Genomic DNA, 56,399 nt, shown 5'->3' with positions numbered 1-56,399 from the left:
GGTCGTGCGAGACGGTCTGGAGCGCGGCGACGGGCCGACGGATCGACCAGTCCTCGCTGAGGTGGCCGTCCTCGATCATGCCGAGGACGAGTGACGTCGTTCCGGTCTTCAGCAGGGTCGCCACGTCGAGCTGGTTGGCGTCGCCGATGATGACGTGCAGGCGGCGGTAGCGGTCGGCCACCGCGTGCGGCTCGTCACGGGTGTTGATGATCGGCCGCTTGAGCGTCGTCTCGAGCCCGACCTCGGTCTCGAAGAAGTCGGCCCGCTGCGAGATCTGGTAACCCGCTCCCCTGCTGTCGACCCCGAGCCCCACCCGCCCTGCGCCGCAGACGACCTGGCGAGTGACGAAGAACGGGATGAGGTGCCGCACGATGTCGGGAAAAGCGGTGCGGCGTGGCATGAGGTAGTTCTCGTGCGTGCCGTAGGACTGGCCCTTGCCGTCGGCGTTGTTCTTGTACAGGTTGACGGGAGGCTGGCCGGGGCGTGCGGCGAGCAGTCGCACCGACTCCAGGGCGATGGCGTCGCCGGCCCGGTCCCACGTGACCGCGTCGCGCGGCAGCGTGACCTCGGGCGAGCTGTACTCGGGGTGCGCGTGGTCGACGTAGTAGCGCGCCCCGTTGGTCAGCACGACGTTGGCCAGGGTGGGGTCCTCGACGTCGGTCAGCTGGCTCGGGTCGGCAGCCTGCCGGTCGAGCTGCCAGCCGCGGGCGTCGCGCAGCGGGTCCTCGAAGGCGTAGTCCCAGCTGGACTGGTTCGACCGGATGCCCTGGGCCGCGGCGTAGACGCTCACGACCTGCCCGGAGAGGAACATCGGGTTGGCCATCGGGTCGCCCGGCACGGAGATGCCGTACTCGGTCTCGAGCCCCATGATCCGCCGCACCGTCATGGCCCGACCCTAACCGGAGCGCTGCCCGGGGCTCGTGGCTGCCCGGCACGCGTACGCGTGTGGTGGCGCCTCAGAGCGCCCCGACCTTCTGGAGGCGGTTGAGCGAGAACCAGCCGAACGGGATCGGCAGCCAGTACGTCGCGAGGCGGTAGAGGATCACCGCGGGCACAGCCACGGCACTGTCGACGCCGATCTGGATGAGACCGAACGACAACGCGGCCTCGATGCCCCCGAGGCCACCCGGTGTCGGGACGGCCGAGCCGACGATCGCGCCGGCGAAGTAGACGACGGCGACCGATGCGACGGACGGCTCCACGCCGAACGCACGCGTCGCGCACACGAGGGCCGCGACGAAGGAGGCATCGAGCAGGAGCGCCCCGCCGAGCAGCTGGGCGAGCCGGCGCGGGTGCTGGAAGGTCTCGAGCACCTGGGGCAGGGCCGAGCGCACCTGCGGCATGACGCGCTCGGTGAGGAAGCCCCGGATCTTCGGGACCGCCAGCAGCCCGAGGGCGATGATGACGACAGCCAGGATGGCGGCCACCAGCACGGGCGACGGGCTGAAGGAGACCGACGGGCCGGTGCCGGCGAGCACGCCTGAGATGACGAGCAGCACGAAGTACGAACAGAACTGGGCCACCTGCGCGACACCGACGCTGGCGCCGGCCAAGGTGGGCGTCAGGCCCGAGGTCTGCAGGTAGCGGGTGTTGAGGGCGATGTTTCCCACGGCCGCCGGCGCGACGAGCCCGCTGAAGGCGACGGCGAGCTGCGTCATGTAGGTGCGGATGAACCGCAGGTGCACGGGCGCCGCCCCGGCGAGCGCGATGGAGGCGCCGGCGAAGGTGGCGGCGGCGAAGACGACCAGTGCGACCATCCACCGCCAGTCGGCCTGCCGGAACACGGTGACGAGGTCGAACTGGGTGAGCTGGGTGAGGATGAAGTAGGCGGCGACGGTCCCGCCGATGACGGTGACCACGGCGCGGGCCGACACGCGGCGCAGCTGCACCGGCTCGACGTGCTCGATCGAGGGGCGCAGCTCGACGAGTCGGCTGCGCAGCTCCTTGAGAACGCCACGGCGCTCGCGCAGCGCCTCACGCGTCTCGGGCGTGAGGGCGACGGACTGGAGCAGCGGCACGGCACGGAGCACCGCCTCCTCGCCGAGAGTCTCGGCCGCCGCCTTGACAGTGCGCGCAGGCCCCACGGCGAGGGCGACGGTCGTCAACAGCTGGGCGAGGTCGATGCGCAGGCTGATGTCGTCGGCAGCGACGTCGCCGCTGCCCAGGCTTGCGAGCGCGACCGTGTCGCCGTCGACGAGCACGTGCTGGGGGCTCAGCGAGCGGTGCGCCACGCGCCGCTGGTGCAAGGTCTCCGAGAGTCGGAACACGGCAGTGAGCTGGGCGTCGGTGAGGGCGGTCCCGACCTCGGCGAGCGGACGGCCTTTCGGCTCCACGTAGGCGATGACGGCTGAGAAGGGTCCCACCTCGGCGATGGACACCGGCCTCGGGGCAGGGATACCGAGGTCCTGGAGGACCAGGCCCATGAGGGTGCGGTGCTCGATCTCGGAGCGCAGGGTCAGCGCCGGCGGCCGGGTGAACCCGCTCCGCAGCCTGAGCACGCGCAGGAAGCGACGGCCCGAGGCGAGACCGAAGGTGTCGCGGTCGATGACGTGCACGTCGACGGCGCGCGCGCCGTCGAAGCTCTCGGTCGTGCCGAGGTAACGCCGGTCGCCGGCGTCGTTCGCGTCGATGAGCTCGAGCCGGCTCAGCGGCACACCCGTGGCGACGAGCACATCGGCGACGTCACGGCCCGGGGCCCGCGTGGCGGTCACGCCGAAGGCGAGCCGGAAGGCGAGGCCGACGAGCCAGCCGAGCAGCAGCGAAGCCGTCAGAGCGGCCAGGGTCATGGCGCCCGAGAGGAGGGTCGTGACCAGGGTCGCGATCACGACGGTGACGGCGATCGGCCAGATCCACTTGCGGCCGGAGATGTCGGCGACCGTCAGCAGCGAGACGGTCGAGACGATGACGATGTCGAGAGGGCCGGTGTGCCCGGTCGGTGTGGGCCGGGTCAGCACCTCGGTGACGAAGCCGCCGTTTCCCGACTGGACCAGCACCGCGAGCACGATGACGATGACGCCGGCAACGACGGCCGCCCCGAGCGCCTGGATCAGCTGCAGTCCACGGCGGCGGACCACGAGGTCGATCCCCACGCCGATCGGCACGAGGAGGACCCCGATGCCGCTCACCAGCGAGAGCAGGGTCAGCAACACCCGGGGCAGGCCGCTGGTGACGTCGGTGAGGTCCTGCTCGACAGCGCCTCGGGTGCCCGACGCCAGGTCGGCCACGACGAGGCCGAGCACGAGCAGCAGCAGGGCCACGACGAGCCGGACGACGTCCGCAGGACGCCGGACCCGCTCGGGGATGGCCGGCTCGACGACGTCGACGTCAGCCGGGGGCACCGGCGTCGGCGCCTCCGGGTCGACCGCGTCGGCGCGTTCCGCAGGCACCTCTGACGCAGTCTGCGTCTCGGTCTCGTCGACCGCCTCCGGCTCCGCGGTCGGTCGCATGTCTTCCCCCGTGCTCTCGTCAGCGCGCCCCGGACGACCTTCGTGGACGGCGGGACCGGACGGTCTCGCGCGTTCCTTGTCGTCGGGCATGAGGTCAATCCTGCCTGAGCCGCGCCCCGATTGGACGCACCTGCGCCGTACGGGTGGATCGGGGGCTGGCATGTCTCACGGGTCGGGGTGCGAGACTGACGCTCGTGACGGCCACCGGCTCTTGGGACATGCCCCTGCGAACCAAGCTGCTCGCTCGCGCCCTGCAACGCTGGCGCGGCGGCATCGCCACCCTCACTCCTGACGGAATCGCCCGCAGCAGAGCGCTGTTCACGCCGCCTCGACCGCCGTACACCTGGGTGACGGGTCCCGTCCCGGCGTCGGTGCTCGTCGGCGCCACGTCGTTCACCGCCCGCGACGGCGCCTCGATCGCGGTCCGCACCTACCGTCGAAGGGACTCCGAGGGCGACACGCTGCCCGCCCTGCTGTGGTTCCACGGTGGCGGCTGGGTGCTCGGCAACACACGCGGCTACGACCCGATCTGCGCCTGGCTCGCCGACACCTGCAAGGTCGTCGTGCTGAACGTCGACTACCGGCTCGCGCCGGAGCATCGCGCCCCGCAGGCGGCCCACGACTGTGTCGACGCGGTCCGCTGGGTGGCGTCGGCCGACCCGACGGACGGCATACGGCCGACGGGGATCGGTCTCGCGGGCGACTCCGCGGGCGGCAACCTCGCCGCGGTGGCCGCGCACGTGCTCCGTGACGAAGCGGCCGACGTCACCTACCAGGCCCTGCTCTATCCCGCGGTCGACGCGACGATGAGCAGCCCGTCCGTCGCCCTGCACGCCCAGGCTCCGATCCTCACCCGACCCGACATGGACGCGTTCCTCGCGCACTACCTCGGTGACGGTGAGGACGCCCTCGACCGCCACGACCCCCTCGTCTCGCCGCTGCACGCCCCCGACCACGAGCGGCTCCCCGCCACGCTCGTGCAGACGGCCGACCTCGACCCGCTGCGCGACGAGGGCCGTCGCTACGCCACGGCATTGCGCGAGGCGGGCACGACGGTGCGTCACACGAACTACCCCCGGGTGCCCCACGGCTTCATGAGCTTCCCCGGCGCCACGAGGGCCGGGGCCGCGGCGCGCCTCGAGCTCTCGCAGTGGGTCTCGGGCCAGGCACATCCCGGGGACGTCGGATAGTCTGCGAAGGCACACGAGTCTCGCGAGGGATGGTCTCGAAGTGAACGATGTCGTCGTGTTCAGCGGCTCCGCGCACCCCGCGCTCGCCGACCGCATCTGCTCCCACCTCGGGGTGACCCGTTCCCCCGTCGACCTCAAGCGCTTCAGCAACGACTGCCTCCAGGCCCAGCTGCTGGCCAACTGCCGCCAGCGCGACGTCTACATCGTGCAGCCGCTCGTGCCGCCCACCCAGGAGCACCTGATGGAGCTGCTCCTGATGATCGACGCGGCGCGCGGGGCCTCGGCGGCGCAGATCACGGCCGTCATGCCGCACTACGCCTACGCGAGGTCCGACAAGAAGGATGCGTCTCGCATCTCCCTCGGTGGGCGTCTCGTCGCCGACATGATCTCGACCGCCGGCGCGCACCGCGTGCTGACGATGGCACTGCACGCCCCACAGGTGCACGGCTTCTTCTCGACCCCGGTCGACCACCTCACCGCGATCGGCGTGCTCGCCGACCACTTCCGCGATGCCGACCTCGCCAACTCGATCGTCGTCAGCCCCGACCTCGGCAACGCCAAGGTGGCCACGCAGTTCGCCCGGCTGCTGGGCCTGCCCGTCGCGGCAGGGTCGAAGCAGCGGGTCGCCGACGACCGTGTCGTCATCGAGTCGATCGTCGGTGACGTCTCGGGACGGCGGGCGATCATCCTCGACGACGAGATCGCGACGGGTGGCTCGATGCTCGAGCTCATGGACCGACTCAAGGATGCCGGCGCCACCGAGGCCGCCATCGTCTGCACCCACGGCCTCTTCGCCGGCAAGGCGGTCGAGCGGCTGAGTGACCACCCCTTCGTCACGCAGGTCGTCACCACCGACACGGTGCCCCCGCCAGACGGCTGGCCGGAGCTCAAGGTGCGGTCGGTCTCGGCCCTCTTCGCCGAGGCGATCAGCCGCATCCACCACGGGCGTTCCGTCAGCTCGCTCTTCGAGGGCGTCGACCCGACCCACGCGCCTCCGCAGGCGAAGCTGCCGTTCGAGACGCACGCATGAGCGGCGTCTTGTGGTGGCGTCGCCCGGCGGCGGCCCTCCTCGTCGACGTGCTGCTCGTCGTCGTCTTCGCGGCGGTCGGACGCGCCAGCCACGACGAGACCAACCCCGTCATCGGGGCGCTGAGCACGGCGTGGCCCTTCCTGGTCGGCACCGCGCTGGGCTGGCTCGTCGTGCGGGCCAGCCGGCGCACCTGGCCGGTCGACGTCGCTCCCGGCATCACGGTGTGGTTCGCCACCGTGCTCGTCGGGATGGTGCTGCGCCGCGCCGTCGGCTCGGGCACCGCGGTCAGCTTCGTCGTGGTGGCCTCGGTCGTGCTGGCAGTGTTCCTGCTCGGTTGGCGAGCCCTGGGGGCGTATGCCGCCCGGCGCACCCCCGCGCGCACCTGACCCACCCCGTCGAAAGGCCAAAGTTCGCCGCCTCACGACCGTCGAAAGGCCAAAGTTCGCCGCCTCACGACCGTCGAAAGGCCAAAGTTCGCCGCCTCACGACCGTCGAAAGGCCAAAGTCCGGCCGCAGTGTCGACCCGGGGCGCGCGTATGCCGTGTGGTCCGCCTCGCGGACCATACGGCATACGCGAGGTGTCAGAGGTACTGACCCGTGTTGGCCGTGGCGATGGAGCGACCCGGCTCGGTGCCGTCCTTGCCCTTGATGAGGGTGCGGATGTAGACGATGCGCTCGCCCTTCTTGCCACTGATGCGCGCCCAGTCGTCGGGGTTGGTCGTGTTGGGCAGGTCCTCGTTCTCCTTGAACTCGTCGACACAGCTCGCGAGGACGTGCTCGACGCGGATGCCCTTCTGCCCGGTGGTCAGGAAGTCCTTGATCGCGAGCTTCTTCGCGCGGTCGACGATGTTCTGGATCATCGCGCCCGAGTTGAAGTCCTTGAAGTAGAGGATCTCCTTGTCGCCGCCCTGGTAGGTGACCTCGAGGAAGCGGTTCTCCTCCATCTCGGAGTACATCCGCTCGACGGCCGCCGTGATCATGGCCTCGACGGTCGCGTCGCGGTCGCCACCGTTGACGGCGAGGTCGTGCTCGTGGAGTGGCAGCGTGTCGGTGAGGTACTTGCTGAAGATGTCGCGCGCGCTCTCTGCATCGGGCCGCTCGATCTTGATCTTGGCGTCGAGCCGGCCGGGACGCAGGATCGCGGGGTCGATCATGTCCTCGCGGTTCGAGGCACCGATGACGATGACGTTGTCGAGCCGCTCGACACCGTCGATCTCGGCAAGCAGCTGCGGGACGATGGTGGTCTCGACATCACTGCTGACACCTGACCCACGAGTGCGGAAGAGGGAGTCCATCTCGTCGAAGAAGACGACGACCGGCGTTCCGTCAGAAGCCTTTTCGCGCGCACGCTGGAAGATCAGCCGGATGTGCCGCTCGGTCTCACCGACGTACTTGTTGAGCAGCTCAGGACCCTTGATGTTGAGGAAGTAGCTCTTCTCGGTCTGCTTGCCGGTGCGAGCCGCGACCTGGCGAGCGAGCGAGGCGGCCACCGCCTTGGCGATGAGCGTCTTGCCACAGCCGGGCGGACCGTAGAGCAGCACTCCCTTGGGTGGCTTGAGCGCGTGCTCCTTGTAGAGCTCCGGGTGCAGGAACGGCAGCTCGACGGCGTCGCGGATCTGCTCGATCTGACCGGCGAGACCCCCGATGTCGGCGTAGTCGACGTCGGGCACCTCCTCGAGGACGAGCTCCTCGATCTCGAGCTTCGGGATGAGCTCGTGGACGAAGTTGGACCGGGGGTCGAGGGTGAGGGAGTCGCCGACCCGGATGTGCTCGACGAGCAGCGGCGTGGCGATGCGGCACACGCGCTCCTCGTCACCGTGGGTCACCACGACGACGCGGTCGTACTCGAGGCGCTCCTTGACCGTGACGACCTCACCGACTCGCTCGTAGCCGTGGACCGAGACGACGTTGAGGGCCTCGTTCAGCATGACCTCGCGGCCGAGGCCCAGCTGCTGCTGGTCGACGGACGGGCTGATCGCCACGCGCATCTTGCGACCGCCGGTGAGGATGTCGATCGCCCCGTCGTCGGGCACATCGACCACCAGGCCGTAGGTGCTCGGCGGCTGGGCCAGACGGTCGACCTCCTTCTTGAGCGTGACGATCTGCTCGCGGGCGTCCTTGAGCGTGCGCACGAGGCGCTCGTTCTGCGACGAGAGCGTCGACAGGCTGGTCTGCACGTGAGCCAGCCGTGCCTCGAGCTCACGGGTGCGCTGCGGCGAGTGCCGCGCCACCTCGCGAAGGGACTCGACCTCGGCGCGCAGGGCTGCGAGCTCGCGGTCCCCCACGTCGGGAGTTCCGGCGCCGGCGGCACGCTCAGGGTCTGGGTTGCGGACGTCATCAGACATCTCGGCCTCCTCATCCGTCACTCGCACATAGTGACGATTCGACCCTAACCCCGCGTCAGCCCAAGTCGTCGGACGTTTCAGCCACTGATCGGCGCAGGCGTCGGATCGTCTTGTCGCTCTTGACCCGTTCGCCCAGTGCCTCCGGGGTCCAGGCATCGGCCGGGATGTCGGTGGCGGCCGTCGAACCGGGGATCGGGGCGGGGCCGTCGCCCCCCACGGCGGCGGAGCCCTCGTTGCCGTTGCCGTCGCCGTAGGCCCCCTTGGCCGGGCGCCGCTTGCGCTCGGGTGCGTCGACACCCGGCGCCAGACGGCGGGTGGTGATGAGGAAGCCCGTGTGCCCGTGCATCCGGTGCTGGGGACGCACGGCCAGACCCTCGAGGTGCCAGCCCCGCACGAGCGACTCCCAGGCGGAGGGCTCGGTGTAGCCGCCGTGGGCGCGGATGCCCTCGGCGACCCGGCTCAGCTGGGTGGTCGTCGCGACGTAGCAGATGAGCACCCCACCCGGGATCAACGCCTCCGAGACGGCGTCGAGGCACTCCCATGGCGCGAGCATGTCGAGCACCACGCGGTCGACGGTGCCTGACTCGGCCACCGTCGGTAGCGACTCGACGAGGTCACCCACCGTCACGGTCCAGGCCGGGTGGTCACCACCGAAGAAGGCGCGACCGTTGCCGCGGGCGATCTGGGCGAAGTCCTCGCGACGCTCGAACGACAGCAGGCGGCCGCTCTCGCCGATGGCCCTCAGCAGCGACATCGACAGCGCCCCGCTGCCGACACCGGCCTCGACGACCGTCGCCCCGGGGAAGATGTCGGCCATCTGGACGATCTGGCCCGAGTCCTTGGGGTAGACGACCGCGGCCCCGCGCGGCATCGACATGACGTAGTCGCTGAGAAGCGGGCGGAGCGCGAGGTACTCGACGCCGGCCGTGTTGGTCACGACGGAGCCGTCGTGTGAGCCGATGAGGTCGTCGTGGCGCAGGAAGCCGCGGTGGGTGTGGAACTCGCGGCCGGGCTCGAGCGTGATGGTGTGCAGACGACCCTTCGGGTCGGTCAGCTGCACCCGCTCCCCCACCTCGAAGACGCCGCGGCGGTTGTGGGCTGCACCCGTGACGAGGGGCTGTGCGGCGTCGGTCATGGGAGCACAGTCTAGGTGCCCGTGGAGCGGCCTCCGGACACGCGACGGAGCGCGCCCGCCTCCACCTCGTAGCGGCTCTGTCGACCGCTGGGGCCACCGAAGAACCGACGACGCAGAGAGCCGTCGAGCTCGACCAGGTCACCCGCCTGCAGCCTCAGGGCGGTGCGCCTCGTCGCGGCCGTCCAGCACACGACGTCGATCGTGTCGACGGTGGCGCGGCGGGGCCCGTCTGCGGCGTCCTTGCGCCGGCGCGGCGGCTCTGCGCGCGGGACCACGACCCGCAGGGTGACGATGCGGTCGCCGCTCGGCAGCTCACGCTCCTCGCCCGGAGCCGCGACCCTGCCTGCGAGGACGACCTCGTTGCGCCCCGCGGGCGGGTCGGCCGGTGTCTCGGTTGCTGTCCTGGTTGCCGTTCTGGTCGCCGTCTCCGACGGCGTCCTGCTCGTGCCCATGGTCACTCCCTCCGGCCCGCCCGTCGGGCCCTGGGCCCACGCTCGCCCACCACTGCGCGCGGTGCACCAGCCTGCGGAGTCCTGTGGACAGCAACCCCGGAGGTCACAGGGATGTGGACAGCGCCGGTCAGCGCCGGTCAGCGCCGGTCAGCGCCGGTCAGCGCCGGCGGCGGCGTCCCAGCTCGGCGCCCACGACCGCGTTGATGCGCTCGGCGGTGGCCAGTCCGCGTACGTCGCGCGTGGCCTCGTCGATGACCACCGCTTGAGACAGGTCGCGCTCGCTCATCACCCGGATCAGGTCGGTCAGCACGGCATCGCCCGCCAGGGCGACCACCCACGAGGCGGGCTGGGCGATGGTGACCGACGCGACGGCCGTGCGGCCCCGGGCATCCTCGGGCACCCCTACCGCGGAATCGGCGTCGACGAGCCCCAGCGGCCACCCGGCGGGGTCGGCGGCCGCCACGTGGACGCCCTGTGAGACAGCCGTCTCGACCTCGGAGACCGTCGTGGTGCCGGCGACGAGCACGACCGGCTCGAGCACGTCGGTCGCCAGCCCCGAAGTGACCTCCTGGATGTGACCGGCCCGGACGGCAGCCGACGCGCCCTGCCACAGGAAGAAGGCGATCGCCACCGGCCAGACGATGTCGAAGATCTCGGGTGCGCGTCCTTCGATCAGGGGGCGGACGGCGAACCAGGCCACCGTCAGCACCGCCACCACGCGACCGAGCCAGCCGGCGGCGACCAACCCGCGGCCACGGCTTCCGGTAGCCCGCCAGACGAGCGCGCTGACGATCTGGCCGCCATCGAGCGGCAGCCCCGGCAAAAGGTTGAACAGGCCGACCAGCAGGTTGGCGAAGGCCACGATGCCGAGCAGCGTCAGGGCGGTCTCGTTCGTGGTGAGCGCCCGGACGCCCCAGACCAGAGCAGCGAGAAGCAGGTTCGACAGCGGGCCCACGACGGCCACGAGGGCGGTCGTCCCCGGCGAGCTGCGGGTCGCGTCGTAGACGGTGTGGCCGCCCCAGACGTCGGCGACGATGCGGCTGACCGGGTGGCCGCGCCACTGTGCCGCCAGCGCGTGGGCCGCCTCGTGCACGAGCACCGACACGAGCAGCAGCACGGCGTAGCCGGCGGCCAGCAGGTAGCCGTAGGCCGGGCCCCGGTCTGCCCGCGCGAGGTTGGGGCCGAACACCACGACGATGAGCACCGCGATGAGCGGCCACGAACGGCCGAGATACACCGGGGTGCCGGCGAGGCTGCCGATCCGCCACCCGTGGGAGGTGCCCCGGCGGGCGGGAGTGCTCATCCTCCAACCCTAGGGCCTGCCCGACCCCCGACCTTTGCCGGACCGATCCGCCGCCTGTGGGTCGCGTCGGGGGCCTGTCGCCGCTGCGGCATACAGTCGGGCCATGGTCTCAGCGCTGTCCCCGAGTCGGGCCTCCGACTTCATGTCGTGCCCGATGCTCTATCGCTTTCGGGTCATCGACAAGCTCCCCTCGCCACCCACCCAGGCGACCGCTCGGGGCACGCTCGTCCACGCCGTCCTCGAGCGTCTCTTCGACCTCCCGGCGGCCGAGCGCACGATCGACGCGGCAGTCGGGCTGGTGCCCCAGGAGTGGGAGCGGCTCGCCGACGAGGAGCCGGCGATGCTCGAGCTGCTGTCCGAGCAGCAGGGCCGCACGGACGAGTGGTTCGCGGGCGCGGCGTCCCTGCTCCAGACGTGGTTCGGCCTCGAGGACCCCACCCGGCTCGAGCCGGCCGAGCGCGAGCTCTACGTCGAGACCGAGATCGACGGGCTGGTCCTGCGTGGCTACGTCGACCGGCTCGACGTGGCACCCGGAGGAGCGATGCGCGTCGTGGACTACAAGACGGGGCGCTCGCCCTCGGAGCACTTCGAGGCCAAGGCCCTCTTCCAGATGAAGTTCTACGCGCTCGTCCTCTGGCGCCAGCGGGGTGTCATCCCCAAGCGCCTCCAGCTCGTCTACCTCGGCAACAGCGAGATCGTCGCCTACGAGCCCGACGAGCAGGACCTCCTCGGCACCGAGCGCAAGGTCAAGGCGCTCTGGGCCGCGATCGAGCGCGCGGCCACCACCGGTGACTGGCGCCCCAGCCCGAGCCGCCTCTGCGACTGGTGCGAGCACCGGGCGCTGTGCCCGGCCTGGGGCGGCACCCCGCCCCCGCTGCCGGTCGATGCCGCCGAGCGTGCCGTCGATCCTGCCGTCACCGGGCTGGTCGAGATCGACGCCTGAACGGCGTCGCACTGCACCCACGGTCGGCGTGTGCCGTCCAGTCCCCTCTCCCGCCAGGTGGGCGTATGCCGTCCGGCGTGGACCCGCGGTCCGGGCCGGACGGCATACGCCCCTCCCGCTCGTTCCGGTCAGGCGGTGAACTCGTCGGCGACGCCCAGTGCCTCGTCGAGGACTGCGAGGCCTTCCTCGGCCTCCGCCGGTGTGGTGGTGCAGGGCGGAACGACGTGCGTGCGGTTGAAGTGGGTGAACGGCCAGAGGCCCCGCTCCTTGCACGCGGCCGCGAAGGCCGCCATGGGCGCAGCGGCCTCGCCGCTCGCGTTGTACGGCACGAGCGGCTCGCGGGTCTCGCGGTCGCGGACGAGCTCGACGGCCCAGAACACCCCGAGGCCCCGCACCTCGCCCACGCTGGGGTGCCTCGCGGCGATCTCGCGCAACCGCGGGCCGATGACGTCGGTGCCGAGCATGCGGGCGTTCTCGATGATGCCCTCCTTGCGGAACGCGTTGATCGAGGCGACGGCCGAGGCGCACGCCAGGGGGTGGCCCGAGTAGGTGAGGCCGCCGGGGAAGGCGCGCTGGTCGAAGGTGGCACGGATCTCGTCGGAGATGACGACGCCACCGAGCGGCACGTAGCCGGAGTTCACCCCCTTGGCGAACGTGATGAGGTCGGGCCGCACTCCCCAGCGGTCGACGGCGAACCACTCGCCGCAGCGGCCGAAGGCGGCCATCACCTCGTCGGCGATGAGGATGATGCCCTGCTCGTCGCACAGCTCGCGGACCCCCTCCAGGTAGCCGTCCGGTGGCACGAGGATGCCGTTGGTGCCCACGACCGTCTCGAGGATGATCGCGGCGATGGTGTGAGCGCCCTCGACCATGATCGTGTCTCGCAGGTGCTGCAGGGCCCGGTCGCGCTCCTGCTCGTCGTCCTCGGCGTGGAAGGCCGAGCGGTAGGTGTACGGCCCCCAGAAGTGCACCACCCCGGGGTAGCCGGGCTCGGACGGCCAGCGGCGCGGGTCGCCGGTGAGGGTGATCGAGCCGGCGGTGGCGCCGTGGTAGCTCCGGTAGGTCGCCAGCACCTTGTGGCGTCCGGTGTGCAGGCGGGCCATCCGCATGGCGTTCTCGTTGGCCTCAGCGCCGCCGTTGGTGAAGAACACCGCCGAGAGGCCGTCCGGCGCGACCTCGGTGATGAGCCGCGCTGCCTCGCTGCGGGCGTCGTTGGCGAACGACGGCTGGATGGTCGCGAGCCGGCCGGCCTGCTCCTGGATCGCGGCCACGACCTTGGGGTGGTTGTAGCCGATGTTGACGTTGACGAGCTGGCTGCTGAAGTCGAGGTAGCGGGTGCCGGCGTAGTCCCAGAAGTACGACCCCTCGGCGCGGGCGATCGGCAGGGGGTCGATGAGCCCCTGTGCCGACCAGGAGTGGAAGACGTGGGCGCGGTCGAGGGCTCGCACCTCGTCCTCTCCCATCTGGTCGAGAAGGTCCTTGACGACGGTGCGGCGGTCCAGGTCGGTCATGGTGTTCTGCTCCTGTCTGTCGCCAGTCAGGGGGTGCGCGGGAAGCCGAGGTCGACGGTGGAAGTCGCCGGGTCGGGCCAGCGCTGCGTGACGACTTTTCCGCGGGTGTAGAAGTTGATCCCCTCCGGGCCGTACATGTGGGTGTCGCCGAAGAGGGAGTCCTTCCAGCCGCCGAACGAGTAGTAGGCGACGGGCACGGGGATCGGCACGTTGATGCCGACCATGCCGACCTCGACCTCGTTCTGGAAGCGGCGAGCCGCGCCGCCGTCGCGGGTGAAGATCGCTGTGCCGTTGGCGTACTGGTTGCGGTTGATGAGGGCCAGGCCCTCCTCGTACGTGTCGACCCGGACGACGGAGAGCACCGGCCCGAAGATCTCGTCTCGGTAGACCGTCATGTCGGGCGTCACGTCGTCGAGCAGCGTCATGCCGAGGAAGAAGCCGTCGGTCGGCACGTCCTGGTCGCGGCCGTCGACGACCACGGTGGCGCCCGCAGCCGCGCCGGCGGCGACGTAGCCGGCGACCTTGTCGCGGTGTTCCGCGGTGATGAGGGGGCCCATGTCGGTGCCCTCGGCAGCGCCGGGGCCGACCGTGAGCCCGGGCAGCCGGTCGGACACGGCGCGCACGAGCTCGTCACCGACGCCGCCCACGGCGACGGCGACGGACAGGGCCATGCACCGTTCGCCCGCGGCGCCGTAAGCCGCTGACACGATGGCGTCGGCCGCCATGTCGATGTCGGCGTCGGGCAGCACGAGGGCGTGGTTCTTGGCTCCGCCGAGGGCCTGGACCCGCTTGCCGTTCGCGGTGCCGCGCTCGTAGATGTACTTGGCGATGGGGGTCGAGCCGACGAAGCTGACCGCGGCGACGTCCTCGTGGTCGAGGAGCGCGTCCACGGCCTCCTTGTCGCCGTGGACGACGGTGAAGACGCCGTCGGGCAGGCCCGCCCGCTTCCACAGCTCGGCGAGGAACAGGGATGCCGACGGGTCCTTCTCACTGGGCTTGAGCACGAAGGTGTTGCCGCACGCGATCCCGTTGGCGCACATCCAGAGCGGCACCATGACCGGGAAGTTGAACGGCGTGATGCCCGCGACCACACCGAGCGGCTGCCGGATGCTGTAGACGTCGACGCCGGTCGCGGCCTGCTCGCTGAAACCCCCCTTGAGCAGCTGCGGGACGCCGGTGGCGAACTCGACGTTCTCGAGGCCACGGGCGATCTCGCCGACGGCGTCGGAGAGCACCTTGCCGTGCTCGGCGGTCACGACGGCGGCCAGGTCGTCGGTGTGAGTGTGGAGCAGCTCGCGGAAGGCGAAGAGCACAGCGGCGCGCTTCGAGAGCGAGCTCGTGCGCCAGTCGCGGCTCGCCGCGGCGGCGGTCTTGACCGCGGCATCGACCTCGGCGGCCGAGGCGAGGGCGACCTCGCCGGTCTGCCGGCCGGTCGCAGGGTCGTGGACGGGCGCGGTGCGGCCGGATGCGCCCGGGACGCGCGCGCCCTGGATCCAGTGGTCGATGGCGTTCACGGTGGGGCTGGTCATGGCGCCACGCTACGTGCCAGCAATGCCCCACACAAAGCATCGATTGCTATGTTACGAACATGCGAGCCCAGATCTCCGCCATCGAGGAGCGCCTCGACGCACCGACGGCGAAGGGACTGGCGCAGGCGGTGTCGCGGGCCATCCGCGACGCCACGCTGCTGCCCGGCGACCAGCTGCCGCCGATCCGCCGAGTGGCGGAGGAGCTGATGATGTCGCCGACCACCGTCAGCGCGGCCTGGCAGCTGCTCGCCCGGTCGGGAACCATCCGCTCCGACGGCCGGCGCGGGACCACAGTGGCACCGACGACGCGCGGCGGTGAGCGCTACAGCCGGGCGCTGCGCCACGCGTCGCCGGTCAGCCTCGACCTGTCGACGGGGATCCCCGACGGACGGCTGCTGCCGTCCCTGCACCCGGTGCTGACCCGACTCGACGACCCGGCCACCCCGAGCAGCTACCTCGACGACCCGCTGCTCGACGAGCTGCGGAGCGCGCTGCTGCGCGACTGGCCGTATGCCGCCGAAGAGCTCCTCGTCGTCGACGGCGCCATGGACGCCCTCGACCTCGTCACGCGCGTCCTGCTCCGGCCCGGCGACCTGGTCGTGGTCGAGAACCCCGGGTTCCCGCCGCTGCTCGACCTGCTCGAGGACCGCGGCGTGGACGTGGTGGGCGTGCCGCTCGACGAGACCGGCATCGACCTCGACCGGATCGAGGCCCTGCTCCCCCGTCGCCCGGTCGCAGTGGTGATCCAGCCGCGCGGTCAGAACCCCACCGGCATCTCGATGTCACCCACCCGGGCCCGTCGCCTCGCCACGCTCCTCAAGGGTCGAGACTGCATCGTCATCGAGGACGACTCCAGCGGCCCCATCTCCAGCTCGTCGCCGATCAGCCTCGGGGCCTGGATCCCCGACCAGGTGCTGCACATCCGCAGCTACAGCAAGTCCCACGGCCCCGACCTGCGCATCGCTGCGCTGAGCGGCCCCGCGGCCCTGCTCGCCCCGGTGCGTCGCTCGCGCGCCCTCGGCCAGGGCTGGACGAGCCGGCTGCTCCAACGCGTCCTCGCATCGCTGCTCAGCGACGAGACGTGTCAAGGTCAGATCGCCTCTGCGAGAGCGGAGTACGCGCGCCGCCGCGAGCTCGTCGTGACGCGGCTCGCCGAGCACGGCATCACCGTTCCCGGCTCCGACGGGCTCAACGTCTGGGTGCCCGTGCGCGACGAGGCAGCCGCCGTCCTGCGCCTGGCCAGTCACGGAATCGCCGTGACCCCTGGCTCACCGTTCTCGGTCGATCCGGTCAACGGCGCTGCCGGCCACGTCCGGGTGACCACGGGTCTCGTGCGTCACGACCACGTCGAGGTGGCCGACCTCGTGGCGGAGGCGGCAGCKGCCGGGGCGTGGACCGCCCAGCACCGCTGAGGCGCGTGAATCCGTTGCGCCTCAGTCGCGTTCGGCGTTGCGGGCCTGGACGCGGGCGTCCTCGGCTCGCACCTGAGTCAGGATGTCGCGCTCGGCCACCAGCCACGACGGCATCTCCTCGAGGAGCGCCTTGATCTCGTCGGTCGTCAAGTGCTCGCCCACGCCGGCCCGCACGAGCCCGCTGCCGGAGACGCCCAGGCGCCGAGCCGACTCCTGGCGGGTGTGGGGACCGTTGCGACGCAGCGACGCGAGCCACTCGGGCGGGTCGGCCTGCAGCGCGTTGAGCTCGTCGCGGCTGACGACGCCGTCCTGGAAGTCCGCAGGTGTCTCCGAGAGCAGCACCCCGAGCTTCTTGGCGGCCGTCTGGGGCTTCATCGTCTGCGACTTCGGCGAGGGCATGGGCCCAGCCTAGGGCGTGCGCGGAGTCCGACGTGACAGCGTGGTTGTCCGGCGGGCGGGGTCCTCTACGCTCGTGACGTGTCCGAAGCCGAAACAGGGAGCCCACCGGACGGCGGGTCGCCGTTCCGCGTCGAGTTCGTCCCCGGCGTGACGCCCGACAAGTGGCTGCGGGTCTGGGCCCGGCGTCTGCCCGACTCCCCCATCGAGGCCGTCCCGGCCGACGACGCCGACGTCCTGGGGCACCTGCGCGACGAGACCTCCTCGATGGCGCTGCTGCGACTGCCCGTCGAGAGGCACGGCCTGCATGTCATCCCCCTCTACGAGGAGGTCCCGGTCGTCGTGGTCGCGAAGGACCACGTCGTCGCGGCGTTCGACGAGGTGGAGGTCGCCGATCTGGCCACCGAGGTGCTGATGCAGCACCCCGACCTCGTCCCCGAATGGGCCGGCGTGGCGGCCCCGGAGGTCAGGGAGCGGTCGGCGGCGATGCCCCCCATGTCGACCAAGCAGGCGATCTCGGTCGTTGCCACCGGTTCCGGCATCGTGATCGTCCCGATGTCGGTCGCGCGCCTGCACCATCGCAAGGACGTCGTCCACCGGCCGGTCAACGGGGTTGCCCTCTCCGGGGTGGCGCTCGCGTGGCGGGTCGATGACGACGACCCGCGCCTGGAGGAGTTCATCGGCATCGTGCGCGGTCGCACCGAACGCAGCACACGCGGGGGTCCGGGGGCGTCCGCCGGAGCATCCGCCGACACATCGGCCGGCCGGGCTGCCCGGGACGAGCCCAAGCGCAAGGGCACGAGCAAGGACGGCCCCAAGCACGCGCGTACGCACCAGAAGCCGGGTGGCGCCAAGAGGTCGTCAGGTGCCGGCGCGAACACCCGTCGCAGCCGTGGCGGCGCCGCAGGCGGGCGGGGCCGGCGCAAGGGCGGCCGGTGACCCCGTCGCCCGGCGACGTGACCTCAGCGCGCCGAGCGCACCGCCGCGACGATCCGCGTGAGGTCGGCTGCCGAGACTCCCGCCAGGGTGTCGATGTGCACTGCGCCCTCGATCTCTGGCACAGGGACGACGTGCGGGATCGCGATCGTGGGCACGCCCGCGGCGGTCGCCGAACGGACGCCGGCCGGCGAGTCCTCCAGCGCCACACAGTCGGCCGGTTCGGCACCGACGAGCCGAGCCGCCGCCAGGTAGGGCTCGGGATGCGGCTTGCCGTGGCTGACCTCGTCACCGGTGACGAGGGCCTGGAACACGCCCTCGGGCAGGCGTCCCACGACCATGTCGGCGAGGGTGCGCCATGACATGGTGACGAGCAACGAGGGCACCCCGAGCTCGCCCAGCTCGAGCAGCAGCTCGCGGGCACCCGGTCGCCACGGCACGCGCTGCTCCACCTGCGAGATGACGCGCGCCAGCAGCGCGTCGATGATCTCCGGCACCGTCAGCTCGATGCCCGACTGGTCGAGGATCAGCTGCGCCGACACCTCGAGCGCGTTGCCCACCAGCTGGTGCGCGAACTCGTCGTTCCACACGCCGCCGTGCTGGGCCACGAGCTCGTGCTCGGCCTGGATCCAGTACGGCTCGGTGTCGACGAGCGTGCCGTCCATGTCCCAGAGGACCGCGGCGGGGTAGGTGGGCGGCGCGCTGTCGGTGTGCGCGGCCTGCGAGAGGGTCACCGGGTCAGTCCTCAGGGTCGTAGGCGAGGTTGGCGGAGAGCCAGCGCTCCGCCTCGGCGAGGGTCCAGCCCTTGCGGTCGGCGTAGTCCTGCACCTGGTCGCGGCCGAGCCGGCCGACGACGAAGTACTGGGACTGCGGGTGCGAGAAGTACCAGCCCGACACCGAGGCGCCCGGGGCCATGGCCATGCTCTCGGTGAGGGTCATGCCCGTGTTGGCCTCGACGTCGAGGAGGCGCCACAGCGTCTGCTTCTCGGTGTGCTCGGGGCACGCGGGATAGCCGGGCGCGGGCCGGATGCCGGCGTACTGCTCCTTGATGAGCGCGACGTTGTCGAGGTGCTCGTCAGGCGCATAGCCCCAGAACTCCTTGCGCACGCGTTCGTGCAGTCGCTCGGCGAAGGCCTCGGCGAGCCGGTCGGCCAGCGACTCGAGCAGGATCGCGTCGTAGTCGTCGAGATCGGCCCTGAACTTCGCCACGCGCTCCTGGCTGCCGAGGCCGGCCGTCACGGCGAACCCGCCGACCCAGTCGCGCCTGCCCTTCGGGGCGACGTAGTCGGCGAGGGAGCGGTTGGGCACCCCCGCGCGGTGGTCGCCCTGCTGGCGGAGGTGGTGCAGCACCGCGAGAGGCTCGGTGCGCTCGTCGTCGAGGTAGACCTCGACGTCGTCGCCGGTGGAGTTGGCCGGCCAGAACCCGATGACCCCGTTGGCGCGCAGCCATCGCTCCTCGACGATGCGGTGGAGCATCGCCTGCGCGTCGTCGTAGAGCTTGCGGGCCGCCTGCCCGCTGGCCGGGTTGTTGAGGATGTCGGGGAAGCTCCCCTTGAGCTCCCAGGCGTTGAAGAACGGCTGCCAGTCGATGTAGCGGCGCAGCTCGCCGAGCGAGTAGTCGTGGAACACCTTGACGTGCTGGGACGCCCGGTGCGACCGGGTGATCGACGAGACGTCGTGGTCCTGCTGGAGCAGCAGGTGCGGGTGCGGCGGACGGTAGGCGGACCAGTCGATCTCGCTGCGCCGTTCCCGCGCCTGCTCGAGCGTCAGGAGCGGCCGGTCGTGCTTCGTGGCGTGCCGGGCACGCAGCGCGTCGTAGTCGTCCTTGACCTTGGCCAGCAGCTTCGGCCGCTGCTCGTCGCTGAGCAGCGCGGCTGCGGTGGGCACCGAGCGGGAGGCGTCCTTGACCCAGACGACGGGCCCGTCGTAGCGCTGGTCGACCTTGACGGCCGTGTGGGCGCGTGACGTCGTCGCCCCACCGATGAGGAGCGGGATGGTGAGGCCCTGGCGCTGCATCTCCGCGGCGAAGCCGACCATCTCGTCGAGGGAGGGGGTGATCAGGCCCGAGAGCCCGATGATGTCGGCGTCGTGCTCCTTGGCGGCGTCGAGGATCTTCTGGGCGGGCACCATGACCCCGAGGTCGATGACCTCGTAGTTGTTGCACTGGAGCACCACCCCGACGATGTTCTTGCCGATGTCGTGGACATCGCCCTTGACGGTCGCCATGACGATCGTGCCGTTGGTGTCCTTGGCCTTGGCCAGCTCCGGGTCCTTCGCCTTCTCCTCCTCGATGAAAGGGATGAGGTAGGCGACGGCCTTCTTCATGACTCGGGCGCTCTTGACCACCTGCGGGAGGAACATCTTGCCCGAGCCGAAGAGGTCGCCCACGACGTTCATGCCGTCCATGAGGGGACCCTCGATGACCTCGATGGGCCGTCCACCCCGCTCGGCGATGTCGGCGCGGAGCAGCTCGGTGTCGGCCTCGATGTGCGCGTCGATGCCCTTCACGAGGGAGTGCGTGATGCGCTCACCGAGCGGGAGCGCGCGCCACTCCTCCTCGGTGACCTCGGCCGCCTGGCCGACCTTGTTGTACTCCTCGGCGATCTCGAGGAGCCGCTCCGCGGCGTCGGGCCGACGGTTCAGCACGACGTCCTCGATGCGTTCGCGCAGCTCGGCGTCCACCTCGTCGTAGACGGCTAGGGCGCCGGCGTTGACGATTCCCATGTCGAGGCCCGCCGCGATGGCGTGGTAGAGGAAGACGGCGTGGATCGCCTCGCGCACCGGGTTGTTGCCGCGGAAGCTGAACGAGACGTTCGAGATGCCCCCGGACACCTTGGCGCCCGGCAGGTTCTCCTTGATCCAGCGCGTCGCCTCGATGAAGTCGAGCCCGTACGACGCGTGCTCCTCGATGCCCGTCGCCACGGCGAACACGTTGGGGTCGAAGATGATGTCCTCGGCCGGGAAGCCGACCTGCTCGGTCAGCAGCCCGTACGCGCGTGAGCAGATCTGCTTGCGGCGCTCGAGGGAGTCGGCCTGACCGTCCTCGTCGAACGCCATGACGACCGCGGCAGCGCCGTACTTGCGCACGAGGCGGGCGTGCTCGAGGAAGGACTCCTCCCCCTCCTTGAGCGAGATCGAGTTGACGATCGCCTTGCCCTGGACGCACTTGAGCCCGGCCTCGATGACCTCCCACTTCGAGGAGTCGACCATGACCGGGACCCGACTGATGTCGGGCTCGCTCGCGACGAGCTTGAGGAAGCGGTCCATCGCCGCGACCCCGTCGATCATGCCCTCGTCCATGTTGACGTCGATGACCTGCGCGCCGCTCTCGACCTGCTGGGCAGCGACCGAGAGTGCGGTGTCGTAGTCGCCGTCCTTGATCAGGGTGCGGAAGCGCGCCGAGCCGGTGATGTTGGTGCGCTCACCGACGTTGACGAAAAGGCTGTCGTCGGTGATGGTGAACGGCTCGAGGCCCGAGAGGCGCATGGCGGGCTCGATGGCGCGGCGCTCGCGCACGGCCTTGCTGTCGACAGCCTTGGCGATCGCCGCGATGTGCTCGGGCGTCGTGCCGCAGCAGCCGCCCACGAGGTTGACGAGCCCCGCCTCGGCGAACTCGCCGACGATGGCCGCGGTCTCGTCGGGCGCCTCGTCGTACTCACCGAACGCGTTGGGCAGGCCGGCGTTGGGGTAGCAGGAGACGAAGGAGTCGGCGAGGCGGGCCATCTCGGCGATGTAGGGCCGCATCTCCTTGGCACCGAGGGCGCAGTTGAGCCCGACGGCGAGCGGGGAGACGTGTCGGATGGAGTCCCAGAACGCCTCGGTCACCTGCCCCGAGAGGGTGCGTCCGGAGGCGTCGGTGATGGTGCCCGAGACGACGACGGGCCAGCGCCGCCCCTGCTCCTCGAAGAGGGTCTCGACGGCGAAGATCGCAGCCTTGGCGTTGAGGGTGTCGAAGATCGTCTCGATGAAGATGAGGTCGCTGCCGCCGTCGACGAGCCCACGAGCGGCCTCGAGGTAGGCGGCCACGAGCTGGTCGTAGGAGACGTTGCGCGCGCCAGGATCGTTGACGTCGGGCGAGATCGAGGCCGTACGCGTCGTCGGCCCGAGCGCGCCCGCCACGTAGCGCGGCTGGTCGGGAGTGCGCCCCGCCATGGCGTCGGCCTCGCGACGGGCCAGCGCGGCCGACTCGAAGTTGAGCTCGTAGGCGAGCTCCTCCATGCCGTAGTCGGACAGCGAGATGGCGTTGGCGTTGAACGTGTTGGTCTCGATGATGTCGGCGCCGGCCTCGAGGTACTCGCGGTGGATGCCGGCGATGATGTCGGGCGCCGTCAGCGTCAGGAGGTCGTTGTTTCCCTGCACGTCGCTCGGCCAGTCGGCGAAGCGCTCGCCACGGTAGCCCGCCTCGTCGGGGCGGTCGCGCTGGATGGCCGTGCCCATGGCGCCGTCGAGGACCATGATGCGCTGTCCGAGGATCGCGGTCAGGCTCTCGGTGGCGTCGGGTCGCTGTTGCGACAGGGACACGATGGCTCCTCTCTGCGGCGCGGGTGTGCGCCGTGGGACGGGACCGCCCTGATTCTACGGACCTCACGGGTCGCACGCTCCACCGCCCGCACTGCGGGCAGCGGTGGCGGCGGGTTGCGGCTCCGCTCCGCATCGGAGCCCGCCCACCGGCATACGGCGGCACGCCCGGCAACCCCGACGACTCCGGCGCCGTGGGGGCGCCAGGACCTAGGCTGAAGGTGTGGACGCGAGGGCGGCCACGGTGAAGGAGATGACGTGCTGGAGTTCGAGGACGTGCCGGAGCTGACGAACCCGGTGCTCATCGCGGCCTTCGAAGGCTGGAACGACGCCGGCGAGGCTGCCACGAGCGCCGTTCGGCACCTCGCCGAGGTCTGGGATGCGGAGGTCGTGGCCGCGTTCGACCCCGAGGAGTACTACGACTTCCAGGTCAACCGACCGCGGGTCTCCTTCGAGGACGGACGGCGCATGCTGTCGTGGCCCACGACGCGCATCCTCGTCGCCACCGAGACGGGCCTCGGTCGCGACGTCGTGCTCGTGCAGGGCATCGAGCCGTCGATGCGCTGGCGCGCGTTCTCCATCGAGCTGCTCGAGCTCGCCGAGCAGCTCGGCGTGACGACGATCGTCACGATCGGCGCGCTCCTCGCCGACGTGCCCCACACCCGCCCGATCCCGGTGACGGCGACGGCCGAGGACGAGGCGGCCATCCACCGCTTCGACGTCGAGGCGTCGCGCTACGAGGGCCCGACCGGCATCGTCGGCGTGCTGAGCAACACCGCCAGTGACAGCGGCATCCCGACGGTGTCCGCCTGGGCGGCCGTGCCGCACTACGCCGGGGCCGCGCCGTCGCCCAAGGCGACTCTGAGCCTGCTGCGCCGCATCGAGTCGCTGCTCGGCATCACCGTGCCGCACGGCGACCTCGAGGAGAACGCCAGGGCCTGGGAGCGCGGCGTCGACGAGCTCGCGCAGTCCGACGAGGAGGTCGCCGAGTACGTCCAGTCGCTCGAGGAGGCCCAGGACACCGCAGAGCTCCCCGAGGCCAGCGGTGACGCGATCGCCCGCGAGTTCGAGCGCTACCTCCGCGGCCGCGACGACGACCAGACCGGCCGCTAACCCGATCAGGTGCGGATCAGTCCGCGTTCGATGTCGTCAGGCAACACCCCTTGCCGACTGATCTGCAGACTGATCTGCAGACAGATCTGCGTCGGTTCAGAGGCGGACGCCGAGGAGGGCGTCGAGGGCGCGGCCGAGCACGCCCGGTGCACCCGGGTCGTCACCGCCGCGCGACAGCGCCTGGCTGGCCCACCGGTCGACGGCGCCGAGCGCACGCGGGCTGTCGAGGTCGTCGGCGAGGGCCGCGCGGATGTCGTCGACGGTCTGGTCTGCGACCGGACCACCGTTGCCCGACAACGCCTTCCGCCACGTGTCGAGCCGCTGCTGCGCCTCGACGAGCTGGTCGTCCTCGTAGATCCAGTCCTCCGAGTGGTGCCGGGCCAGCAGCGCGAGCCGGATCGCCATCGGGTCGACGCCCTCGCGGCGCAGCTGTGAGACGAGCACGAGGTTGCCCTTGCTCTTGCTCATCTTCTCGCCGTCGAGGCCCACCATCCCCTGGTGCACGAAGGCCCCGGCGAAGGAGCTTGACCCACTGAGCGCACGGCCGTGGGCGGCACTCATCTCGTGGTGCGGGAAGACGAGGTCGGTGCCGCCACCCTGCACGTCGACGGGGACGCCGAGGTGGTCCAGCGCGATGCAGGCGCACTCGATGTGCCACCCCGGGCGGCCGGAGCCGAGCGACCCACCGTCCCACTCGGGCTCGCCCTCGCGGTGGGCCCGCCAGAGCAGGGCGTCGAGCCGGTTGCGCTTGCCCGCACGGTCGGGGTCTCCTCCACGCTCCTCGAACACCTCGAGCATGCCGACCTCGTCGAGATGGCTCACCGACCCGAAGCGCGGGTCCTTCGCCACGTCGAAGTAGTAGTCCTGCGCACCGTCGCGCGACGCGTCGGGCGCGGCGACGGCATACGCCCAGCCGTCGGCGACGAGCTTCTCGATCGGCCCCACGAACGTCGGGATGCTCTCGACGGCGCCGAGGTACTCGTCGGGCGGGATCACGGCGAGAGCGGTCATGTCCTCGCGGAAGAGGGCGATCTCGCGGGTGGCCAGGTCGCGCCAGTCGACTCCGTCGCGCTCGGCCCGCTCGAGCAGGGGGTCGTCGATGTCGGTGATGTTCTGGACGTAGCGCACGCTGTGGCCGCTGTCACGGAGCACCCGACCGAGCAGGTCGAAGGTGACGTAGGTGGCGGCGTGGCCGAGGTGCGTCGCATCGTAGGGCGTGATGCCGCAGACGTAGATCGTGGCGGCGTCACCGCCGGCGGCGGGCACGAGCTCGCCGGATGCCGTGTCGCGGACCCGCACCTCGGGTGCGCTGCCGGGGACCTGGGGGATGAACGGCATCGGCCAGCTTCTCACCCCGAGACTCTATCCCGCGGGTCGACGCAGACCCCGCGGGGGTTCGTGCGGGGGAACGGCGACGCCATCCGACGGCCGGAAGGCTCGGTCAGAGCGGCGGCCAGGGCACCGACGGCCAGTCGGGGTCGGGGAACGGGTGCACGCCGCGGGCGAGCAGCTGCCTGACCCGTCGGGCCAGCGCGTCGACGTCGCCCTCGGGCAGGAGGTCGTCCAGCCGGGATCTCGCGACGTCGTCCTCGAGGGCACCCAGCAGCTGCCGGAGGCGGCCCGTGTCGGTCTCGGTGAGCGGCTCGCCGGCCCAGCCCCACAGCACGGTGCGCAGCTTCGGCGTCGGCGAGAACGTGACCCCGTGGTCGATGGCCCAGAGCCGCCCGTCGCCGTCACGCAGGCAGTGCGAGCCCTTGCGGTCGGAATTGTTGACGGCGGCGTCGAGCACCGCCAGCGAGCGCACGTCGTCGGCGCCGCTGTGCACCACCGTGACCGACGCGCCACCCGGCGTCTCTCCGTCGAAGACGGCGCGCCATCCGGCCGGGGTGCGCCCCTCGGGCACGAGGTCGACGACCCGGTCGTCGGCCACCGGGTCGAAGGGATCGCCGATCCACAGCTGGACCGACCCCGGCCCGAGCGGCCCGTCGCGCATGACCGTCGTCGGCACGACGTCCCAGCCACCGAGCTGCGACACGACGTGGGTCGCGACCTCGCGCCCGGCGAGGGTGCCGTCGGGGAAGTCCCAGAGAGGCCGTTCGCCGCGCACCGGCTTGTAGATGACGTGGCCGCCCGGCAACGTCGAGACCGTGGCGAGCACGGCGAGGTTGGAGGAGTCGGTGATGCGCCCGACCACCTCGATCTCGCCGGTCAGGTCGACCGGCGACGGCGTCTGGTCAGCGCTTGTAGCCATTGGCCCGCGGGCAGACGTGGCCCGTGGGGTCGAGCGGGTTGCCGCAGAACGGGCACGGAGGACGCCCGGCAGCGACGAGGGCGTTGCTGCGACGGGCGAAGGCACGGGCCTCGGCAGGCGCCAGCGCGACCCGGATCGAGTTGCGCGCGAGCGGGCCGGCCTCGTCGTCGGTCTCTTCGTCGTCGTCGTCGGGGTCGTGGTCATGGCACTCGATGACGACCTTCTGGCGGTCCTCGTCCCAGGCGAGCGACAGCGTCTGCACCCGCCAGTCCTCGTCGAACGGGGTCTGGAGCGGCTCGGTGTCCTCGGGCACGCCACCCGGCTCTCCGGGCTCCACGGCAGCGACGGGCGCGAGCTGGTCGAGCACGTCGTTGATGCGGTCGGCGAGGATCGACACCTGCTGCTTCTCGACCGCCACGGTCACGACCAGTGGACCGGAGCTCGCTTGGAGGTAGAAGGCTCTCTGGCCGGCCGGGCCGACCGTCCCGGCGACGAACCGGTCAGCGGGATCGAAGTCCTGGACCGTCATGGCACCGACCCTATCCGACGGTGTCGGAGGCACCGGCGCCCCCGCCCACGACCGCGTCGCCTTCCTCGGCGGCCGGCTTCTCGGGGGGTCGCAGCCCCCCGAGGTCTCCCCCGACGTCGTTGAGGCGCAGCACGAACGGCTTGCGGCTGGTGTAGCGCACGACGCTCACCGAGGCAGGGTCGACGTTGATCCGCTGGAAGTCGTCGAGGTGCGCGCCGGTGGCGTGCGACAGGATCGACTTGATGACGTCGCCGTGCGAGACGGCGACCCAGACGGCGTCCTTGCCGTGCGTCTCGAGGATGCGGGCATCGGTCTCGCGAACGGCCCGCAGCGCCCGGTCCTGCATCTCGGCCATCGACTCCGCGGGGTATGCCGCCGAGTCCGGGAAGCGCGCTTCGCTGGGGCGGTCCTGCACCACCTTCCAGAGCTCCTCACGGGCCAGCTCGGAGATCGGACGCCCGGTCCAGGCCCCGTAGCGACACTCGCCGAAGCCGTCGTGCACGCTGCGGGCGACGTGCCCGGGCAACGCCGCCCACAGCAGATCGGCGGTCTGCACGCACCGGTCGAGCGGTGAGCTGACCACCTCGGCGACGGGCAGCACCGCGGACGCGAGCCGCTGGCCGACCGCGGCGGCCTGGGCCTCACCGGTCTCGTCGAGGAAGACGCCCGGCATCCAGCCGGCGAGCACGCCGGAGGTGTTGGCGCTCGATCGCCCGTGGCGCACGAAGATGACGGTGGGCACGCCCGCCAGCCTAGACGCGCGCCGGCACCGGACGGCATACGGCCGCGTCGACGCCCACCTCATGACCGCTCCCAGCGAGCCGTGGTCACATAGGCGTGTGATCGTGGACAAGGCCATCTACCGCAACGGCCGGCGGCAGGGGTGCGGCGACCTCAGCGACGAGCTCGACGTGCTGCGCCTGACCCAGGACGGCTTCCTCTGGATCGGGCTCAAGGACCCCACCGACGACGAGTTCGACCTCGTCAACGAGGAGCTCCACCTGCACCCGCTCGCCGTCGAGGACGCCGTCAACGGCCACCAGCGGGCCAAGATCGAGAAGTACGAGTCGTCCGTCTTCGTCGTGCTGAAGACCCTGCGCTACATCGAGGCGACGAGCGACATCGAGACCGGCGAGGTGATGCTCTTCATCGGCGACCGCTTCGTCGTCACCGTGCGACACGGCGAGGGCAACCCGCTCGCGGGAGTGCGCCAGCGGCTGGAGACCGAGCCCGAGCGTCTCGGCCACGGCGCCATGACCGTGCTCCACGCCGTCATGGACTCCGTCGTCGACAACTACCTCGTCGTGGACCGGGAGGTGCGCAGGGACCTCGAGCAGATCGAGGAGCAGGTCTTCGCCTCGCACCTCGGCGGTGACGCCAACACGATCTACCGCCTCAAGCGTGAGGTCCTGGAGTTCCGCCGGGCCAGCCAGCCGCTCGCCGACACGCTCACGCAGTTCATGGAGCGCGGGCCCATCGGCATGCTGACGGCCGAGATCATGCCGTTCTTCCGCGATGTCGCCGACCACCTCCGGCTCGTCAACGACCACGTCGAGTCCTACGACCGCCTGCTGACCGACGTGCTCTCGGCCCACCTGGCCAGCGTCTCGGTCAAGCAGAACGAGGACATGAGACGCATCTCCGCCTGGGTCGCCATCGCCGCGGTGCCGACGATGATCGCCGGCATCTACGGCATGAACTTCGACCACATGCCCGAGCTGACGGCGAGCGTCCACATCGGTGGCACGGAGTTCCACTACGGCTACTTCCTCGTGCTGACCGTCATGGCGGCTGCCTGCGTCGGCCTCTACCGGGCGTTCAAACGCTCGGGCTGGCTGTAAGTCGGCGCTGCGCTGCGCGGCCGCAGCCCTGCAGCCTGACAGCGCGACGCCGCCACCCGACGGCTCGGGTGACGGCGTCGAAGGTGTGGTGCCGGCGCGTCAGGTCGCGGAGATGACCGTCGTGACGAGGCCCACCACCAGGAGCAGGCCGAGCGCGACGCGGTACCAGACGAACGGCAGCAGGCTGTTGCTCGCGACGAACTTGAGCAGCCAGGCGATCGAGGCGTAGGCGACGATGAAGGCGACGACGAGGCCGACGATGACCGGGCCGATGCCGAGGGCCGACAGGCCGTCCTTCTCCTGGACCGCCTGGAAGAGGCCTGCCGCGGTGAGGGCGGGGATGGCGAGGAAGAAGCTGAGCCGGGTGGCCGTGACCCGGTCGATGCCTCGGGCGAGACCGGCGGAGATCGTCGCACCCGACCGGGACACTCCGGGGATCAGCGAGAAGCACTGGACGAGGCCGATCACGAGGCCGTCCATCGGGCGCACCGAGTGCTCGCCGCGGACCTCGCCACGCGACTCGAAGCGGGTGTGGAGGCGTTCTGCGACGACCATCACGACGCTCCAGAGCACGAGCGCGGCGGCGACGACCCACAGGCTGCGCAGTGCGCCGGAGATGACGTCGCGCGCGAGGAAGCCGACTATGCCCACCGGGATCGAGCCGACGACGACCGCCCAGGCCAGGCCGTAGTCGGGGTCCTTGCGGGCCTCGGCACTGCCCAGGCCGCGGAACCAGGCGACCGCGAAGCGGACGATGTCGCGGAAGAAGTAGAGAAGGGTCGCCGCGATGGCGCCGAGCTGGATGACGGCGGTGTATGCCGTCACGGCGGGGTCGTCGACCTTGAGCCCGAGCAGCTGCTCGGTGATCGTCAGGTGTCCGGTCGAGGACACGGGGAGGTACTCGGTCAGGCCTTCGACGACACCGAGGATGACGGAGTCGAGGTAGCTGAGGTCAGCCATGGGTCAGGGAGAACCTTCTGCGCAGAGGGACGGGTCGGGCCGCCCCCACAGGGTCCAGCGGCCACGCGGCACAATGTCGCACCCTATCCAGAACGTCGGCTGGGAAGACCGGCGACCTCGGCGACGACGTGCAGCGTGGCAACCGCCTGGTCCTGCGTCATGCCACCGCCGACAGCCACGGCGAGCGTCGTGACACCGGCCTGCTCGTAGCGGCCGATGCGCTGGGCGACACGAGCCGGCGAACCCAGCAGTGCCGTCTCGTCGATGAACTCGAGTGGCACGGCGGCCGCCGCCTCGCGGGGTCGGCCCGCGAGGTAGAGGTCCTGGATGCGCGCCGCAGCGTCCTCGAAGCCCATGCGGCCGGCCAGCTGGTTGTAGAAGTTCTGTTCACGCGACCCCATGCCGCCGATGTAGAGCGCGCAGTAGTCCCGCACGTGGTTCGCCGCCTCCTCGACATCGTCGACGAGGACCACCGGCGTGGTGGCCACGACGTCGAAGCCGGCCATCGGGTCCTCCGCCGTGCCGTGGCCGCCCGTACGCCGGCCCTTGGCCAGCGTGGCCAACTGGTCGGCGGCGTGCTCGGGGCTGAAGAAGATCGCCAGCCAGCCGTCGGCGACCTCGCCGGTCAGCTCAAGGTTCTTCGGCCCCACGGCGGCCAGGTAGACGGGGACATCGGGGCGCGCCGGTCGCGCGGACAGCTTGAGCGCCTTGCCGGGACCGCCGGGCAGCGGCAGCGGGTAGTGCGGTCCGGCGTGGGTGACGGTGTCGCGGCGCAGGGCCGCCCGCACGATCTCGACGTAGTCGCGCGTGCGCCCCAGCGGGCTGCGGAACGGTACGCCGTGCCATCCCTCGCTCACCTGCGGACCGGAGACGCCGAGGCCAAGCCGGAAGCGACCACCCGACATCGTGTCGATGGTGGCGGCGGTCATCGCGGTCATCGCCGGAGTGCGGCCGGGGATCTGCATGACCGCCGAACCGAGGCCGACGTGCTCGGTGAGGGCACCGATCCACGCGAGCATCGTCGGGCTGTCCGAGCCGTACGCCTCCGCGACCCACACGCTGTCGTAGCCGAGCCGGTCTGCCGTCCGGGCGACGGCCACCTGGTCGGCGCCCGTCGTCCCGCGTCCCCAGTAGCCAAGGTTCACACCGATCCTCATGCTGCGCAGGCTATCGGCGTGGCGCGCGCCGTGCCGGGCGCCGGTAGCGAGGCGTCGCCCACTACCGTTCGGGACATGCGCAGGCGTCTCGGCTCGTCCGGTCTCTCGGTCACCCCTCTCGCCCTCGGGACCATGCTCTGGGGCAACGCCGTCGACCGGCACGAGGCCGGCGACCACCTGCGAGCGTTCGTCGAGTCCGGCGGCAACCTCGTCGACACGGCGTACGGCTACGGCGGCGGCGACGCCGAGACGATCCTGGGCGCGCTGCTCGCCGGCACGGTGCCGCGCGACGACCTCGTCATCTGCACCAAGGCGGGCATCTCGCGCGCCCGGGGCGAGCGCCAGGTCGACGTCTCGCGGAGGGGCCTGATGGCTCAGCTCGAGAGCTCCCTCCGACGGCTGGGCACCGACCACGTCGACCTGTGGCTGGTGCACACCTGGTCCGACGACGTGCCGCTCTCCGAGACCCTCTCCGCCCTCGAGTGGGCCGCCTCGTCAGGGCGGGCTCGCTACGTCGGTGTGTCCAACTACTCCGGATGGCAGGCCGCGAGGGCCTTCAGCCTGCTCGAGGCCGCACGGATCCCGTTGGTGGCCAACGAGATCGAGTACTCCCTCGTATGCCGGACGCCTGAGCACGAGGTCACCTCGGCGGCCACGGCACTCGGGTTCGGCCTGCTCCCCTGGTCGCCGCTGGGTCGGGGCGTCCTCACAGGCAAGTACCGCAACGGCATCCCGTCGGGGTCGCGCGCGGCCTCCGACGACTTCCCGGGGTTCGCCGAGCGCTTCCTCGGCGGGCAGTCCGCGCGCGTGGCAGAAGCCGTGGCGATGGCGGCCCGCGGGCTGGGCGTCAAGCCGGGCGAGGTGGCCCTGGCGTGGGTGAGGGACCGGCCCGGAGTGGCCGCACCGATCGTCGGGGCGCGCACCGCGGCGCAGCTGCGCTCGTCGTTGGCCAGCCTCGAGGTGGTGCTGCCCGACGAGATCGTCGCCGCGCTCGACGACGTGTCGGCCTAGCGGCGATGGTCAGGCGCGGGCACCCGCGCCGTTGCTGACCTCGACGTCCTCATCGTCCTCGTAGTCATCGTCTTCGTCGAGGTCGTCGTCCAGCTCGTCGTCCAGCTCGTCGTCCTCGTCGTCGTCCTCGTCGTCGTCCTCGTCGTCGTCCTCGTCGTCGTCCTCGTCGTCGTCCTCGTCGTCGTCCTCGTCGTCGTCGTCATCCTCGTAGTCATCGTCGTCGTCGTAGTCGTCCGAGTCGAGACCGGCGTAGACGCGACCCTCGGTGCCGTCCTCGTCCTCGTGGCCGTCGAAGTCGTCGCCGTAGATGGCGAGCGGCGTTGCGACCTCGGTCGTCTCGTACAGCGCCTCGTCGTAGTCGTCGAAGGCCTCGGCGAGGTCCTGGGCCGCAGCCATGACCATCGGGTGGTCGGGGTCCCGGCTCGCGTTGGCAGCCTCGAAGTGGCGTTCCAGGGCGGCGATCAGCTGCTCGAGGGCGGAGCGGGGATCCACTGTCATGCCTCGACGGTAGTCGGTCGCGAGCATGGTGGGCAGTGAATACCGACGGTCAAACCGCCCCCGGACCGTTACGGCGTTGTTGGCGGTGCGTTCACCCGCGCTCGTCGTCGAGGGTCAGAGCGGAGCCTTGACCGTGTCGGCGGCGGGCGGGGCCGTGATGTCGACCGGCTCGCCGTACTTGCCCATCGTCATGTTGGCCTTGACGCCCATGAGGTCGAAGGTCACCTTGCGCAGCTGGTCCTTCTCGTCGAGCCACGCGGTGTACTTGATGGTGTCGGGCAGCTTGGTCTTGTCGGTGGCCGGCAGCTGCGCCTGCATGGCCTTGGTGTCGAGCGTCAGGTCGTACTTGAAGGCCTTCGCCCCGTCGACGGTGTCGTCTCCGACGTACTTGACGTCGGAGACGGCCGCTCCGAACTGGTCGTACATCTTCGTCGGGTCGGCCTGGTTCAGCGACTCGGCGAGCTGCTTGCCCATCGTCGAGCTGCTGTCGATGACGGCCCACTTGCCGGCGGCCAGGCCGGGGAAGCCCTTCATGAAGATCTTCTTGTCGACGAGGATCATGTCGAGCTTCATCGACGGCCCCATGTCCATCGACATCTTCATCGCGGGGTTGGCCGCGTCGATCTTCGTGTCGCCGGTGATGGCGATCTTCTGCCCGGCCGCGTCCATGTCCATCGTCACGTGGGCGGTCGAGGTGTTCTTGCCTGCGGCCTTCATCGCGGCGACGAACGAGGCCTTGTCCTTGTACGGCTGACCGGAGGCCGGGGCGTCGGTCGTCGCGGCGGCGGACGACTGGCTCGCCGTCTGGCCGGCGGTCGCGGCCGGCGTCTCGCTCTTGCCGCAGGCGGCGACGCCGAGCACAGCGGGAAGGACGATGACTGCTGCCGCGGTGCGGCGGATGTTCCACTTCATGGTTGTTGACCTCCTGGGCCCTTGACGCCGGGCCCTGCCCGGCGGTTCCCCCGCGCCGTGGCCGACGCGAGTGGGCGTCGGCGACCTCGGATGACCCAGCGACGGTATCGCGGCACGATGAACGCGGCGCAACGGCATACGGTCTCGTTGGGATCACGGTTGGTGTCAGAATGGAAATGATGACGGAGTACGAGTACCGGGTCCTGACGTTCGACCGCCACACGTCCAAGGCCCAGGCGCGGCAGGCGGTGCGCGAGCACGCCGAGTACGGCCGCTGGGAGTTGTCCCGCACCGTCATCTACGAGGGCGGCGTGCGCCGGATGTGGCTGCGGCGACGCATCATGCGGGTCGAGCGCACGGCCTGAGCTGCGGGCCCGCCCTGCGCCGCCTCAGCAGGTGCGCAGGAAGTCGCCGAGCACGCGCGCGCCGAAGCGCAACGAGTCGACGGGCACCCGCTCGTCGATGCCGTGGAACATCGGGGCGAAGTCGAGGTCGGCAGGAAGACGCAGCGGCGCGAAGCCGTAGCCGTCGATGCCGAGGCGGCCCAGCGCCTTGTTGTCGGTGCCTCCCGACAGGCAGTACGGCAGGACGGCGGCCTCGGGGTCCTCGCGAAGCAGCGACTGCTTCATCGACTCGACGAGGTCGCCCGAGAAGGGCGCCTCGAGCGCCACGTCCCGGTGGACGACCTCGATCTCGACGTGTTCGCCCGCCAGCTCGCGGATCGTCGCCATGAGCGACTCCTCGTGCCCAGGCAGGAAGCGGCAGTCGACGGCGGCGGACGCGGACTGCGGGATGACGTTGTGCTTGTAGCCCGACTCGAGCATGGTCACGTTGGCCGTGTCGCGCAGCGTGCCGCGCACGAACCCCTGGGCGCCGCCGAGCGTGCCGAGCAGCGGCTCGAGGTCGTCGCCGGCCGGGATGCCCGTCATCGTGCCGAGCGTGTCGAGCAGCTCGCGCACGGACGCGATGTACTCGCGCGGCCACTCGTGGGCGGCGATGCGGCCGATGGCGGCGGCCAGACGGACGATGGCGTTCTCGTCGTTGGGCACCGAGCCGTGACCGGCCCGGCCGTGGGCGTGCAGCCGCAGCCAGACGATGCCCTTCTCGGCCGTCTGGAGCAGGTACGCGCGCTGCTGGCCCTGCGGCGTCGGCACCGTGACGCTGTAGCCGCCGACCTCGCTGATGGCTTCGGTGACCCCCTCGAACCACTGCGGGTGGTGGTCGACGAGCCAGTGGCTGCCGAGCGTGCCGCCGGCCTCCTCGTCAGCGAAGAAGACGAACGTCGTGTCGCGTGCCGGCCGTGTGCCGGTGCGGGCGAAGTGGCGGATGTTCGCGAGGATCATCGCGTCCATGTCCTTCATGTCGACCGCGCCGCGACCCCAGATGCAGCCGTCGCGCTCCTCGGCCGCGAACGGGTCGACCTGCCAGTCGGCCGCGTTGGCCGGCACGACGTCGAGGTGGCCGTGCACGGCGAGGCCCGGACGCGTGGAGTCCTCGCCCTCCAGTCGCACCACGACGGTGGCACGGCCCGGCTCGCTCTCGAGCAGCGTGCCCTCGAGGCCCACGTCGGCGAGCTCGCCCATGACGTACTCGGCTGCCTTGCGCTCCCCCGGGCCCGAGCCGTCGCCGTAGTTGGAGGAGTCGATGCTGATGAGCTCGGCGCAGATCCGGGCGACCTCGTCCTCTGGGACGAGGGGGCTCGGCGCGGTGCGGTCGGCGTCGTCGTGGCTCATGCGAGCCAGCGTATGCCGCAGCCTCCACGGCCGCGGGTCGGGTCCGTTCCGCGGGGGCTCCCGACAGCCGGGGCCGTTTGGTCTTTTCGGGTGGCCCCGTGCTAACGTTTCGCCTCGCCGCAAGGGAATCCCACGAGCCCCTTGCACACCTTGTCGGGGTGGCGGAATGGCAGACGCGCTAGCTTGAGGTGCTAGTGCCCTTAACGGGCGTGGGGGTTCAAGTCCCCCCCTCGACACCACGAAGGCCCCCGGGTTCCTGCAGGTCAGGAGCCCGGGGGCCTTTCTCGTGCCCATCCCCGCCTGCGTACCTCTCTCGTGCGCCGGCTCGGGTGAGCAGGTGGTCAGGAGGCGACGTCGGCCTGGAGGTCGTCGTCGTAGAGGGCCGCGAGCCGCCGCTCCGGGTCGAGCCGGGGCAGCACCGCGTCGGCGATGGCGTGCAGCTGGCCGACCTGCTCGGGGCTCAGGGCGTCGAGCACCGTCGCGCGCACCGTCCCCACGTGCCCGGGGGCTGCCTGCACGACGGTCTCCCACCCCTTCTTGGTGAGGCTGGCGTTCGTGGCGCGTCCGTCCTCCGGGCACTGGAACCGCTCGATGAGCCCGCGCTCCTCGAGGCGTCGCGACACGTGCGAAAGGCGCGTCAACGTGGCGTTCGTCAGGCGCCCCAGCTGGGTCATGCGCAGCGTCCGGTCAGGCGCTTCGGAGAGCATCGCGAGGACGAAGTACTCGAAGTGCGAGAGTCCCGAGTCCCGCCGCAGCTGGGTGTCGAGCGCCCCGGGCAGCAGCTCGACCACTGCCATCAGCCTGAGCCATGCCGCGCGCTCGTCGCCGTCGAGCCATCTCGTCTCCATGCACCCATCATACGCTTTGGTTGACGCTACAACCAAACCATGACATCGTTAGTTGAATCAGCAACTACCTAGCAGGAGTCGTCATGAGCACGTCGTTCGCCCCACCCGCCGTCGCGTACGCCGGGAGCGACGACCCCCACGCCCCCCTGGTGGTGCTGCTCCACGGGCGCGGTTCCCACGAGCGCGAGATCATCTCGCTGGCAGCCCACCTGCCTCGCGGCGCGGCATATGCGGCCGTGCGTGCCCCGATCGCCGAGGGCGGCGGGTTCGCGTGGTTCGCCAACCGCGGCATCGGGAGGCCTGTCGCCGAGTCCCTGGCCGACACGATGTCCTGGTTCCGGACCTGGCTCGACGACGTCGCACCCGCCGGGCGCCCCGTGCTCCTCGCCGGCTTCAGCGGCGGCGCGGCCTTCGCGGGGGCACTCGTCCTCGCCGACCCTGCACGTTACGTCGGCGCCGCCATCCTCTACGGCACCCTGCCGTTCGACGCCGGCGTTCCGGTGACCCCGTCCAGGCTCGCCAACCTGCCGATGTTCGTGGCCCAGGGGGACGCCGACCGCGTGATCCCGGGCGAGCTGCTCGAGCGGACGTGGTCCTACCTGCTCGGCGAGTCGGGTGCACCGACGTGGGCCCACCGCGACCCCGGCGGCCACGGCATCACCCCGGCGTCGCTGCGACAGCTGGCCGAGTGGATCCAGGCCCGCCTCTCGCAGGTCCTGCAGATGGGCCCTGCCCCGGTGGGCGTCCCGGCCGGCGTCGTCTGGCCCACGCTGCCCGGCGGCACGCTCCCCCAGCGGGCCGGCGCACGACCCGACGTCGCCTGGTCCATCCCCCAGCAGCAGCAGTCGGACAACGCGCCCGCCGACCTGCAGGAGCAGCTGTACGCGCGGGTCAGCGCCCTCGCCGGCGTCTCGTCGGGGCCGTCCCGGATCTCCGTACCGGGGGCCCGCGGCCTCCTGCTCGAGGACGGCGCCGGACCCGACGAGGCGTTCCTGGTTCCCCAGGTGCGGGAGTTCGCCCACCTCCACCCTGACTACGACGGCTCGTTGCACCTCGCCCTCCCCGCCGGCCAGGCGGCCGACCTCGTCGCCCGCGGATGGGGCACGCCCCATCCGTGGGCAGGTGGGCGGCTCGCCCCCGGCTTCGTGATGGTCTTCGGCCCCCGTGACGAAGCCGAGCTCGAGGTCGTCGCCGGGGTCGTGGCCGCCAGCCACGCGTTCGCATCGGGTCCGGTCCACACCGAATCGTCCTCAGTGCCTCAGCAGGCTCCGTCGGCGAACTAGGCTTGCAGGGTGAGCAAACCGCAGCGAGGCGAGAGCCCCACCCACACGCTCGCGGACGACCTCTACGACGTCGTGGGCCTGGTGCGCCGACGATCGCGCCGGCTCGTCGGCGCCCCGCTCCCCGAGCTGGACCTCTCCGGCGCTCAGCTCGAGCTCGTCCGCGTGATCCGCCGCAACCCGGGCGTGGCCGTGGCCGATGCCGCCGCAGCCCTCGGCCTCGCCCCCAACACGGTCTCCACGCTCGTCGGCCAGCTCGTGGCACTCGATGTCGTCGTCCGCGAGCGCGACGACCGCGACCGACGTGTGGCGCGCCTCGACCTGACCGCCCATGCGCGAGCTGCGGTCGAGCTGTGGCGCGACCAACGTGCGCACGCGATGGCCTCGGCCCTCGACTCGCTGGACCCACCCACGCGCGCGCGCATCGCCGAGGCCGTCCCCCTCATCGCCGAGGTGGCGGCCCGGCTCCCCGACGCGCCCAGGACGAGCCATGGCTCGGGCCTCGACCCCGCCGGCGGTCCCGTGCTCGACGGCAGCGCCTGACGGCCGTCCGCCGCGCTGGCGCCCCGGCCCTCGGCCGACCTGGGGCCGCCGGGCTCTAGTCTGTGCCGCGTGACATTCCTGCGCGCCCTGTGGACCCTGCTCCGGGGCCGCGGATTCAGACGCCTGTTCGTTGCGCGCGTCACCTCGTCGTTCAGCGACGGCATCTTCCAGGTGGCGCTCGCGAGCCATGTCCTGTTCAACCCGGAGAAGGCTGCCGACGCCCAGGGCATCGCCGTGGCGTTCGCCCTGGTGCTCCTGCCCTACAGCGCGCTCGGACCCTTCGTCGGGGTGCTGCTGGACCGCTGGCCACGCCGTCGAGTCCTCGTCGTCAGCCAGGTCGTGCGGGCTGTAGCGATCCTCGGTGTCACGGGCCTCGTCACCGGGGCAGAGACCGGCACGGCCTTCTTCGCGCTGGTCCTCGTCGTCTTCTCCGTCAACCGGTTCATCCTCGCGGGTCTCGCGTCAGCGATGCCGCACGTCGTGCCTCGCTCGTCCCTCGTGAGCGCGAACTCCGTTGCCCCGACGTGCGGTTCGCTCGCCTACCTCTTGGGCGGCGGCATCGGCACGGGGCTCCGTGCGGCAGGAGGCAGTGACGTCCTCGACGTGCTGCTCGCTGCGGTCGGAGTGCTCGTGGCCGCATGGGCCGCGACTCGTCTCCCGTTCATCGGACCCGACGACACGAGCGGGGCACCATCGCTCGGCCACATCACCCGGTCGGTCGTCAGCGGCCTCGTCGAGGCGGTGCGCACCCTGCCGCGCAGGGCACGCCTGCTGCTCGTCCTCGTCTTCCTGACGCGGCTGCCGTTCGGCTTCCTCCTGCTCCAGACCCTGCTGCTCTTCCGCGGTCCCTTCGAGCAGGGCCGTGGGGCGCTCGGCTTCGGGATCGCAGCCGGGGCCTCGGCCGTCGGCTTCGCCTCGGCCGCCTTCGTCACCCCGTGGCTGGCCCCCCGCCTCACCGCCGTGCCGTATGCCGCCCGCATGCTCGCGCTCGGAGCCGTGGTGTGCGCGGTGCTCGGCCCGTTCCTCAGCCCGTGGAGCATCGTCGTTGTCGCGTTTGTCGTCGCGTTCACGTCGCAGTGCGTCAAGATCTCCGTCGACTCCCTCATGCAGGCCCACGTGGACGACCACCTCCTGGGCCGCGCGTTCTCGGCCTACGACGTCGTCTACAACGCGGGCATGGTGGCGGCGGCCGCCCTCGGCGCGGTCGTGCTGCCGTCGACCGGCCTTGCCTGGTGGCCGCTCGTGGCGTTCGCCTGCCTCTACGGCGCCGCGGCGATGCTGCTCGGCCGGCTGTGGGCCCGGGCCACGGTGCTCGACCTCGAGCGGCCACTAGGCTGACCGGGTGCTGCCCGAGCTGACCGCCACCCGCTACGTGACGCCGCTCAAGGAGGGCGGGTCGTTGCCCGGCATCGTGGAGGCCGACGACGACGGCACGTACGTCCTCAAGTTCCGTGGCGCCGGCCAAGGCCTGAAGGTGCTGGTCGCCGAGGTGCTCGTCGCCGGGATCGCACGTCTGCTCGAGGTGCCGGTGCCCGACCTCGCGGTCGTCAGGCTCGACCCGAGGATCGCACGCTACGAGGCCGACGAGGAGGTCCAGGACCTGCTGACGGCATCCGTCGGCACGAACCTCGGCGTCGACTTCCTGCCCGGCTCGCTCGGCTATGACGGGTCGCGTCCTCCGGATGCCGACCTCGCCGAGCGGATCATCTGGCTCGACGCCCTGACGGCCAACGTCGACCGGACGTGGGCCAACCCCAACCTGCTGGTCTGGCACGGACGCACCTGGGCGATCGACCACGGGGCCGCCTTCTACTTCCACCACTCCTGGCCGAACAAGGTGCCGTCACCCGAACGCTTCGCGGCCCAGCCGTTCGACGCGAGCAGGCACGTCCTGAGCGACGTCGCCGGCGACGTCGCGCGCCGCCATGACGAGCTGGCGGCGCGACTCGACCCGGCATCCGTCGAGGCTCTCGTGGCCGAGGTGCCCGACGAGTGGCTCGAGCCGACGCCCTACCTGGCCGACGCACCTGCGGTGCGGACGGCATACGCGGAGATGCTGCGCGCACGCCTCGACGGGCCCTTGTCGTGGGTGCCGTCGGGAGTTGCCGCGTGAACGCGTACCAGTACGTCGTGCTCCGCCTGGTCCCCCGCGTCGACCGCGAGGAGTTCATCAACGTCGGGGTCGTGCTCTACTCCCAGGACGCTGCCTTCCTCGACGCGGCGTGGGAGCTCGACGACGCCCGGGCTGCAGCACTGTGCCCGACCTGCGACCTCGACGGCGTCCGCTCGATGCTCGACCGAGTGCGCGCGGTCTGCCGCGGCGAGACCGGCCGCGGCCTGCCGACCCTCGAGAAGCAGGGCCAGCGTTTCGGCTGGATCATCGCGCCGAGGTCGACGGTGGTGCAGCCGGGCCCGGTCCACGGCGGACTGTGCGACGACCCCGGCGTCGAGCTGCAGCGCCTGCTCCAGCTGCTCGTTCGCGCCTGAGCCACAGGGCAGCTCGCGCTCAGCGCGACCTCAGGGCCCACATCGCGACGGCGCTGGCGGCGGCGACGTTCAGCGAGTCGACCCCGCCTGCCATCGGGATGCGCACGGTCACGTCGGCGCCCTCCACGGTGCGACGCGACAGTCCGTCACCCTCGGTGCCGAGCACCAGCGCGACGCGGTCGGGCGGGTCGGACTCGAGCTCGTCGAGCGACACGGAGTCGTCGCTCAAGGCCATGGCGACGATGGTGAGTCCGGCCTCGCGGAGGAGGTCGAGCCCGCCGGGCCACGGGTCGATGCGCGTCCACGGCACCTGGAAGACGGTGCCCATCGACACCCGGATCGAGCGGCGGTAGAGCGGGTCGGCGCAGCTGGGCGTGATGAGGACGGCGTCGACCCCGAGGGCTGCGGCACTGCGGAAGATGGCCCCGACATTGGTGTGGTCGACGACGTCCTCGAGCACGACGACGCGCCGCGCCCCGGACAAGAGCGACTGGACACCGGGGAGCACCGGGCGCTGCATGGCGGCCAGAGCGCCGCGGTGGAGGTGGAAGCCGGTCAGCTGCTCGATCACGTCGTGCTCACCGAAGTAGACCGGGATCCCCTGGCTCTCGGCGTCGACCACGATGTCCGAGAGGTCCTCGAGCCAGCGCCGCGCCATGAGGTAGGACCGTGGTCGGTGCCCGGCGCGGAGCGCCCTGCGGATCACCTTCTGGCTCTCGGCGATGTACAGACCGCGCTCGGGCTCGGTGCGCCGGCGCAGCACGACGTCGGTCAGGGCGACGTAGTCGGCGAGCCGTGGGTCGGCAGGGTCGGTGATCTCGATCGGCACGCCCGTCAGGGTAGTGCCGCCTGACGCGGACGCCCGCACCGGTCACCCCACCCGCCGGACGCTCGTCAGGGGAACCAGACGAGCTTGACCACTGCGACGAGGCCGATCGCGATGATGAGCGCGCGGAGCGCGTTGGGCGGGATCCGCCGGCCGACCCGGGCGCCGATGATGCCGCCCGTGAAGGCACCCACGGCGATGAGCAGGACGACCAGCCAGTCGATGTGCTCGCGGGCGAACACGAGGAACACCGCGGCGGCCACGAAGTTGACGACGAGGGCCAGGACGTTCTTGTAGCCGTTGAGCCGCTGCAACGGCTCCAGGCTGAGGGCGCTGAACAGGCCCATGAGCAGGACGCCCTGAGCCGCACCGAAGTAGCCGCCGTAGACGCCCGCGACGAAGACGCCGACCGCCATGGCCGGAGCGTGCCAGGCGGGTGTCGGGGTGTCCACGCCTTCGGGGTGGGCCCGGGCCTGGATGCGCGGGCCGGCCAGCACGAGCACGAGCGCGATGAGGATGAGGACGGGAACGATCGCGCGGAACGCCGTCGCGGGCAGCACGAGCAGCAGGCCGGCGCCCACCACGGAACCGACGAACGACAGCGGCATGAGCCGGCGCAACGCCGGGGCCTGCCCGCCCAGCTCGTGCCGGTAGCCCCAGGAGCCGGTGACGCCGCCGGCAACCATGCCGATGTTGTTGGAGACGTTGGCGACGAGAGGGTTGACGCCGAAGAACAACAGGGTCGGGAAGGTGATCAGGGTCCCGGAGCCGACGATCGTGTTGATGAGGCCTGCACCGGTGCCGGCGAGCGTGATGGCGACCCCGGACCAGAACGACACCCGGCCACCCTACAGAGGGTGGCCGGGTGCCCGGGTGGTGGTCCGTGGAGCCTGGGACCGAGTCCGGTCAGCGCTGGTCGGGCGCCTCGGGAATGGACCCGGGCAGGTCGTCCGGGCCGGCGATGTCGGCCGGCGGGGCCGCCTGCGGGGCTGCCGGAGGCAGCGCTGCGGGGGCAGGCGGCGCGGCCACGGGCGGCGGCGGGACATCGGCCCCGGCGGGACGCACCGGCGGCTGCTGCCGGACCAGGGGGGYGGCGTGCTCGGTCGACTCTGCGCTGGCGGCGGCCGCCTGGCCGCGGGCCTCCGCGAGGGCCTTGGCGGAGTCCTCGAGGATCGTCTCGGCGAAGGCGTCCTCCTCGGCGTCCGTCGTGGGCACCCACGGCTCGTCGTCTTCCACGGTCCGCGTGTCGGTGCCGCCGAGGGCGTTGCCGATGCCCTTGAGGGCGTCGGTCAGCTCGGAGGGGACGATCCACATCTTGTTGGAGTCGCCGCGCGCGAGCTGCGGGAGCACCTGGAGGTACTGGTAGGCGAGCAGCTTCTGCGTCGGCTTGCCGCGGTGGATGGCCGAGAAGACCTGCTGGATGGCGCGGGCCTGGCCCTGCGCCTCGAGGATCCGGGCCTGGGCGGAACCCTCCGCCCGCAGGATCTGGCTCTGCTTCTCACCCTCGGCGGTCAGGATCGCCGACTGCTTGACGCCCTCGGCTGTGAGGATCGCGGCGCGGCGGTCACGCTCGGCGCGCATCTGCTTCTCCATCGAGTCCTGCACCGAGTGGGGCGGGTCGATGGCTTTGAGCTCGACACGGTTGACGCGGATGCCCCACTTGCCGGTGGCCTCGTCGAGGACGCCACGGAGCTGGCCGTTGATCTGGTCGCGGCTCGTCAGCGTCTGCTCGAGGTCGAGCGAGCCGATGACGTTGCGGAGCGTGGTGACCGTCAGCTGCTCGATGCCCTGGATGAAGTTGGCGATCTCGTAGACGGCCGCCTTCGCGTCGATGACGGAGTAGTAGATGACGGTGTCGATGCTCACGACGAGGTTGTCGGACGTGATGACGGGCTGGGGCGGGAACGAGACGACCTGCTCACGGAGGTCGATGTTGGCCCTGACCTTGTCGACGAACGGCACCAGGAAGTGGATGCCGGCCGTGAGGGTCTTGTTGTAGCTGCCGAGCCGCTCGACGATCTGCGCCGTCTGCTGCGGCACGATGCGCACCGTGCGCAGCACCACGACGATGGCCACGATCACGATGAGGATCGGGATGATGAGTACCGGGTCCACGGACTACTCCCTGTTCTGTGCGCCCCCGAGGACGCGTGTTCTCTGCGTCCGGACCGGGCGGTCCGGACGGTTCGTCGGTCTCACTCGCCGACGAGGCGAGCGCGGCTGACGACGGCAGTGGCGCCGTCGATCGAGTCGACGACCACCTCCTCACCCGGCTCGATGCTGTCGCCGAGGGTGCGGGCCGACCAGGTCTCGCCGGCGAGCTTGACCGTGCCGCCGGCAGGGCTGACGCGGTCGAGGGCGACCGCTGACCGGCCCACGTTGGCAGCCGCACCCATGAGCTGTTGCGGGGTGTTGGCCTGGAAGCGTTTCATCAGCCAGGGACGCACGATGGCGAGCAGGGCGACCGCGACGAGGGCCGCGACCATCGCCTGCACGACGGGCGGTGCTCCGAAGGCGGCAGCGAGCGAGCCCCCCACCGCACCGCCGGCGAGCATCAGGAAGGTGAAGTCGACGGTCACGGCCTCGATGGCGACGAGGACGAGCGCCACCCCCAACCACACCAGCCACACGTAGCCCTCGAACACCGTCCACCCCGTATCGTCGAGCCGGCACCGTGAAGACACCGACGTCTCGTGCGTCACATCTGTGACGTCTCCGATTCTGCCTCAGTTCCCTTCGCGGACCTATGAGTTGCGCTGCAGGCGCAGGTTGCGATCAGGACTCGGCCCGCGCCGACCACCGCTCGCCGTGCTGCTCGAGGACCAGCGGCAGGCCGAAGGTGGCACTGAGGTTCTCGGCGGTCAGCGTGATCGGGATGGGACCGGCGGCGACGACCTTGCCGTCGCGGATCATGAGGACGTCGGTGAACGAGGGCGGGATCTCCTCGACGTGGTGCGTGACGAGGACCATGGCGGGGGCCTCGGTGTCGGCGGCGAGGCCGCCGAGGCGACGCACGAGATCCTCTCGACCGCCGAGGTCGAGGCCGGCGGCAGGCTCGTCGAGCAGCATCAGCTCGGGGTCGGTCATCAGGGCCCGGGCGATCTGCACGCGCTTGCGCTCACCCTCGCTCAAGGTGCCGAAGGCACGGTCGGCGAGGTGGTCGGCGCCGAGGGCCTTGAGCAGCTCCATCGCCCGGACGTAGTCCATGTGGTCGTAGGTCTCTCGCCAGCGACCGATGATGCCGTAGGAGGCGGTGACGACGACGTTGCCGACCAGCTCGGACGGCGGGATGCGTTCGGCCATGGCCGAGCTGGCGAGCCCCACGCGCGGCCGCAGCTCGAAGACGTCGACGGCGCCGAGGACCTCGCCGAGGATGCCGGCGACACCCGAGGTCGGGTGCATGCGCGCAGCGGCGATCTGGAGCAGCGTCGYCTTGCCGGCACCGTTGGCGCCCAGGACGACCCAGCGCTCGCCCTCCTCCACCTCCCAGGTGACGTCGTCGAGCAGCGTCGTCGCACCGCGGCGAACGGTGACTCCGGCGAAGGCGAGGACGTCACTCATGGGTCCGACCCTATGACACGGTCACCGGGCCCCGGCGCAGCGCACCCCTACGATGACGACGTGCCCGAGCTGCCCGCCTCCGTCCGCCTCGCCCTGTGGGTCACGGCGTCCTGGCACGGCGGGCCCGGAACGTCGGCGGCACTCGCACGGGCCTTTCCGGACCTCGACCACGTGGCCGGAGACCTGGCCCGGCTCGACGTCTGGCGCGACCTCGGCGAGCAGGCGCTCTTCGTCGCTCTCCCCCGCCCCGGCGACCTCAGCCGTATGCCGCGCGGCTCGGTCGCAGCCACGGCCCACGCCGCCGACGCCGGAGAATGCGTCTTCGTCGCCGGCATCGGCGGCGTCCTGGTGCCGACGCTGTCGGAGTTCGGACCCGAGGGCGATGTCGGTGTGCGCGCCGACTGGACCGCGTACGAAGCCGATCCGGTGCCCCGGCACCGCATGGAGATGCTCGACCTGCGCGAGATCGAGCGAGACCTGATGGGAAGGCTGCGCGAGCACACCGCACGCTTCGAGGTGGTCGGTGGCCACCCGTGGGGAGACGAGGCCCGCGCCGAGGCGCAGTCCGAGCTCGACACCGCCCTCTGGGGCATCCCACCGGCGACGTCGGGAAGGGCGCTGCGCATCATGGCCCTGGCCGCGAACCTGTCGCGCCTGGCACACCGCACGGCTGGTCTCACCTCGCTCGGCTCGAGCGGTCTCGACGCCGGGACCGCCACGGACCGCGGACTGCTGCTGCGCAACCTCGCGGCCGACGCCGACACCGCGCTCGCCGACGCGACGAACGTCGCCGTCATGTCGATCGCCGGCTGGCGACCCGCCTAGCCAGGGGACGGCGAGCCCAGCCCGCCGGGAGTGCCGCTGCTCTAGGCGGACTGTTCCTCGTCCGGTGCCGAGGAGCCGAGCCGGGCCGCCACGGCTCGTGCGTAGGCGCGCTCGGCGTCGATGTCGACGTGGCGCTCGAGGTCGTCGCCCTCCCCACGGATAGTGACGGCATACCCACCCTCGAGCCGCTCGAGCGACAAGAACGCGTCGCCGAGGAGGTCACGCAGCTGGTCCTCGCGAGGCAGCCAGACGACCTTGTCCTGCTCGACGCTGTCGAGGGCCCACTCGGTCGTGCCGTTGAAGCCGATGACGTCGCCCGTCGTGAAGTGGTGGACGTCGACGGTGATCTCGCTGATGACGAAGACGTCCTCCTCCATGCCGTTGACGGGGACGACGAAGCGGTCTCCGGAGCTGGGCTGCCACACGAGTCCGGCCTCGGTGAGCCGGCGGGCGAGGTCGATGGTCAGCATGCTCCATCGTCACATCCGACCGCCCCCTCGCCAAGGAACCCTAGATTTGGTCCCGTGACCGAGCAGAGCGCGCAGACCGAGCAGACCGACGCGACCGAGCAGGACGGGCGCCCCCGGCTGACGCCCCTCGACGAGGCGACCTTCGACACGGTGCTCTGCGTGGTCGCGCACCCGGACGACCTCGAGTACGGAACGGCCGCTGCGGTCGACAAGTGGGTGCGGTCCGGTAAGACGGTGACCTACCTGCTCGTCACCCGGGGCGAGGCCGGCATCGACACCATGGCGCCGGCCGAGGCCGGGCCGCTGCGAGAGGCTGAGGAGCGCGACGGCGCGGCCCGGGTCGGCGTCGAGGTGGTGGAGTTCCTCGACGGGTTCGCCGACGGGGTCGTCGAGTACGGCCTGCCCCTGCGCCGTGCGATCGCGCGGGAGATGCGGATCCGGCGCCCCGACCTCGTGGTGACCACGACCTATGCCGACCACTTCCCCGGCGGCTTCGTCAACCAGGCCGACCACCGAGCCGTCGGCCTCGCCACGCTCGACGCGAAGGCCGACGCCGGCAACCGGTGGATCTTTCCCGACCTCGTCGACGAGGGACACGAGCCGTGGCAGGTGAGGCAGCTGCTCATCACCGTGGACCCGGAGCCGACGCACTTCGTCGACACGTCCGGGCACTTCGACGCGGCCGTCGCCTCGCTCGAAGCGCACCACGCCTACCTGGCGGCGCTCGGGCCGGACTACCCGAAGCCCGCAGACCTGCTCCGACAGATCCTCGGCAGCCCCGCGGAGGCCACGGGTGCCGCGTACTCCCTGACCGGACGCCTCATCGGGTGACGAGCGTCTCGACCAGAGGTCTCAGCGAGCGCGCACGGTCGGCCTGCCAGGCGCGCAACGTCGGAGCCGTCGGCACGGGCTCGCGCAGCGAGTTGTGCCGGAACATCCCCGTCATCGCCACGACGAATCTCTTTGCCTCGAAAGGCAGTCCAGCAAGCATTCCCGTGGCGGCACGGAGGGCGACAGCGTCTCCGCCGACGTGACCACAGGCCACCACGTCGGCGGCGAGGCACGCGGCGTCGAGCCAGCGCGCCCCCGACGCCGCGTGCGCCCAGTCGACGAGCCACACCTCGTCGCCGTGCTCGACGACGTTGTCGCAGCGCACGTCGAGGTGCACCGCGTGGGGACCAGCCGTCCAGGTGCGCCAGCCGCGGCTCATGGCCACGAGGGTGTCGATGCGATCGCGCTCCCACGCATCGAGCACGTCACTGACATCGGGTCGCTCGGCGAGCAGTGCCCAACCATCCAGGGCGGGCAGCCGATCGACCGCCGGGGCGAGACCTCCGACGTCGGAGTGGGCGGCGAGGAGGGCGACCGCATCGGTGGTCGCGGCGACGTGCTGCGAGCGCCACGGGGGACCCACCGCCGAGCCGGACGCCGCATCGGTCACGATCGCGAGCCAGTCGTCGAGGTCCACGTGGGTGACGAGGCGGGCGTGCGGCACGTCCTCGGGGATGCGTGACAGCACCTCGACCTCGCGTGCGTACAGCGCGTGCGCCTTCGCACTCTGTTGCGCTGCAACGGCCTTCGCGAACACCTGGCGGCCGTCGCGCAGGGTGAGAACGGCCGCGGGCCCGGGGGACATGCCGCCGTGGACGGCCTCGACGCCGACGATCGGCGCGGCCAGCGACCGTTCAACGGCCCGGACCAGCGGTCTCGGGGCGTCAGCCCATTCCGTGCGCGCGGTGAAGCCTGCCGGCATCAGCCGCCGAGGACTGCCCGGTAGACCTCGAGCGTGCGGTCGCCGATCGAGGCCCACGAGAAGGAGTCGACCGCCCTGGCGCGGCCGGCCTGCCCGAAGCGGCGGGCGCGCTCGACGTCGGAGACGGCGTCGGTGAGGGCCGCGGCGAGGTCGGCGACGAACCGGTCGGGGTCGACCGGCGTGCCGGTGCCGTCCTGGACCTGGTCGATCGGCACGAGCCACCCGGTCGCGCCGTCGACGACGACCTCGGGGATGCCTCCCGTCGCGGTGGCGACGACAGCCAGCTCGCACGCCATGGCCTCGAGGTTGACGATGCCGAGCGGCTCGTAGACGGACGGGCAGGCGAAGACCGTGCCGTGGCTCAGCAGGGCGACGACCTCGTTGCGCGGCAGCATGTCGGGGATCCAGACGACGCCCTCACGCTGTGCCCGCAGCTCGTTCATCAGACCCTCGACCTCGGCCAGGATCTCGGGGGTGTCCGGGGCGCCCGCGCAAAGCACGAGCTGGACGTCGGGCGGCAGCTGGGCGCAGGCTCGCAGCAGGTAGGGCAGCCCCTTCTGGCGGGTGATGCGCCCGACGAAGACGACGGAACGCTTCTCGGGGTCGACCCCGTGCCTGCGGACGATGTCGGTGGCCTGGGGCGACCGGTCGGCCTGCCACAGCTGGGCGTCGATCCCGTTGTGCACCACGTGGACTCGTGACGGCTCGAGCGACGGGTAGCTCCTCAGGATGTCCTCGCGCATGCCCGCACTCACCGCCACGACACCGGCCGCAGACTCGTAGGCCGTGCGCTCGGCCCACGACGACACGCGGTAGCCGCCGCCCAGCTGCTCGGCCTTCCAGGGTCGCATCGGCTCGAGCGAGTGCGCGGTCACCACGTGCGGCATACCTCCGAGGAGGGAGGCGAGGTGGCCGGCCATGTTGGCGTACCAGGTGTGGGAGTGGACGAGGTCGGCGCCGACGCAGTCGCCGGCCATCGCGACGTCGACACCGAGGGTCTGCATGGCTGCGTTGCTGCTGGCCAGCTCGGACAGGTCGGCGTATGCCGTCGTGCCGGCCTCGTCGCGCGGCGCGCCGAAGCAGCGCACCCGGACGTCGATGTCGCCACGGCCGCGCAGGGCCCGGACGAGCTCGGCCACGTGGACACCGGCGCCTCCGTAGATGGCGGGCGGGTACTCCTTGCTGAGGATGTCGACGCGCACCCCTCGACCCTAGTGCCGTCGCAATCCCAGGGAGCGAAAAGCTCTGGCGATCTTGCGTGCTGAACCTGTCCGGCGGCGAGAGGCTGCCCTAGGGTGGCGGACATGGCCCGACGAAGCCCTGCCGCTGGTCCGAAGGTTCTTGCGATCGTGCTCGCCGGCGGTGAAGGCAAGCGGTTGATGCCGCTCACCGCCGACCGGGCCAAACCGGCGGTCCCGTTCGCCGGCATCTACCGCCTGATCGACCTCGCCCTGTCCAACGTCGTCAACTCCGGCTACCTGCAGGTCGTCGTGCTGACGCAGTACAAGTCGCACAGCCTCGACGCGCACGTGACCAAGACCTGGCGCATGTCGACGCTCCTGGGCAACTACGTGACGACCGTCCCGGCCCAGCAGCGCGTCGACAAGAACTGGTATCTCGGCAGCGCCGACGCCATCTACCAGAGCCTCAACCTCATGCACGACGAGCGGCCCGACATCGTCGTCGTCGTGGGCGCCGACCATGTCTACCGCATGGACTTCAGCGCGATGGTCGAGCAGCACATCGAGTCCGGTGCCGCGTGCACGGTCGCCGCCATCCGCCAGCCGATCTCGCTCGCGAACCAGTTCGGCGTCATCGAGGTCGACGACGCCGACCCGTCAAAGATCGCGGCCTTCCTCGAGAAGCCCAGCGACCCGAAGGGGCTGCCGGACAACCCCGACGAGGTGCTGGCGTCGATGGGCAACTACGTCTTCACGGCCGACGCGCTCGAAGAGGCCGTGACCATCGACCACGACAACTCCGAGAGCAGCAACGACATGGGCGGCGACATCGTGCCCTACTTCGTCGGGCGCGGAGAGGCCGGCGTCTACGACTTCAAGGACAACGAGGTGCCCGGGGCGACCGACCGCGACCGCGGCTACTGGCGTGACGTCGGCACCATCGAGTCCTACTACGACGCCCACATGGACCTCATCTCGATCCACCCGGTGTTCAACCTCTACAACTACGAGTGGCCGATCTACACCCAGCACAGCCCCTACCCGCCCGCGAAGTTCGTGCACGGCAGCGGTGACCGCATCGGCGAGGCGCTCAACTCCGCGGTCTCTCCCGGCGTCGTCGTCTCCGGCGCACACATCTACGCATCCGTGCTCTCGCCGCTCGTGCACGTGCACTCGTACGCGAGCATCCAGGGGTCCGTGCTGCTCGACGGCGTCCAGGTGCAGCGCCACGCGCAGATCCGCCGCGCGATCATCGACAAGAACGTCATCATCCCCGAGGGCTGCCAGATCGGGATCGACCACGAGTACGACAAGGCGCGGGGCTTCCACGTCACCGAGACGGGCATCGTCGTCGTCGGCAAGGGCCAGGTCGTCACCCGGTGAGCCGCGACACCCCCGAGGCTCAGGCAGCGCCGGCGAGCTCAGCCGACGCACGCCCCGCGCGCGTCGGCATCCAGATCCCGCCGCAGCATGCGACGTGGGCGCAGATACGCCGCACGGCCGCGACGCTCGAGGAGATGGGCGTCGACGTCCTGCTCAACTGGGACCACTTCTTCCCGCTCAGCGGCGACCCGGGAGGCCTGCACTTCGAGTGCTGGACGATGCTCGGGGCGTGGGCCGAGTCGACCGAGAGCGTCGAGATCGGCGCCCTCGTGACGTGCAACAGCTACCGCAACCCGAGCCTGCTCGCCGACATGGCGCGCACGGTCGACCACATGAGCGAGGGACGGCTGATCCTCGGCATCGGCTCGGGCTGGAAGCAGCTCGACTACGACCAGTACGGCTACGAGTTCGGCACGGCGGGTGGGCGGCTCGACAACCTGGCCCGTGACCTGCCGATCATCCGCGACCGCTGGGCGCGGCTCAACCCGCCTCCCACGCGCGACATCCCCATCCTCATCGGCGGAGGTGGCGAGAAGAAGACGCTGCGCATCGTCGCCGAGCACGCCTCGATCTGGCACGGCTTCGGGGGGCCCGACGAGATCGCCCACAAGCACCGGGTCCTCGACATGTGGTGCGCGCGTCGCGGCCGCGATCCGCTCGAGATCGAACGGTCGGCCGGGGTCGCCTTCGTGCCGGGACGCAACCCCGACCAGTCCGGCGACTACGCCGGCAACGCGCAGCAGCTGCACGACGTCGGCACCCGGCTCTTCACGGCGAGCGTCGCGGCCGCGCACCCCGACCTGGCGCGCGTGCGCGACCTGCTCCAGTGGCGCGATGAGGTCAACGCCACACGGTGGACGTCGACCGCCGGGACTGCCTGAGGGTACGGACCGGGCATGTTGACCGCGACCTTCTGGGGCCTCGTGGGCGGGGCCGCCCTGCTCGTCGGGGCCCTGCTCGGCCTGTACGCGCACGCCTCCAACCGTGTCATCGGCATCGTGATGGCGTTCGGCTCCGGTGTGCTCATCAGCGCCGTCGCCTTCGAGCTGACCGAGGAGGCGTTCCGCTCGGGTGGCACGCTGCCCGTCGTGCTCGGCCTCGTCGGCGGGTCGCTCGTCTTCTTCGTCGGCGACTGGCTCATCGACCGGCGCGGTGGGCACCGGCGCAAGAGTCCGACGGGCACGCCGCAGCAGGGCGCAGGCGCGATGGCGCTCGTCCTCGGGGCGCTGCTCGACGGCATACCGGAGTCGGCAGCCATCGGCGTCAGCATCCTCAGCGGCGGTGAGGTCGGCATCGCCATGGTGGCAGCGGTCTTCCTCTCCAACGTGCCCGAGTCGATGTCGGCGAGCGTGGGGCTCAAGCGCGCCGGCCGCTCGACCGGCCAGGTGCTGGGGCTGTGGCTCACGGTGACGGTCGCCTCGGGACTGGCGGCGGGGGCCGGCTACGTGCTGCTGCGGGACGCCTCGCCGGCGGTGGTGGCAGGGATCCAGACCTTCGCCGCCGGGGCGATCATCACGATGCTGGCCGACACGATGATCCCCGAGGCGACCGAGCACGCCGGACGGCTCGTGGGACTCGTCACGATGATCGGCTTCGCCCTCGCCTTCCTGCTCAGCGCTCTCGGCTGAGACGGCGCTCACCACCGCCGAGCCGCCGTATGCCGGATGGCGGGGTAGCGCTCGACCGCGCCGTCACTACGCTGACGCGGGTGACCGACGCGAGCCGCACCGACGGCACCACCGGACCAGACATCCACACCCTCAGCGTCACGGTGACCGGAGAGGACCGCCCTGGTGTCACCGGCACCCTGCTCGGCGCGCTGTCCGGCGTGGACGCCGAGGTGCTCGACATCCAGCAGGTCGTGGTCCACGGCCACCTCACCCTGACGGTGCTGCTGCGCCCCGGAACCCACGTCGACCAGCTCCGCGACGCCGCGGCGGTGGCCGCGCACCGCCTGGGGCTCACGCTCACCGTCGTCGAGGGCACCGGCGACAACGCCCGCCCCCGCCAGGGCCGGGCAGCGGTCGTCGTGCTCGGCGCACCGTTGAGCGCTGATGCCGTGTCACTCGTCACGACCCAGATCGCCGACCACGGCGCCAACATCGATCGCATCCGCCGGCTCTCGCGCTACCCCGTCACGACGGTCGAGTTCGACGTCTCGGGGGCCGACGTGCCGTCGCTACGCCGGGACATGGCCATGGTCGCCGCATCCGAGGCCATCGACATCGCCGTGGCCCCGGGTGGCCTGGCCCGGCGGGGGCGGCGCCTGGTCGTGCTCGACGTCGACTCGACCTTGATCCGGCAGGAGGTCATCGAGCTGCTCGCCGCCCACTGCGGACGCGAGGCCGAGGTCGCGGAGGTCACCGCCCGTGCCATGGCCGGCGAGCTCGACTTCGAGGAGTCACTGCGCGCACGCGTCGCGACCCTCGCCGGCCTGCCCGCGAGCGTCCTCGACGAGGTCCGTGCCACGGTGCAGTTGACCCCGGGCGCGCGCACCCTCGTGCGCACGCTCAAGCGGCTCGGCTTCACGGTCGGCCTCGTCAGCGGTGGCTTCATCGAGATCGTCGGCGACCTCGCGGCCGAGCTAGGCATCGACCACGCCCGAGCCAACCAGCTCGAGATCGAGGACGGCCGCCTCACCGGTCGGGTCCTCGGCGAGGTCGTCGACCGCGCCGGCAAGGCACGCGCCCTGCACGAGTTCGCCGAGCAGGAGGGCCTTCCCCTCAGTCGCACGGTCGCCATCGGCGACGGTGCGAACGACCTCGACATGCTCGACGCGGCCGGCCTCGGAGTCGCTTTCAACGCCAAGCCGATCGTGCAGGAGCAGGCCCAGACCTCGGTCAACGTGCCCTATCTCGACTCGGTGCTCTACCTGCTCGGCATCTCCCGCGAGGAGATCGAGGAGGCCGACATCGACGACGGCACGCCGACCCAGGCTCCGCCGGTCCCCCACGCCGGTCACTAGGCTGGCGCGATGCAGCCCGCGCCCTCCTCGTCAGCAGTCCCGCACCCTGACGGCATCCGGCGCACGCTGCTCGTCATCGGTGGCGCCGAGGACCGCATCGGTCGGTCCGTCGTGCTCAAGCGCTTCGTCAAGCTCGCCGGCGGTCGTCGCTCGCACATCGTCGTGATCCCCACGGCGTCCTCGTTCGCCGACGAGGTGTCCGAGGCCTACCGCGACGTCTTCACCCGGCTGCGCGGCGGCGACGTCTCGGTGGTCAACCCCGCGACGCGTCGCGACTCCAGCGACCCCGCGATGGTCGAGGCCCTCGACACCGCCACCGGGGTGTTCCTCACCGGTGGCAGCCAGGTCAAGCTCTCCCAGAACATCGTCGGCACCCCCGTCGGCGACGCCATCGTGCGCGCGTACGAACGCGGCGCCGTCGTCGCCGGCACCTCGGCGGGTGCGTCGATCATGAGCCGCTACATGATCTCGCTCGGCGAGGAGGGGCTCACGCCACGCCAGCGCGCCAGCCAGATCTCGGCCGGCCTCGGTCTGGTCGAGGACGTCATCATCGACCAGCACTTCGACCAGCGCGGCCGCTACGGCCGGCTCATGTCGATGGTCGCTGCCTCTCCGAACCTGCTCGGTATGGGCATCGACGAGAACACGGCCGCCGAGATTCGCGACGGCAGGGTGATGTCGGTCATCGGGGCCGGGTCGATCTTCGTCGTCAACGCCCGCAACGCCATCACCGACGCCCCCGATGCCAGGCGCGGTGCACCGTTGCTCGTCTCGGGCGCGGTCGTGCACTCGCTGCCCACGGGCAGTACGTTCGACCTGGGCCACGTCGAGCTCACCGCGTTCGTCGAACGTCACCCCGACATCGAGAGCGCGGTCGTCCCGGCGAAGGTCCGGGCGGCGCGCTCGTCGACGAGCAGCGCCGCTCACTAGTCCAGCCAGTCCCGCCCGTCCCTGAGAGTACGGTCGTGCGCGAAGTGCCCTGCGGCATACGGCACGACCACGTAGGAGGAGATCCATGGCCGTCGAGGTCCCCACCCCCACAGGCCCGGCCCGACCGGACCTGAAGATCCTCGAGACCCGGATCTACCGCGGCCCCAACGTCTGGTCCTACCAGCAGGCCATCCACCTCGTCGTCGACCTCGGCAGCCTCGAGGAGTACCCCACGGTCTCGCTCGACGGCTTCACCGACCAGCTCATCGAGCTGGTGCCAGGTCTCGAGCGCCACACCTGCTCGCTCGGCCGCCGCGGCGGCTTCATCGAGCGACTGCGCGAGGGCACCTGGCTCGGCCACGTCGCCGAGCACGTCGCCCTGCAGCTGCAGACCCTCGCCGGCCACGACTCGCGGCGGGGCAAGACGCGCGCGGTCAAGGGCCAGCCCGGGCACTACAACGTGGTCTACAGCTACATCGACGAGACGGTCGGTGTCGCCGCCGGCAAGCTCGCGGTGCGTCTCATCAACCACCTCGTCGACAACGAGGACGGCTTCGACTTCGAGGCCGAGTTCGACGCGTTCCTCAAGCAGGCCGAACGGGTCGCCTTCGGGCCGTCGACAGCCGCCATCCTCGAAGAGGCGGCCTCGCGCGACATCCCGTTCATCCGCCTCAACTCCGGGTCGCTCGTCCAGCTCGGCCAGGGCGTCCACGCCCAGCGCATCCGCGCCACGATGACCTCCAAGACCGGGGCCCTCGCCGTCGACATCGCCGGCGACAAGGACCTCACGACGCGCCTGCTCGGCTCGGCAGGACTGCCGGTGCCCAAGCAGGAGGCCGTACGCACCCTGCGCGGCACGCTCGACGCGGCGCGGCGCATCGGCTTCCCTGTCGTGGTCAAGCCGCTCGACGGCAACCACGGACGCGGCGTGTGCCTCAACCTCCAGAGCGACGAGGAGGTCGAGAAGGCGTACGACATCGCGAAGGCCGAGTCGCGGCGCGGCACCATCATCGTCGAGTCGTTCGTCACCGGCCGTGACTACCGCTGCCTCATCGTCGGTGGGCGCATGCAGGCCATCGCCGAGCGAGTGCCGGCACACGTCGTCGGCGACGGCACGCACACCGTCGGCGAGCTCGTCGACATCACGAACTCCGACCCCCGACGCGGCGTGGGCCACGAGAAGGTCCTGACCAAGATCAAGGTCGACGCCAACGCGCTCGAGATCCTGGCCGGCCAGGGGCACACGCTCGAGTCGGTGCCGCCCGAGGGCGACATGGTCAAGCTCGCGCTGACGGGCAACATGTCGACCGGCGGCATCTCCATCGACCGGACCTTCGACGCGCACCCCGACAACGTCGAGATCGCCGAGGAGGCCGCTCGCATCGTCGGCCTCGACGTCGCAGGCATCGACTTCATCTGCCCCGACATCACCTACCCCGTGCGCGAGACCGGAGGAGCGATCTGCGAGGTCAACGCGGCGCCCGGGTTCCGCATGCACACCCACCCCACCGTCGGCGAGCCGCAGTTCATCGCCAAGCCCGTCGTCGACCTGCTCTTCCCGCCGGGTGCCCAGTCGCGCGTGCCGATCGTCGCCGTCACCGGCACGAACGGCAAGACGACCACCTCGCGCATGATCGCCCACATCTTCAAGGGCCTCGGCCGCAAGGTGGGCATGACCTCGACCGACGGCGTCGTCATCGACGAGCGCCTCGTCATCAAGGCCGACGCATCGGGGCCACGGTCGGCTCGGATGGTCCTGCAGAACCCCCGCGTCGACTTCGCCGTCATGGAGGTTGCCCGCGGTGGCATCCTGCGCGAAGGACTCGGCTACGACCGCAACGACATCGCCGTCGTCACCAACATCGCGCCGGACCACTTGGGAATGAAGGGAATCGACACCCTTCGCCAGCTGGCCGACGTCAAGGCCGTCATCGTCGAGGCCGTGCCGCGTGATGGTTTCGCGGTGCTCAACGCCGACGACCCGCACGTGCGCAACATGCGCCGCCGGTGCTCCGGCGGCATCGTCTGGTTCACGATGTCCGAGCCGGGCAGCGAGGTGCGCGAGTTCGTCGACGACTACTGCCGCCGTGGCGGGCGGGCCATCGTGCTCGAGCCGAGCGAGCGGGGCGAGATGATCGTCATCAAGCACGGCCGCCGCAGCATGCAGCTCGCGTGGACCCACCTGCTGCCGTCGACGTTCGGAGGTGCGGCCCGCTTCAATGTGGCCAACGCCCTCGCGGCGGCCGGTGCCGCCTTCGCCGCCGGTGCGCCCCTGCACGACATCCGTCAGGGCCTGCGCACGTTCGCCACGACGTACTACCTCTCCCCCGGTCGCCTGAACCTCGTCCAGGTGGGCAACGCCGACGTGTTCGTCGACTACTGCCACAATGCGGCCGGCATGAAGGAGCTCGGTGCCTTCGTCGACCGCTACGCCGAGCAGAAGCAGGGACAGGCCGACCTCGGACGCACGTCACGCATCGGCATGATCGGTGCGGCCGGCGACCGTCGTGACGACGACATCCGCGAGCTCGGAGCCGTCGCCGCCCAGCACTTCGACGTCATCGTCGTGCGTGAGGACGCGCGGCTGCGAGGTCGCAAGCCCGGAGTGTGCGCGGAGCTCGTGGCGGAGGGCGCCCGCCAGGCCATGGCCGAGGGTGCCCGCTGCCGCCAGGTCGAGATCGTGCTGGACGAGCTGGAGGCGACGCGGCACGTGCTGGCGCGCACCAACCCCGGTGACCTCGTCGTCATGTGCGTCGACCAGCACTCGATGGTCGTCGCAGAGCTCGAGGAGCGCACGAAGCACGCTCAGGCCGGTGCCCGCATCGGCACCCCGGCAGCCGCGACGAGTGACCCCGACCTCGACCCGAGCACGCTCACCGAGACGGCCGAGGCGGAGGGCGACGAGGCCGAGGGCGAGGCGCTCGGTGCCGTCCCGGCCGAGGCCCAGCCCGAGATGGCCGACGACACCGCCATCTGAGCCCCATCCGCAGCGCAGGAAACTGAGCACTCGACCCAAGGACCGGTCGAGTGCTCATTTCCAGACGCTTGGTTCATGGGGTGGGTGCAACACCCTGACCTGAGGTGGGGTTGCGGTGAGGGTTGGCAGCAGAGGCAGTTCAGGGTTGAGCGTGGCGACACGCTCGCTGTTCTGGGCGGGTGTGCGCGCGGGTTTGACCACGGGTGAGGCGGCCGAGCG

At 71.1% G+C, this 56,399-nt stretch carries 52 protein-coding genes and 1 tRNA gene (1 of these 53 running past the window's edge); 24 read left to right on the top strand and 29 right to left on the bottom strand.

Annotated features, from left to right (window positions below):
• Together dop and AC1DE0_RS18510 are read right to left on the bottom strand one after the other, a co-directional pair.
• A protein-coding gene (gene dop, locus AC1DE0_RS18515; RefSeq protein ID WP_478103767.1) for a depupylase/deamidase Dop crosses the window boundary here: on the bottom strand, positions 1 to 886 show its 5' portion. 635 nt of this gene lie to the left of the window's left edge; the window shows 886 of its 1,521 coding nt (coding positions 1-886); it begins with the start codon at positions 884 to 886; its stop codon lies beyond the left edge, outside the window.
• Positions 887 to 956: 70 nt separating this feature from the next.
• A complete protein-coding gene (locus tag AC1DE0_RS18510; protein ID WP_478103763.1) occupies positions 957 to 3,446 on the bottom strand; it encodes a lysylphosphatidylglycerol synthase domain-containing protein in 2,490 nt (829 codons plus the stop codon).
• 218 nt (positions 3,447 to 3,664) lie between these two features.
• Here AC1DE0_RS18510 and AC1DE0_RS18505 point away from each other — a divergent pair, with 218 nt between their 5' ends.
• Genes AC1DE0_RS18505 through AC1DE0_RS18495 form a run of 3 tightly spaced genes read left to right on the top strand, consistent with a single transcriptional unit; the run spans position 3,665 to position 6,052 of the window.
• Positions 3,665 to 4,636, top strand: a complete 972-nt coding sequence (locus tag AC1DE0_RS18505; RefSeq protein WP_478103759.1) for an alpha/beta hydrolase — start codon at positions 3,665 to 3,667, stop codon at positions 4,634 to 4,636.
• A 40-nt stretch (positions 4,637 to 4,676) separates the two neighbouring features.
• Entirely contained in the window at positions 4,677 to 5,666 is a 990-nt protein-coding gene (locus AC1DE0_RS18500; RefSeq protein ID WP_478103755.1) for a ribose-phosphate diphosphokinase, read from the top strand.
• Positions 5,663 to 6,052, top strand: a complete 390-nt coding sequence (locus tag AC1DE0_RS18495) for a DUF3054 domain-containing protein (RefSeq protein ID WP_478103751.1) — start codon at positions 5,663 to 5,665, stop codon at positions 6,050 to 6,052. Before AC1DE0_RS18500 ends, AC1DE0_RS18495 begins: the two co-directional genes overlap by 4 nt.
• Positions 6,053 to 6,247: 195 nt before the next feature.
• Here AC1DE0_RS18495 and arc read toward each other — a convergent pair whose 3' ends face one another.
• The 4 genes from arc to AC1DE0_RS18475 all read right to left on the bottom strand — a co-directional run bounded on the left by arc (position 6,248) and on the right by AC1DE0_RS18475 (position 10,901).
• A complete protein-coding gene (gene arc, locus AC1DE0_RS18490) occupies positions 6,248 to 8,011 on the bottom strand; it encodes a proteasome ATPase (protein WP_478103749.1) in 1,764 nt (587 codons plus the stop codon).
• Between the two features lie 55 nt (positions 8,012 to 8,066).
• Positions 8,067 to 9,146 (bottom strand): tRNA (adenine-N1)-methyltransferase, encoded by a 1,080-nt coding sequence (locus AC1DE0_RS18485; RefSeq protein ID WP_478103745.1) that lies wholly within the window; start codon positions 9,144 to 9,146, stop codon positions 8,067 to 8,069.
• Between the two features lie 11 nt (positions 9,147 to 9,157).
• Entirely contained in the window at positions 9,158 to 9,598 is a 441-nt protein-coding gene (locus AC1DE0_RS18480) for a single-stranded DNA-binding protein (protein ID WP_478103740.1), read from the bottom strand.
• A gap of 157 nt (positions 9,599 to 9,755) precedes the next feature.
• Positions 9,756 to 10,901, bottom strand: a complete 1,146-nt coding sequence (locus AC1DE0_RS18475) for a site-2 protease family protein (protein WP_478103735.1) — start codon at positions 10,899 to 10,901, stop codon at positions 9,756 to 9,758.
• A 103-nt stretch (positions 10,902 to 11,004) separates the two neighbouring features.
• Here AC1DE0_RS18475 and AC1DE0_RS18470 point away from each other — a divergent pair, with 103 nt between their 5' ends.
• Entirely contained in the window at positions 11,005 to 11,844 is an 840-nt protein-coding gene (locus AC1DE0_RS18470) for a RecB family exonuclease (protein WP_478103730.1), read from the top strand.
• 128 nt (positions 11,845 to 11,972) lie between these two features.
• Here the strand turns inward: AC1DE0_RS18470 and AC1DE0_RS18465 are convergent, their stop codons facing one another.
• On the bottom strand, positions 11,973 to 13,355 hold the full coding sequence (locus AC1DE0_RS18465; RefSeq protein WP_478103725.1) for an aminotransferase class III-fold pyridoxal phosphate-dependent enzyme: 1,383 nt from the start codon (positions 13,353 to 13,355) through the stop codon (positions 11,973 to 11,975).
• A 26-nt stretch (positions 13,356 to 13,381) separates the two neighbouring features.
• A complete protein-coding gene (locus tag AC1DE0_RS18460) occupies positions 13,382 to 14,884 on the bottom strand; it encodes a CoA-acylating methylmalonate-semialdehyde dehydrogenase (protein ID WP_478103721.1) in 1,503 nt (500 codons plus the stop codon).
• Positions 14,885 to 14,943: 59 nt separating this feature from the next.
• Here AC1DE0_RS18460 and AC1DE0_RS18455 point away from each other — a divergent pair, with 59 nt between their 5' ends.
• Positions 14,944 to 16,296: an aminotransferase-like domain-containing protein gene (locus AC1DE0_RS18455; RefSeq protein WP_478103717.1), complete on the top strand. Its 1,353-nt coding sequence runs from the start codon at positions 14,944 to 14,946 to the stop codon at positions 16,294 to 16,296.
• Between the two features lie 21 nt (positions 16,297 to 16,317).
• Here the strand turns inward: AC1DE0_RS18455 and AC1DE0_RS18450 are convergent, their stop codons facing one another.
• Positions 16,318 to 16,695, bottom strand: a complete 378-nt coding sequence (locus AC1DE0_RS18450; protein WP_478103712.1) for a DUF5997 family protein — start codon at positions 16,693 to 16,695, stop codon at positions 16,318 to 16,320.
• Positions 16,696 to 16,773: 78 nt separating this feature from the next.
• On the opposite strand from AC1DE0_RS18450, the gene AC1DE0_RS18445 reads away from it, so the two are divergent.
• Positions 16,774 to 17,631 carry a LysR substrate-binding domain-containing protein gene (locus tag AC1DE0_RS18445; protein WP_478103708.1) on the top strand — a complete coding sequence of 286 codons (858 nt, stop codon included), beginning with the start codon at positions 16,774 to 16,776 and terminating at the stop codon, positions 17,629 to 17,631.
• A gap of 23 nt (positions 17,632 to 17,654) precedes the next feature.
• Here AC1DE0_RS18445 and AC1DE0_RS18440 read toward each other — a convergent pair whose 3' ends face one another.
• Positions 17,655 to 18,362: an HAD family hydrolase gene (locus AC1DE0_RS18440; RefSeq protein ID WP_478103704.1), complete on the bottom strand. Its 708-nt coding sequence runs from the start codon at positions 18,360 to 18,362 to the stop codon at positions 17,655 to 17,657.
• 4 nt (positions 18,363 to 18,366) lie between these two features.
• Positions 18,367 to 22,149: a methionine synthase gene (metH, locus tag AC1DE0_RS18435; RefSeq protein ID WP_478103700.1), complete on the bottom strand. Its 3,783-nt coding sequence runs from the start codon at positions 22,147 to 22,149 to the stop codon at positions 18,367 to 18,369.
• 255 nt (positions 22,150 to 22,404) lie between these two features.
• On the opposite strand from metH, the gene AC1DE0_RS18430 reads away from it, so the two are divergent.
• Positions 22,405 to 23,259 (top strand): PAC2 family protein, encoded by an 855-nt coding sequence (locus AC1DE0_RS18430; RefSeq protein WP_478103698.1) that lies wholly within the window; start codon positions 22,405 to 22,407, stop codon positions 23,257 to 23,259.
• A 96-nt stretch (positions 23,260 to 23,355) separates the two neighbouring features.
• On the opposite strand, the gene mshC is transcribed toward AC1DE0_RS18430, so the two are convergent.
• From mshC to AC1DE0_RS18410, 4 genes are all read right to left on the bottom strand, one after another.
• Positions 23,356 to 24,597, bottom strand: a complete 1,242-nt coding sequence (gene mshC / locus AC1DE0_RS18425; protein ID WP_478103694.1) for a cysteine--1-D-myo-inosityl 2-amino-2-deoxy-alpha-D-glucopyranoside ligase — start codon at positions 24,595 to 24,597, stop codon at positions 23,356 to 23,358.
• Between the two features lie 103 nt (positions 24,598 to 24,700).
• A complete protein-coding gene (locus tag AC1DE0_RS18420) occupies positions 24,701 to 25,510 on the bottom strand; it encodes an SCO1664 family protein (RefSeq protein WP_478103691.1) in 810 nt (269 codons plus the stop codon).
• A complete protein-coding gene (locus AC1DE0_RS18415; protein WP_478103687.1) occupies positions 25,494 to 26,039 on the bottom strand; it encodes a DUF3090 domain-containing protein in 546 nt (181 codons plus the stop codon). Before AC1DE0_RS18415 ends, AC1DE0_RS18420 begins: the two co-directional genes overlap by 17 nt.
• 10 nt (positions 26,040 to 26,049) lie before the next feature.
• Entirely contained in the window at positions 26,050 to 26,781 is a 732-nt protein-coding gene (locus tag AC1DE0_RS18410) for an MSMEG_4193 family putative phosphomutase (RefSeq protein WP_478103683.1), read from the bottom strand.
• Positions 26,782 to 26,878: 97 nt separating this feature from the next.
• Here AC1DE0_RS18410 and corA point away from each other — a divergent pair, with 97 nt between their 5' ends.
• Positions 26,879 to 27,880: a magnesium/cobalt transporter CorA gene (gene corA, locus AC1DE0_RS18405; protein ID WP_478103678.1), complete on the top strand. Its 1,002-nt coding sequence runs from the start codon at positions 26,879 to 26,881 to the stop codon at positions 27,878 to 27,880.
• Positions 27,881 to 27,979: 99 nt separating this feature from the next.
• Here the strand turns inward: corA and AC1DE0_RS18400 are convergent, their stop codons facing one another.
• Together AC1DE0_RS18400 and AC1DE0_RS18395 are read right to left on the bottom strand one after the other, a co-directional pair.
• Positions 27,980 to 28,840: an undecaprenyl-diphosphate phosphatase gene (locus AC1DE0_RS18400; protein WP_478103674.1), complete on the bottom strand. Its 861-nt coding sequence runs from the start codon at positions 28,838 to 28,840 to the stop codon at positions 27,980 to 27,982.
• An 83-nt stretch (positions 28,841 to 28,923) separates the two neighbouring features.
• Entirely contained in the window at positions 28,924 to 29,997 is a 1,074-nt protein-coding gene (locus AC1DE0_RS18395) for an LLM class F420-dependent oxidoreductase (RefSeq protein WP_478103669.1), read from the bottom strand.
• 75 nt (positions 29,998 to 30,072) lie between these two features.
• Between AC1DE0_RS18395 and AC1DE0_RS18390 the strand changes: the two genes are divergently transcribed.
• Positions 30,073 to 31,008 (top strand): aldo/keto reductase, encoded by a 936-nt coding sequence (locus AC1DE0_RS18390; RefSeq protein WP_478103665.1) that lies wholly within the window; start codon positions 30,073 to 30,075, stop codon positions 31,006 to 31,008.
• Positions 31,009 to 31,017: 9 nt separating this feature from the next.
• Here the strand turns inward: AC1DE0_RS18390 and AC1DE0_RS18385 are convergent, their stop codons facing one another.
• Together AC1DE0_RS18385 and AC1DE0_RS18380 are read right to left on the bottom strand one after the other, a co-directional pair.
• Positions 31,018 to 31,506, bottom strand: coding sequence for a hypothetical protein (locus tag AC1DE0_RS18385; RefSeq protein ID WP_478103661.1), 489 nt, complete (start codon positions 31,504 to 31,506; stop codon positions 31,018 to 31,020).
• A gap of 114 nt (positions 31,507 to 31,620) precedes the next feature.
• A complete protein-coding gene (locus AC1DE0_RS18380; RefSeq protein ID WP_478103658.1) occupies positions 31,621 to 32,418 on the bottom strand; it encodes an SCO4651 family lipoprotein in 798 nt (265 codons plus the stop codon).
• Positions 32,419 to 32,597: 179 nt separating this feature from the next.
• Here AC1DE0_RS18380 and AC1DE0_RS18375 point away from each other — a divergent pair, with 179 nt between their 5' ends.
• A complete protein-coding gene (locus tag AC1DE0_RS18375) occupies positions 32,598 to 32,783 on the top strand; it encodes a DUF5703 family protein (protein ID WP_034770947.1) in 186 nt (61 codons plus the stop codon).
• A gap of 24 nt (positions 32,784 to 32,807) precedes the next feature.
• Here AC1DE0_RS18375 and AC1DE0_RS18370 read toward each other — a convergent pair whose 3' ends face one another.
• Complete coding sequence (locus AC1DE0_RS18370) at positions 32,808 to 34,151, bottom strand: M20/M25/M40 family metallo-hydrolase (protein WP_478103654.1); 1,344 nt, start codon at positions 34,149 to 34,151, stop codon at positions 32,808 to 32,810.
• 152 nt (positions 34,152 to 34,303) lie between these two features.
• Here AC1DE0_RS18370 and AC1DE0_RS18365 point away from each other — a divergent pair.
• A tRNA-Leu gene (locus tag AC1DE0_RS18365) sits at positions 34,304 to 34,390 on the top strand.
• 102 nt (positions 34,391 to 34,492) lie between these two features.
• Here AC1DE0_RS18365 and AC1DE0_RS18360 read toward each other — a convergent pair.
• Positions 34,493 to 34,999 (bottom strand): MarR family winged helix-turn-helix transcriptional regulator, encoded by a 507-nt coding sequence (locus AC1DE0_RS18360; RefSeq protein ID WP_478103651.1) that lies wholly within the window; start codon positions 34,997 to 34,999, stop codon positions 34,493 to 34,495.
• Positions 35,000 to 35,082: 83 nt separating this feature from the next.
• Between AC1DE0_RS18360 and AC1DE0_RS18355 the strand changes: the two genes are divergently transcribed.
• The 5 genes from AC1DE0_RS18355 to AC1DE0_RS18335 all read left to right on the top strand — a co-directional run bounded on the left by AC1DE0_RS18355 (position 35,083) and on the right by AC1DE0_RS18335 (position 39,309).
• A complete protein-coding gene (locus tag AC1DE0_RS18355; protein WP_478103647.1) occupies positions 35,083 to 36,282 on the top strand; it encodes a luciferase domain-containing protein in 1,200 nt (399 codons plus the stop codon).
• 9 nt (positions 36,283 to 36,291) lie between these two features.
• Positions 36,292 to 36,822: a MarR family transcriptional regulator gene (locus tag AC1DE0_RS18350; protein ID WP_478103643.1), complete on the top strand. Its 531-nt coding sequence runs from the start codon at positions 36,292 to 36,294 to the stop codon at positions 36,820 to 36,822.
• A gap of 69 nt (positions 36,823 to 36,891) precedes the next feature.
• Complete coding sequence (locus tag AC1DE0_RS18345; RefSeq protein ID WP_478103639.1) at positions 36,892 to 38,160, top strand: MFS transporter; 1,269 nt, start codon at positions 36,892 to 36,894, stop codon at positions 38,158 to 38,160.
• A gap of 4 nt (positions 38,161 to 38,164) precedes the next feature.
• On the top strand, positions 38,165 to 38,935 hold the full coding sequence (locus AC1DE0_RS18340) for a HipA family kinase (RefSeq protein ID WP_478103635.1): 771 nt from the start codon (positions 38,165 to 38,167) through the stop codon (positions 38,933 to 38,935).
• Positions 38,932 to 39,309, top strand: coding sequence for a DUF3037 domain-containing protein (locus AC1DE0_RS18335; protein ID WP_478103631.1), 378 nt, complete (start codon positions 38,932 to 38,934; stop codon positions 39,307 to 39,309). The genes AC1DE0_RS18340 and AC1DE0_RS18335 overlap by 4 nt, the downstream gene beginning before the upstream one ends.
• A gap of 19 nt (positions 39,310 to 39,328) precedes the next feature.
• Here AC1DE0_RS18335 and AC1DE0_RS18330 read toward each other — a convergent pair whose 3' ends face one another.
• The 5 genes from AC1DE0_RS18330 to AC1DE0_RS18310 all read right to left on the bottom strand — a co-directional run bounded on the left by AC1DE0_RS18330 (position 39,329) and on the right by AC1DE0_RS18310 (position 43,696).
• Positions 39,329 to 40,138 carry a TrmH family RNA methyltransferase gene (locus AC1DE0_RS18330; RefSeq protein ID WP_478103627.1) on the bottom strand — a complete coding sequence of 270 codons (810 nt, stop codon included), beginning with the start codon at positions 40,136 to 40,138 and terminating at the stop codon, positions 39,329 to 39,331.
• 65 nt (positions 40,139 to 40,203) lie between these two features.
• A complete protein-coding gene (locus AC1DE0_RS18325; RefSeq protein WP_478103622.1) occupies positions 40,204 to 40,974 on the bottom strand; it encodes a sulfite exporter TauE/SafE family protein in 771 nt (256 codons plus the stop codon).
• A gap of 67 nt (positions 40,975 to 41,041) precedes the next feature.
• The gene (locus AC1DE0_RS18320; RefSeq protein ID WP_478103618.1) at positions 41,042 to 42,250 is read right to left on the bottom strand and encodes an SPFH domain-containing protein; all 1,209 of its coding nucleotides are present in this window, start codon (positions 42,248 to 42,250) and stop codon (positions 41,042 to 41,044) included.
• An 80-nt stretch (positions 42,251 to 42,330) separates the two neighbouring features.
• Positions 42,331 to 42,780: an NfeD family protein gene (locus AC1DE0_RS18315; protein WP_478103614.1), complete on the bottom strand. Its 450-nt coding sequence runs from the start codon at positions 42,778 to 42,780 to the stop codon at positions 42,331 to 42,333.
• A 130-nt stretch (positions 42,781 to 42,910) separates the two neighbouring features.
• Positions 42,911 to 43,696 carry an ABC transporter ATP-binding protein gene (locus AC1DE0_RS18310; protein WP_478103609.1) on the bottom strand — a complete coding sequence of 262 codons (786 nt, stop codon included), beginning with the start codon at positions 43,694 to 43,696 and terminating at the stop codon, positions 42,911 to 42,913.
• Between the two features lie 60 nt (positions 43,697 to 43,756).
• On the opposite strand from AC1DE0_RS18310, the gene AC1DE0_RS18305 reads away from it, so the two are divergent.
• On the top strand, positions 43,757 to 44,521 hold the full coding sequence (locus AC1DE0_RS18305) for a hypothetical protein (protein ID WP_478103605.1): 765 nt from the start codon (positions 43,757 to 43,759) through the stop codon (positions 44,519 to 44,521).
• A 41-nt stretch (positions 44,522 to 44,562) separates the two neighbouring features.
• Here AC1DE0_RS18305 and AC1DE0_RS18300 read toward each other — a convergent pair whose 3' ends face one another.
• A complete protein-coding gene (locus AC1DE0_RS18300) occupies positions 44,563 to 44,991 on the bottom strand; it encodes a pilus assembly protein CpaE (RefSeq protein WP_478103601.1) in 429 nt (142 codons plus the stop codon).
• A gap of 54 nt (positions 44,992 to 45,045) precedes the next feature.
• Between AC1DE0_RS18300 and AC1DE0_RS18295 the strand changes: the two genes are divergently transcribed.
• Entirely contained in the window at positions 45,046 to 45,822 is a 777-nt protein-coding gene (locus AC1DE0_RS18295) for a PIG-L deacetylase family protein (protein WP_478103597.1), read from the top strand.
• On the opposite strand, the gene AC1DE0_RS18290 is transcribed toward AC1DE0_RS18295, so the two are convergent.
• A complete protein-coding gene (locus AC1DE0_RS18290) occupies positions 45,812 to 46,744 on the bottom strand; it encodes a phosphotransferase family protein (RefSeq protein ID WP_478103593.1) in 933 nt (310 codons plus the stop codon). The two genes, AC1DE0_RS18295 and AC1DE0_RS18290, sit on opposite strands and share 11 nt — an antisense overlap.
• Positions 46,744 to 47,946: a glycogen synthase gene (glgA, locus tag AC1DE0_RS18285; RefSeq protein WP_478103589.1), complete on the bottom strand. Its 1,203-nt coding sequence runs from the start codon at positions 47,944 to 47,946 to the stop codon at positions 46,744 to 46,746. Before glgA ends, AC1DE0_RS18290 begins: the two co-directional genes overlap by 1 nt.
• 102 nt (positions 47,947 to 48,048) lie before the next feature.
• Between glgA and glgC the strand changes: the two genes are divergently transcribed.
• The 6 genes from glgC to cphA all read left to right on the top strand — a co-directional run bounded on the left by glgC (position 48,049) and on the right by cphA (position 56,180).
• The gene (glgC, locus tag AC1DE0_RS18280; protein ID WP_478103585.1) at positions 48,049 to 49,308 is read left to right on the top strand and encodes a glucose-1-phosphate adenylyltransferase; all 1,260 of its coding nucleotides are present in this window, start codon (positions 48,049 to 48,051) and stop codon (positions 49,306 to 49,308) included.
• The gene (locus tag AC1DE0_RS18275; RefSeq protein ID WP_478103581.1) at positions 49,305 to 50,189 is read left to right on the top strand and encodes an LLM class F420-dependent oxidoreductase; all 885 of its coding nucleotides are present in this window, start codon (positions 49,305 to 49,307) and stop codon (positions 50,187 to 50,189) included. The genes glgC and AC1DE0_RS18275 overlap by 4 nt, the downstream gene beginning before the upstream one ends.
• 15 nt (positions 50,190 to 50,204) lie before the next feature.
• A complete protein-coding gene (locus AC1DE0_RS18270) occupies positions 50,205 to 50,936 on the top strand; it encodes a ZIP family metal transporter (RefSeq protein WP_478103577.1) in 732 nt (243 codons plus the stop codon).
• Between the two features lie 80 nt (positions 50,937 to 51,016).
• Positions 51,017 to 52,273, top strand: coding sequence for a phosphoserine phosphatase SerB (gene serB, locus AC1DE0_RS18265; RefSeq protein ID WP_478103573.1), 1,257 nt, complete (start codon positions 51,017 to 51,019; stop codon positions 52,271 to 52,273).
• A gap of 9 nt (positions 52,274 to 52,282) precedes the next feature.
• Positions 52,283 to 53,203 carry a cyanophycinase gene (locus AC1DE0_RS18260; protein ID WP_478103568.1) on the top strand — a complete coding sequence of 307 codons (921 nt, stop codon included), beginning with the start codon at positions 52,283 to 52,285 and terminating at the stop codon, positions 53,201 to 53,203.
• A gap of 85 nt (positions 53,204 to 53,288) precedes the next feature.
• The gene (gene cphA / locus AC1DE0_RS18255) at positions 53,289 to 56,180 is read left to right on the top strand and encodes a cyanophycin synthetase (RefSeq protein WP_478103565.1); all 2,892 of its coding nucleotides are present in this window, start codon (positions 53,289 to 53,291) and stop codon (positions 56,178 to 56,180) included.
• Positions 56,181 to 56,399 lie beyond the last annotated feature (219 nt).

This window comes from Terrabacter sp. 05T424 (assembly GCF_056396225.1).
Note: the sequence above shows the minus strand (reverse complement) of the source record. Positions and strands in the feature narration are given on the sequence as shown.

Excerpts from the sequence above, each read along its gene's own strand:
- AC1DE0_RS18385 (WP_478103661.1), bottom strand. The coding sequence starts at position 31,506 with ATGACAGTGGATCCCCGCTCCGCCCTCGAGCAGCTGATCGCCGCCCTG.
- glgC (WP_478103585.1), top strand. The coding sequence starts at position 48,049 with ATGGCCCGACGAAGCCCTGCCGCTGGTCCGAAGGTTCTTGCGATCGTG.
- AC1DE0_RS18420 (WP_478103691.1), bottom strand. The coding sequence starts at position 25,510 with ATGGCTACAAGCGCTGACCAGACGCCGTCGCCGGTCGACCTGACCGGC.
- AC1DE0_RS18470 (WP_478103730.1), top strand. The coding sequence starts at position 11,005 with ATGGTCTCAGCGCTGTCCCCGAGTCGGGCCTCCGACTTCATGTCGTGC.
- AC1DE0_RS18465 (WP_478103725.1), bottom strand. The coding sequence starts at position 13,355 with ATGACCGACCTGGACCGCCGCACCGTCGTCAAGGACCTTCTCGACCAG.
- AC1DE0_RS18400 (WP_478103674.1), bottom strand. The coding sequence starts at position 28,840 with ATGGCTGACCTCAGCTACCTCGACTCCGTCATCCTCGGTGTCGTCGAA.
- AC1DE0_RS18460 (WP_478103721.1), bottom strand. The coding sequence starts at position 14,884 with ATGACCAGCCCCACCGTGAACGCCATCGACCACTGGATCCAGGGCGCG.
- AC1DE0_RS18450 (WP_478103712.1), bottom strand. The coding sequence starts at position 16,695 with ATGCCCTCGCCGAAGTCGCAGACGATGAAGCCCCAGACGGCCGCCAAG.
- AC1DE0_RS18505 (WP_478103759.1), top strand. The coding sequence starts at position 3,665 with ATGCCCCTGCGAACCAAGCTGCTCGCTCGCGCCCTGCAACGCTGGCGC.
- AC1DE0_RS18355 (WP_478103647.1), top strand. The coding sequence starts at position 35,083 with ATGAGCACGTCGTTCGCCCCACCCGCCGTCGCGTACGCCGGGAGCGAC.
- AC1DE0_RS18390 (WP_478103665.1), top strand. The coding sequence starts at position 30,073 with ATGCGCAGGCGTCTCGGCTCGTCCGGTCTCTCGGTCACCCCTCTCGCC.
- AC1DE0_RS18260 (WP_478103568.1), top strand. The coding sequence starts at position 52,283 with ATGCAGCCCGCGCCCTCCTCGTCAGCAGTCCCGCACCCTGACGGCATC.
- AC1DE0_RS18360 (WP_478103651.1), bottom strand. The coding sequence starts at position 34,999 with ATGGAGACGAGATGGCTCGACGGCGACGAGCGCGCGGCATGGCTCAGG.
- AC1DE0_RS18375 (WP_034770947.1), top strand. The coding sequence starts at position 32,598 with ATGACGGAGTACGAGTACCGGGTCCTGACGTTCGACCGCCACACGTCC.
- AC1DE0_RS18475 (WP_478103735.1), bottom strand. The coding sequence starts at position 10,901 with ATGAGCACTCCCGCCCGCCGGGGCACCTCCCACGGGTGGCGGATCGGC.
- AC1DE0_RS18370 (WP_478103654.1), bottom strand. The coding sequence starts at position 34,151 with ATGAGCCACGACGACGCCGACCGCACCGCGCCGAGCCCCCTCGTCCCA.
- AC1DE0_RS18495 (WP_478103751.1), top strand. The coding sequence starts at position 5,663 with ATGAGCGGCGTCTTGTGGTGGCGTCGCCCGGCGGCGGCCCTCCTCGTC.
- AC1DE0_RS18510 (WP_478103763.1), bottom strand. The coding sequence starts at position 3,446 with ATGCGACCGACCGCGGAGCCGGAGGCGGTCGACGAGACCGAGACGCAG.
- AC1DE0_RS18480 (WP_478103740.1), bottom strand. The coding sequence starts at position 9,598 with ATGGGCACGAGCAGGACGCCGTCGGAGACGGCGACCAGAACGGCAACC.
- cphA (WP_478103565.1), top strand. The coding sequence starts at position 53,289 with ATGGCCGTCGAGGTCCCCACCCCCACAGGCCCGGCCCGACCGGACCTG.
- AC1DE0_RS18270 (WP_478103577.1), top strand. The coding sequence starts at position 50,205 with ATGTTGACCGCGACCTTCTGGGGCCTCGTGGGCGGGGCCGCCCTGCTC.
- AC1DE0_RS18380 (WP_478103658.1), bottom strand. The coding sequence starts at position 32,418 with ATGAAGTGGAACATCCGCCGCACCGCGGCAGCAGTCATCGTCCTTCCC.
- mshC (WP_478103694.1), bottom strand. The coding sequence starts at position 24,597 with ATGCCGTTCATCCCCCAGGTCCCCGGCAGCGCACCCGAGGTGCGGGTC.
- arc (WP_478103749.1), bottom strand. The coding sequence starts at position 8,011 with ATGTCTGATGACGTCCGCAACCCAGACCCTGAGCGTGCCGCCGGCGCC.
- AC1DE0_RS18485 (WP_478103745.1), bottom strand. The coding sequence starts at position 9,146 with ATGACCGACGCCGCACAGCCCCTCGTCACGGGTGCAGCCCACAACCGC.
- AC1DE0_RS18300 (WP_478103601.1), bottom strand. The coding sequence starts at position 44,991 with ATGCTGACCATCGACCTCGCCCGCCGGCTCACCGAGGCCGGACTCGTG.
- AC1DE0_RS18395 (WP_478103669.1), bottom strand. The coding sequence starts at position 29,997 with ATGAGGATCGGTGTGAACCTTGGCTACTGGGGACGCGGGACGACGGGC.
- AC1DE0_RS18415 (WP_478103687.1), bottom strand. The coding sequence starts at position 26,039 with ATGACGGTCCAGGACTTCGATCCCGCTGACCGGTTCGTCGCCGGGACG.
- AC1DE0_RS18290 (WP_478103593.1), bottom strand. The coding sequence starts at position 46,744 with ATGCCGGCAGGCTTCACCGCGCGCACGGAATGGGCTGACGCCCCGAGA.